Here is a 56,563-nt window from a genome sequence, read left to right as displayed (position 1 = left end):
AGCTTGCCGCCGTTGAACACGGCGTCGACATACGAGCCGCCCGTGTCGGTCCAGCGGTAGAGCTCGGGCTGCTCGTCCTTGGGCGAACGCAGTTCGCCAAGCGCGCGCGTCATCGCGATGACGTGCATCAGCGTCACGCCTTTCTTGAGCCTGGCGTTCAGCATCACCGCGCTTGCGACATAGCCCACCGGTCGGTCGGCGGCCCGCTTGAGCACCTGCATCGCGCGGTTGAAGTGCAGCAGCAAAAACATCACGATCGCGCCGCCGGTCAGCGCCACTCCGGCCCAGCCGTAGCTGCGCCATGCAAGCCCGAGAAGGACGATGCCGCCCACGGGCACCAGCAGTTTCTGAAAATTCATGGGGCGCATTGTCGCCGCCCGGTGCTCCTCACCTTCCTGGCGTCATTCAAAAGTTCGCATGTGGATCGGAGGCGCTTTTCTTGCCGCACTGGCAAGACAGGCGGCAGTAGCGGCCATGGCTACCGCCGGGCGCGCGGGGCGGTACTCATCGCGAAAAGCAGGTGGCGCGGTGGCGCGAGCCGGCACATTTCACCGCACGGGCATCTGCCCGGGCCACTGAAAAGTGTATGAATATTCCGCGCTCTGTCACATTCGTTCGTCTCACCCTCGCCGCCACGCTCACGGCCGCCGTCCTCAGCGGTTGCTACGTGGTGCCACTCGGGCAACCCGCACCCGCGGCGCCGCCTTCGCAGGCTTACGCCGTTGCACCGGGTCCGGTGGCGCAGAGCTTCAGTGCGCGGCTGTATCCGTCGAACGCCGAAGCGGCGCGCTACGGAACCGTCGCAGGCACGGTGACCAACGACATGAACGGCCGCGGCCATTTCAATGCGCACATCGGTGGGGAGCAGTTCCAGGGAGAGGCGACCCGGGTTGCCGGCTCGCGAGGTGCCGGCCTGGCGAACGCCAGCGGCAATCGCGGCGGCAACCTGAGTTGCCAGTACACGATGAACTCGGCCACGTTGGGCAGCGGCCAATGCGTGCTCAACGGCGGACCGGCGTTCACGATGCACATCGGGGGGTAGGGAGGGTGGCCCGGCGCGCCTGTGGTGCGCCGGGCATTTTTTCCTCCAGTGAATTCAATCGAGGCGGCGGACCACGTCCATCGCCTCTTCGATGCGGTCGACGGCGTGGATCGACAGGCCCTCGATCTCTTTCGATCCCTTTCGCGGCGCATTGGCCTTGGGCACCACGGCCACGCTGAAGCCCAGCTTGGCGGCTTCGCGCAGGCGCTCCTGGCCGCGCGGCGCCGGACGCACTTCACCCGCCAGGCCCACTTCGCCGAAAGCGATGAAGCCCTTGGGCAGCGGCTTGCCGCGCAGGCTGGAGGTGATGGCCAGCATCACGGCCAGGTCGGCCGCGGGCTCGCTGATGCGCACGCCGCCCACCGCGTTGACGAACACGTCCTGGTCCATGCAGGCCACGCCCGCATGGCGATGCAGCACGGCCAGCAGCATGGCGAGGCGGTCGCGGTCCAGGCCCACCGAAAGGCGGCGCGGGCTCGGGCCGCCGTTGTCGACCAGCGCCTGGATTTCCACCAGCATCGGCCGCGTGCCCTCGAGCGTGACCAGCACCACGCTGCCGGGCACCGGCTCGGCATGCTGGCTCAGGAAGATCGCGCTCGGGTTGGCCACGCCTTTCAGGCCGCGCTCGGTCATGGCGAACACGCCGATCTCGTTCACGGCGCCAAAGCGGTTCTTGATGGCACGCACGAGGCGAAAGCTCGAATGCGTGTCGCCTTCGAAGTACAGCACCGTGTCGACCATGTGCTCGAGCACGCGTGGCCCCGCGAGCGCGCCCTCCTTGGTGACGTGGCCCACCAGCACCACGGCCGTGCCGCTGGTCTTGGCAAAGCGCGTGAGGTGCGCCGCGCATTCGCGCACCTGCGCAACGGAGCCCGGTGCGGAGGTGAGCTGGTCGGAGTACACCGTCTGAATCGAATCGATCACCGCGATGGCCGGACGCGTGGCGTCGAGCGTGGCGATGATCTTCTCGAGCTGGATCTCGGCCAGCACCTGCACCTGCGAATGGTCGAGGCCGAGCCGCCGCGAGCGCAGCGCCACCTGCGCGCCGCTTTCCTCGCCGGTGACGTAGAGCGCGTTCTGCCCCGCGCGCTGCAGCGCGTCGACCGCCTGCAAGAGCAAGGTCGACTTGCCGATGCCCGGATCGCCACCAATGAGCGTGACGCCGCCGGACACGATACCGCCGCCCAGCACGCGGTCGAGTTCTTCCAGGCCGGTGGGCGTGCGCTCGATGTCGGTTGCTTCTATTTCCGACAGCGTGGCGAGTTCGGACGCTCCCGCGAGCGAGGCGTACTGCGTGCCGAAGCGGTTGTTGGCCGGGCCGCTGCCGTTGCCCGCGACCTGCTCGATGAGTGTGTTCCAGGCGCCGCAGCTCGGGCATTTGCCGAGCCACTTGGGGCTGGTGCCGCCGCATTCGCTGCAGACAAATAGTGTTTTTTCCTTGGCCATGCGGGGAGTTTAGGTGTCCGCACAAACCCTGATGGAAAACGGCTAGGAAAGAAATTCCAAATCATTTAACATGTTAACTAATTCAACGAGGTACAGCTTTTGAGCACCACCTTCACGCACCGCAATTTGCCGCGCCTGCTGCTGCAGGCCCGCGAAGCCGTGATGGCCCACACGCGGCCCAGCTTGCGCGAGCACGCGCTGTCCGACCAGCAATGGCGCGTGCTGCGCGTGCTCGGCGAGCACGGCGCCGTCGAAACCGGCCACGTGGCACGCGAGGCGTTCATCCTCGGCCCCAGCCTCACCGGCGTGCTCGCGCGCATGGAGCGCGACAAGCTCATCACGCGCAGCCGCGATCCCGAAGACCAGCGACGTACGGTGGTCGAGGCCACGCCACACGGCATGAAGCTGGTGAAGCGCCTGTCGACCAGCATCGAAGCACACTACGACTGGATGGAAAAGTCGCTCGGCAAGACCAAGCTCACCCAGCTCTACGGGCTGCTCGACGAACTCATTGCACTGGAGCAGCCCTCATGAGCAGCAGCGCCCCGCACTACCTTCCGACAGGCACCGTGTACGGCACGCTGCTGAACTTCCGCGCCGAGTTCGACGCGCTCGCGCCGCAAATGGCAGAGCCACCCTACAAGGCGCCGCCGAAAGCGCCGGTGCTCTATGTGAAGACCGCCAACACCTGGAGCCCGCACGGCAGCGCCATTGCGGTGCCTTCATCCGTGCCCGAGGTGGAAATCGGCGCCAGCATCGGCATGGTGATCGGCGCCGAGGGCGACGTGGAAGGCTTCGTGCTGATGAACGATCTCTCGATTCCGCACGCGAGCTTCTTCCGTCCTCCCGTGAAATTCAAGTGCGTGGACGGGTTCCTCGGCATCGGTCCGGTGCTGCGCGACGCGCAGGAGGTGGCCGACCCCGCAGGCTTTCGCGTCGAGGTGCGCATCAATGGCACGCTCAGGCAGTCGATCGATTTTTCGCAGCTCGTGCGTCCGGCGCAGCAGCTGCTCGCCGACGTCGGCGACTTCATGACGCTCGCGCATGGCGACGTGCTGATGCTGGGCTGCGACGCCGGCCGACCGCTGGCCCGCGCGGGCGATCGCATCGAGATTTCCGCGCCGGGGTTCGAGACCCTGGCCAACGCGCTGGTGCAGGAGGTGGCCGCATGAAGCACGCGCGCGTCATATTCGAAGGCCGCGAACACACCGGCACCGCGCATGAATTCAATGGCGAGCAAGATGCCGCCGTGCGCCTGGAAGACGGCCGCGTGGTGCCGCAGGATCAGCTCACCTGGCTACCGCCGCTTGCGCCTACGGCGCGGCCCCGCACCATCCTTGCGCTCGGCCTCAACTACGCCGACCACGCCAAGGAACTGGAGTTCAAGGCGCCCGAGGAACCGCTGGTGTTCGTCAAGGGCCAGAGCACGCTGACCGGCCACCGCCAGCGCACGCATCGCCCGGCCGGCGTGCAGTTCATGCACTACGAATGCGAGCTCGCCATCGTCGTCGGCAAGACGGCGCGCCACGTAAAGCGGGACGACGCCTACGACTTCATTGGCGGCTACACCGTGGCCAACGACTACGCCATTCGCGACTACCTGGAGAACTGGTATCGCCCCAATCTGCGCGTGAAGAACCGCGACACCTGCACGCCGCTCGGACCCTGGTTCGTCGACGCGGCCGATGTGCCCGACCCGATGGCGCTCGCGCTCAAGACCACGGTGAACGGCACCGTCACGCAGCAGGGCAGCACGCGCGACATGATCTTCGACGCGCCCTTTCTCATCGAGTATTTCAGCCGCTTCATGACGCTGTCGCCCGGCGATCTGATTCTTACGGGCACGCCCGACGGCGTGGTCGATTGCAGGCCGGGCGATGTGGTGGTGACCGAGATCGAGCGCATCGGCGCACTGGTCAACACCATCGAGGGCACCTAGCGCCGCACTGCTTTTCCATACCAACGACAGAAGAGACAAACACTGACTGCCCCTTGAAGGGATTCCATGCAACAGATTCATCACCTCATCGGCGGCAAGAGCGTTGCCGGCACCGACTACTTTCAGACCGTCAACCCCGCTACGCAGGAGGTGCTGGCCGAAGTCGCCTCGGGCGGCGAAGCCGAAGTGAACGCGGCCGTGGCCGCCGCCAAGGAAGCGTTTCCCAAGTGGGCCGGGCTGCCTACGACCGAGCGCGCGAAGCTGGTCCGCAAGCTCGGCGACCTGATCGCCAAGCACGTGCCCGAGATCGCGCAGACGGAGACCGACGACTGCGGCCAGGTCATCTCGCAGACCGGCAAGCAGCTGATCCCTCGCGCGGCCGACAACTTCTACTACTTTGCCGAGATGTGCACGCGCGTGGACGGCCACACCTACCCAACGCCCACGCACCTGAACTACACGCTGTTCCACCCAGTGGGCGTGTGCGCGCTCATCAGCCCGTGGAACGTGCCCTTCATGACCGCCACGTGGAAGGTCGCGCCGTGTCTCGCCTTCGGCAACACCGCGGTGCTGAAGATGAGCGAGCTCTCTCCACTCACAGCGGCGCGCCTGGGCGAGCTCGCGCTCGAAGCGGGCATTCCACCGGGCGTGTTGAACCTGGTGCACGGCTACGGCAAGGAAGCCGGCGAGCCGCTGGTGGCGCATCCCGACGTGCGCGCGATCTCGTTCACCGGCTCCACCGCCACGGGCAACCGCATCGTGAAAAGCGCGGGCTTGAAGAAGTTCAGCATGGAGCTGGGCGGCAAGAGCCCGTTCGTGATCTTTGACGACGCCGACCTGGGCCGCGCGCTGGACGCGGCGGTGTTCATGATCTTCAGCAATAACGGCGAGCGCTGCACGGCGGGCTCGCGCATCCTGGTGCAACAGTCGATCTATGCGGACTTTGCCGCGAAGTTTGCCGAGCGGGCCAGGCGCATCGTGGTGGGCGACCCGCTCGACGAGAAGACCATCGTCGGGCCGATGATTTCGCAGGGGCACCTGGCGAAGGTGCGCAGCTACATCGAGCTCGGTCCGAAGGAAGGCGCGACGCTGCTGTGCGGCGGGCTCGGCACGCCCGAACTGCCTGACCGCGTGAAGCACGGCAACTACGTGATGCCGACGGTGTTCGCAGACGTCGACAACCGCATGCGGATTGCGCAAGAAGAAATTTTCGGTCCGGTGGCCTGCCTGATTCCGTTCAAGGACGAGGCCGAAGCGATCCGCCTTGCCAACGACATCGAGTACGGTCTCTCGAGTTATGTGTGGACCGAGAACATCGGCCGCGCGCACCGCGTGGCGGCCGCGGTGGAGGCCGGCATGTGCTTCGTCAACAGCCAGAACGTACGGGACCTGCGCCAGCCTTTTGGCGGCACCAAGGCCTCGGGTACGGGACGCGAAGGCGGCACCTGGAGCTATGAAGTGTTCTGCGAGCCGAAGAACGTTGCGGTTTCGATGGGTTCGCACCATATTCCGCATTGGGGGGTGTGAGATGTATCGCCTTGGGCGCGCTCCCGCCGACGGGGTACCTTGCTCCGCGAATGTCCTCCGGCCTGCGGCCTCCCCCTTTATTTCGCTGCGCAAGGCACCCCATCGACGGGAGCGTTGTTCAGAGCGAACGTTGATCGACCGGAACAACCACAGCGCCCAGTGTGAACAGGGCACCGGGTGCTCCCCGCAGCGAAATAAAGGAGGAGGGCGAAGCCCGGGGGACATTCGCGGAGGGGAGTACCCGGTGGCCTTTGCACGCGCCCCAAACGCAGAGAACGCGAGGTCCCTGCTATGAGCCTCTACGCCATGCAGAAATTTTTGTTTGCACTCAACCGCGATGCCGGCGTGCAACGCCGCTATGCGGAAGGCGGCGAAACACGTGTCGAGTTGCTGGCTGCCTATGACCTCAACGACGAAGAGCGCGAAGCCATCGACAAGGGCGACATCGGCAAGCTCTACGTGCTGGGCTGCAACGGACAACTGTTGATGCACTTCGCACCGCTGCTCGGCATTGCATGGGCCGACTACCTCGAAGCGATGCGCGAAGGCGTGCGCAAGTACGGTCCGGTGCGTGCAGGAATTTATGCGATGACAACGGGTACAGACGAAAAGGTGGCAGGCGTATGAGTCTCGTATTCGCAGGCGTGTGCAGCCACGCCCCTGGCATTACTGGCCGCGCCCACCTGGCCGACGCAGTCGTGAAGGACGAATTTCACGCGCAGTTCCATCGCTTCGGCGAAGCAATGCGCGCCACGAAGCCCGACGCGGTGATCGTGGTCGCGGCCGAGCACTTCGCGAATTTCTTCATGAACAACATGCCGGCCTATGCAATCGGCATGGCCGACAGCTACGAGGGTCCGATCGAGGATCCGAAGTGGCTGGGTATCGAGAAGCACACCATCCCCGGCGATGCCGCGCTGTCGCAGCGCTTGATTCGCGAGGTGATGCAGACCGTGGACGTGGCCTACGCGGAAGAATGGAAATTCGACCACGGCATCATGGTGCCGCTCCACTTTCTCACGCCGATGTTCGACACCAAGGTCATTCCCGTGAACATCAACTGCCAGGGACCGCCGCTCACACCGCTGCACCGCGCCTGGGCCTTCGGAGAAGCCTTGCGCCGCGCCTGCGACAAGGCGCCCGAGCGCATTGCGCTGGTGGGCACGGGCGGCATTTCACATTGGCCGGCCACACCCGATTCGGGCAAGGTCAACGCCGAGTGGGACGCCGAGTTCATGCGCCGCTGGTGCGCCAACGACCGCGAAGCGCTGCTCTCGCAGGCCGACTACAACGATGAAGCCACCTACCGCGAAGCGGGCCAGGGCGGCTTCGAGATTCGCACCTTCTTGAGCGTGGCCGCGGCCGCGCGTGGCAAGGGCCAGATCCTGCACATGAATGCCATCCCCATCTTCGCGGTGACATGCACCGTCGCGACGATGTCGATCGAATGAACGGAGCACCCACATGCCGCATCTCGTGATCCTCTACACGCCCAACATCGAAGCCGAAACCGACATGACGACGCTTTGCCGCACGCTGGCCGACACCATGCTGAAGCAGTGCGACGAGGCCGGCAAGCCGGTGTTCCCCATCGGCGGCACGCGTGTTCTGGCCTTCCCAGCCGCGCACCATGCGGTGGCCGACGGCAAGGCCGACTACGCCTTCGTGTATCTCAACCTTCGAATGGCGGCGGGACGCGCCGAAGCTGTGAAGAAAAAGGCCGGCGACGACCTGCTGGCCGACGTGCGCGCGCATTTCGAACCGATCTTCAGCAAACGCCACATCGGCATCACGCTGCAGATCGACGAAAGCCCTGGCCAGGTGTACGACGGCAAGCACAGCAACCTGCATCCTCTCTTCAACAAGCACTAAAGAAACCATGCTCACCGCCGACACCATTGCCAGGCTCGCGGCCGAACTGCACGAGAGCGAGAAGTCGCGCGTGCAGGTCGAGCACTTTTCCAAGCGCTTTCCCGAGATGACGGTGGAAGACGGCTATGCCATCTCGCGCGAATGGGTCAAGGCCAAGATCGCCGAGGGCCGCACCGTGAAGGGCCACAAGATCGGCCTCACCTCGCGGGCCATGCAGTTGTCCAGCCAGATCACCGAGCCCGACTACGGCACCCTGCTCGACGACATGTTCTTCGAGCAAGGCAGCGACATACCGTTCAAGCGCTTCATCGCGCCGCGCATCGAGGTGGAGCTGGCCTTCATCCTCGGCAAGAAGCTGCAGGGCCCGAACGTGACCATCTTCGACGTGCTGGCCGCCACCGACTACGTGGTGCCCGCCATCGAGATCATCGATGCGCGCATCGAACAGTTCGACCGCCACACCAAGGCGCCGCGCAAGGTGTTCGACACCATCGCCGACAACGCGGCCAACGCTGGCATCGTGATGGGTGGCCGGCCGGTGAAGCCCGACGCGGTCGACCTGCGCTGGGTGAGCGCGCTGCTCTACAAGAACGGCGTGATCGAAGAGTCGGGCGTGGCCGCGGCCGTGCTCAACCACCCCGCCACCGGCGTGGCCTGGCTCGCGAACAAGCTCGCGCCGTGGGACGAACACCTCGAAGCCGGCGAGGTGGTGCTCGGCGGCTCGTTCACCCGGCCCACCACCGCCGTGCCCGGCGACACCTTCCATGCCGACTACGGCCCGCTGGGCAGCATTGCCTTCCGTTTTGTCTGAAAGACGCTCCATGCACACACCTCTGAACACTTTCAAGCAGGCCATGCAGGCCGGCGAGCAGAAGATCGGCCTCTGGGTCGGACTGGCCGACGGCTATGTGGCCGAGATTCTTGCGGGCACTGGCTACGACTGGCTGCTGCTCGACGGCGAGCACGCGCCCAACGACGTGCGCTCCGTGCTCTCGCAGTTGCAGGGCATCTCGAGCGCGTGGTCGGCACAGCCCGAATCGGAGCGCTCGCACCCCGTGGTGCGGGTTCCGGTGGGCGACACCACGCTGCTCAAGCAGTACCTGGACATCGGTGCGCAGACCATCCTGGTGCCGATGGTCGACACCGCCGAACAGGCGGCGCGAATGGTCCAGGGGATGCGCTATCCGCCCGAAGGCATCCGCGGCATGGGCAGCGCCCTCGCGCGCGCCTCGCGCTGGCAGGCCTATCCCGGCTACCTGCATGAAGCCAATGCGCAGACCTGCCTGCTGGTGCAGGCCGAGACCGTCGAAGCGATGAAGAACCTCGATGCCATCGCCGCCACGCCGGGTGTGGACGGCGTGTTCATCGGGCCGGCCGACCTCTCGGCGTCGATGGGATTCGTGGGCCAGCCGAACCACCCCGAGGTGCAGGCCGTGATCGCCGATGCCATTGCGCGCATCCGCAAGGCCGGCAAGGCACCGGGCATTCTCTCGACCACCGAGGAGCAGGCGCGCAAATGGCTCGCGGCGGGCGCGCAGTTCGTGGCGGTGGGCGTCGACACCATCCTGCTCACGGCCGCGGCGAAGCAACTGGCGTCTAAATACAAGACCGCCGCAAGCGCTGTGACGCCCAACGGCTATTGAAAACTGTTCGTTTCCCTGCGCCATGACTTCTCCGACCGATCCCAAGCGCTTTCGCTCCGCCACCATCCGCGAAGGCACGATCCGCGCAACCACGCGCAGCTTTCTTCATGCGCTGGGCCAGGACGACGAGGACATCGAGCGTCCGCACATCGGCGTGTTCCACACCGGCGGCGAGATGAGCCCCTGCAACCTCAACCTGCGCGAGCAGGCGCAGCACGCCAAGACCGGCATCTACGCCGGCGGCGGCACGCCGCATGAATGCCCCGTGGTGTCGGTGAGCGACGGGCTCACCATGGCGCACTCGGGCATGCGCTTCTCGCTGATCTCGCGCGAGCTGATTGCCGACAGCGTCGAGGCCTCGACACGCGGCCACCAGTGGGACGGCATCTTTGCCATCGGCGCCTGCGACAAGAACCTGCCGGGTTTGATGATGGGCATGGTGCGCTGCAACGTGCCGAGCGTGTTCGTGCATGGCGGCTCGGCGCTGCCGGGGCAGATGCCCGGGCCCGATGGCCGCGACCTCAACGTGGTCGATACCTACGAGACCATCGGCAAGGTGCTGGCCGGCACCGCCACGCACGACGAACTCGACGCCATGAGCCGTGCCTGCTTGCCCACTGCCGGCGCCTGCGCAGGCCAGTTCACGGCCAACACCATGGGCATGGTGTCCGAGGCGCTGGGCCTCGCGCCCATCGGCTCGAGCATGGTGCCGGCGGTGTTCAGCGAGCGAGCGCCGCTGATGCGCCGCGCCGCTAAAAATCTCATGAAGGCGGTGATGGGCGACAGCCCCCTGCCGCGCGACATCGTCACGCGCAAGGCGCTCGAAAACGCCTGCGCCGTGGTGTCGGCCACGGGCGGCTCCACCAATGCGGCGCTGCACCTGCCGGCCATCGCGCACGAGGCCGGCATCAAGTTCCACCTCGACGACGTGGCCGAGATCTTCGCGCGGACGCCGCTCATCGCCGACTTGCGGCCGGGCGGGCAGTACCTGGCGCGCGACGTGTTTTACATCGGCGGCGCAGGCGTCATTCTCCGCACGCTGATGGAGCAAGGCTTCCTGCACGGCGACGTGCTCACCTTCACCGGCCGCACCATGGCCGAAGAGCTGGCCGATGCCGCCGCGCCTGACGGCCGCGTGGTGCGCGCGGCCGGCAACCCGATCACGCGCGACGGAGGCCTGGCGGTGCTCAAGGGCAACCTCTGCCCGGACGGCGCATTGCTCAAGACCGCGGGCCTCCAGACGCTGGTGCATCGCGGCCCGGCGCGCGTCTTCGAGTCCGAGGAAGAAGCCCAGGCGGCCGTGCAGAACCGCCGCTACCAGCCCGGCGACGTGATCGTGATCCGCAATGAAGGCCCGAAGGGAAGCCCCGGCATGCGCGAGATGCTGGGCATCACCGCCCTGCTCTACGGCCAAGGCATGGGCGACAAGGTGGCGCTCCTCACCGACGGGCGCTTCTCGGGCGCCACGCGCGGCCTGTGCATCGGCTACGCGGGGCCCGAGGCAGCCGACGGCGGACCGATAGCAGCGCTGCGCGACGGCGACATCGTGGCCATCGATGCGCGGGCCGAGGCCCGCAGCATTTCGGTGGAACTGGCGGCGGAAGACATCGCGCGCCGTCTCTCCGAACGTCAGGTAAACGCGGGGGCGCCTCACCGCGGCTTGCTGGAAAAATATGCCCTCACCGTGCGCCCCGCCCACCAGGGCGCCGTGACCCATTCGGGCGCAGTCACCTGGCTGCGCGACGAGTCGTAGCCGCTGAAATCACTATCAACACCCGGAGACAAACCATGACCTTCACCCGCCGCCACATGCTGCAGACCACCGGCGCGTCGGCCCTGCTCGCGAGCCTGGGCCAGCACGCCTTCGCGCAAGCCTCGATCGAAACCGCCACCATCGTCACCGGCTTTGCGGCCGGCGGCACCTCGGACACCACTTGCCGGCGCATCGCGCAAAAACTCAGCCCCGAGTACGCGAAATCCGCCGTGGTCGAAAACCGCACCGGTGCGGGCGGGCAGATTGCCGTGAGCTACGTGAAAGGCCGGCCCGCCGATGGCACCACCATCCTGCAAACGCCGACCTCGATCCTCACGATCTACCCGCACATCTACAAGAAGCTGCCGTACGACCCGATGGTCGACCTCACGCCAGTCAGCATCGCGTGCATCTTCGACTTCGGCTTTGCGGTCGGGCCCGCGGTGCCGGCCAGCGTGAAGACGGTGCCCGAATTCCTGGCCTGGGCCAAGGCCAATCCGGCCGGCGCCAACTTCGGTTCACCCGCCGCGGGTTCCACGCCGCACTTCATCGGCGCGCTGCTGGGCAAGAAGGGCGGCGCGGAGCTCAAGCACGCGGCCTACCGCGGCACGCAGCCGGCCATGCTCGACCTCTTGGGCGGCAACATCTCGGCCGTGTCAGGCCCCATCGGCGACATCACGCAGCACCTGGCCTCGGGCAAGGTGCGCATCCTGGGCGTCTCCGGCGCCAAGCGCAGCCGCTTCGCACCCGACGTGCCGACCTTCGGCGAGCAAGGCATCCACGATATGGCGCACAGCGAATGGTTCGCCTTCTTCCTGCCCGCCAAGGCATCGCCGGAGCTGGTCGCGCGGCTGAACACCGCCATGAAGAACGCGCTCGCGCAGAAGGACGTGATCGACGGGCTCGGCACCTTCGGGCTGGAAGCCATGTCCTCCACGCCGGGCGAATTGACCGATCTGCTGAAGAAAGACACCGCCAAGTGGGCGCCGATTGTCAAGGAAGTCGGCTTCACCGCTGAAGGCTAACCGTATGAAGGAACTGCAATGAACACACTCGCCACTCCCGTGCCGCCATCGGCGCTGGTCCATCCCTCGATCCATCCGGACGAGCGCGCCGCGCGCGAACAGCTTGCGGCCTGCTATCGCGTCTTCGCGATGCTGGGCTGGACCGAGATGATCTACAACCACATCACACTGCGGCTGCCGGACAGCGTGACGGGTGGAGAAAAGCAGTTCCTCATCAACCCTTTCGGGCTGCACTACAGCGAGGTCACGGCCAGCAACCTGGTGAAGATCGACCTGCAGGGCAAGGTGCTCGACGGTTCGAGCCATCCGGTGAACCCGGCCGGCTTCACTGTGCATGCCGCCATTCATGACGGCCTGCCTGGCGCACACTGCGTGATGCACACACACACCACGGCCGGCGTGGCCGTGGCCTGCCTACAGGGCGGCCTGCAGCAGACCAATTTTTATACCGCGCAGCTGCACGGCATGGTGGCGTACCACGACTTCGAGGGCATCACCATCCATGCCGACGAAGGCCCGCGGCTGCTCAAGAGCATCGGCAACCGCAACGCGGTGATCCTGCGCAACCATGGCCTGCTGGCCTGGGGGCAAACGCTGCCGCAGACCTTCGCGATTCTGTGGACGCTGCAACGCGCTTGCGAGATCCAGATGGCGACCTTCTCGATGGGCGCGGCCATTCCGGTGAGCGAAGACATCGCGCAGCGCTGCACGCGCGATGCGCTGCAGTTCAGCCCCGAACATGGCGCGGGGCAGGATGTCTTCGATGCCCTGGTGCGCCAGGTGGACCGTATCGATCCGAGCTACAGAAACTGAGGCGGCCTCTTTCATGAAGATTTGCATCTACGGCGCCGGCGCCATCGGCGGATGGATCGGCGCCGGCCTCGCGCAAGCCGGTGAACGCCTCAACGTGGTGGCGCGTGGCGCGACGCTCGACGCACTGCAACAGGATGGCCTTTCATTGATGCGCGGCGACGTGCGCATGCGCGTGCCCGTCAACGCAGTGGCCGAGCCCGAATCGCTGGGCGTGCAAGACCTCGTGGTCATCGCGGTGAAAGCGCCGGCGCTCGCGGGCGTTGCCGAGCGCATCGGGCCGCTGATCGGACCCGACACGATCGTGCTGGTCGCGATGAACGGCGTGCCGTGGTGGTTTCTCGAAGGCGGCTTCGGCGGAGCCATCACCGGCCACCGCCTCGCGGCCGTGGATCCCGACGGCGCCATTACCCGGGCCATTCCCACGCGCAACGTGATCGGCTGCGTGGTGCATGCGAGCTGCTCGCTCGACGGGCCGGGCGTGGTACGGCATCACTTCGGCAACGGACTGATCGTGGGCGAGCCCTCGGGCGAGGCCACGCCGCGTGTGCAGGAGCTCGTCGCGCTGCTCAAGAGCGCCGGCTTCGACACCACGCTGTCGCCGCAGATCCAGAAGGACGTGTGGTTCAAGCTCTGGGGCAACATGACGGTGAACCCGATCAGCGCGATGACCGGCGTCACCACCGACCTGATCATGGGCGATGACTATGTGCGTGGCTTCATCTCGGCCGTGATGCTCGAGGCGAGGGAGATCGGACGGCGCATCGGCATCGAGATCACGCAGAGCCCGGAGGACCGGCATGCGGTGACGATGAAGCTCGGCGCGTTCAAGACCTCGATGCTGCAGGACGTGGAAGCCGGCCGGTCGGTGGAGCTCGATGCGCTGGTCACCGTGGTGCGCGAGCTGGGCGAACTGACCGGTGTGGCCACGCCGTTCACCGATGCGCTGCTGGGCCTCGCGCGCTTGAAGCTGCGGCAGCTTGGCCTGTATTGATTGGGCGCTCCACGTCCACCTTCAACCCGTCACAGGTTTTCGCGGCATCGTCACCCACCAGGCCGCCACCACGATCAGCAACCCGCCGGCCCAGCCCCAGGCCCCGACCGTCTCCCCGAACCCATACACCGCAATCAACGCCCCGAACACCGGTTCGCTCCCCATCAGCAGCGACACCCGGCTCGGGCTCGAACGCGAGGCCGCATGGTTCTGCGCGAAGAACGCGAAAACCGTGCACAGCAGCACGAGGTAGGCCATGCCCCACCAGAACGAGGCCGTGGCAGGCGGCATGTGCCACGCGCCCTTCGACGCGATGAGCGACAGCGCCGCCGCGCCGAGCGCCATCACGCCCGACTGCACCGCCGTCAGTGTCAGCGCCGACATCGAATGGCGCCCGGCGAGCCTTCGCGTCAAGCAGACCATCACGGCGCGCAGGAAGGCGGCGATCACCATGAGGCCATCGCCCCACCCCACCGAGATGTCCGCGGGCGAAGTGGCCGACAGCATCGCGGCGCCCAGCGCCGACAGGCCCGCCGCCCAGAACATGCGCCGTTCCGGCCGCTGCCCGAGCAGCCACCATTCGACAAAAGGCGTGAGCGCCACGCACAGGCTGATCAGAAACGCGGCGTTGCTCGCCGTGGTGAGCGACACGCCGAAGGTCTCGCAGACGAAGATCGCCAGCAGGTTGGCGCCGAGCAGGCCGCCCACCGCAACGCCTTGCCTCCATTGCGCGTTGAAGAGCGGCTTGAGCGCCGGCAGCAGCACGACGAAGGTCAGCCCGAAGCGCAGCGCGATGAACTCCAGCACGGGCAACTGCTGCGTGGCCTGCTTGGCCACCGCATAGCTGCCGCCCCACACGGCCGCCACGAGCAGCAGCATGATCTCGGCGGCGCCGATGCCGGCCCACTTTCTCCCGCCCCATGCGCCCGGGGCGATGCCGCGCACCTGCTTTGAATCCATACTGTCGGCCCACCGTCCTGAACAACAAAGAAAAGAATTGTTCCGGGCATCACACGGGCCGAACAGCCGTCGGCCGGAACAGGACCCTTGCGCCGTGGGAACGAATTCATTTCTCAAAGTACTGCCGGAGATGGTGACCTTCCTGCGGGTCGCCGAGCTGGGCAGCTTCTCCGCGGCCGCCGATCTGCTGGGCATGACGCCGTCGGCCGCGAGCCGGCAGGTAAAGCGCCTGGAAAAGGAAATCGGCGTGCAGCTGCTCCAGCGCACCACGCGCCAGCTGCGGCTGACCGAACCCGGCGTCGAGGCCTTCGCGCGGTGCCGCGAGTTGGTGCTGGCGGCACAAGGCACGATGGACGTCGCGCAGCAGTTCTCGAAGAAGCCGAGCGGGCTGGTGCGCATCAGCGCGCCAAAGGCCTTTGCGCGGCGCGTGCTGCATCCGCACATCCTCGACTTCCTGCAGCGCCATCCCGAGGTCGACGTGCAGCTCATCGTGGACGACCGCGACATCGATCCGATCCGCGAAGGCGTGGACCTGGTGGTGCGGCTGACGACGAAGCCGCCCGAAGGGCTGGTGGCGCGGCAGCTGATGCCGGTCGCGCACATCCTGTGCGCCTCGCCGAACTACCTGGCAGAGGGCAACGCCGTCGAACACCCGCGCGACCTGCTCGCGCGCAGCTGCCTCTCGCTCGGCGAGCACGAGCGCGACAACCATTGGCGCTTCAAAAAGGGCGATGAAGACGAAGCCGAGGTCGTGGTGCGGGGCCGCTATGTCTCCAACCACAGCGAGGTGCGGCTCGAAGCCGCGCTCGCGGGCCTGGGCGTGGCCTGCGTGCCGGCCTTCATGGCGCAGGAGGCCTTGGAGGACGGCCGCGTCGTGCGGGTGCTGGCCGGCTGGGAATTCCAGGGCAACTACCGCGGGCACGCCTACATCCTCTATCCGCCCAGCCGCTTCACAGTGCCCAAGTGCCGAGTGCTGATCGACCACCTGCTGGACGTGCTGGCTGCCCAGGGCGACGGCCGGAAGAAGCTTAGTGCTTCTTCAGCAGGGTCCGCACGGCCTCGGGCAAGGAGTTGACCTGGGGCATGAAGTGGTCGAGCGCGGCGCCCAGGGCCACAGCAATGCAGAGGCGCTCCACATCAAGAGCAGCGTGAAGCTGCCGATCAGGATGCCGTGCGTTCGCTGGCTGTAGTTGCGGTGCAGGTCGCGCTCGAGCTGTGTCTCCCACAGGCGCACCTAGCGCCAGTTGGAGAGCACCTTCATTCGACTTCGGCCGGAGCGAAGGGCACGCGCTGCGCCACGGCGCACATGAGTTCGTAGCCGACGGTGCCGGCCGCCTGCGCGACCTCGTCGATGGGCAGCACCGCCCCGGTCACGGCCGAGCGGCCCCACAGCGTGACCTCGGCGCCGAACTTCGCGTCGGGCACGGGCGTGAGGTCGACCGTGATCATGTCCATGCTCACGCGGCCCACCATGCGGGTGCGCACGCCGTTCACCAGCACCGGCGTGCCGGTATTGCAATGGCGCGGATAGCCGTCGGCATATCCGACCGCGGCCACGCCGATGGTGAGCGGCCCATCTGCAGTGAAGTTGGAGCCGTAGCCGATGGAGTCGCCAGCCTGGAGGGTCTGCACCCCGATCAATTTTGTCGAGAGCGTCATGGTCGGCTGCAGCTGCCAATGCGCCGCGTCGTGCTGCGGAAAGTCGGGCGCGCTGCCGTACAGCAGGATGCCGGGGCGCACCCAATCGCCACGGGTCTTTTCGGCATGGCGCAGGGTGGCAGCGCTGTTGGCCACGGAGCGTTCGCCCGGCAGGTCGTGCGTGACGCGCTCGAACACCGCCATCTGGTGCGCGATGCCGCGCGCGCCGTCGGCGTCGCTGAAATGCGTCATCAGCGAGATCTCGTCGACCTGCGGAAGCGCGTTGAGGCGCGTCCAGGCGGAGCCGAAGCGCTCGGGCGCGAAGCCCAGGCGGTTCATGCCGGAATTCATCTTGAGGAACACGCGCTGCGGCTTGAGCGTCTTGTGGGCCGCGAGCATGTCGATCTGCTCGTCGCAGTGCACGGTGTGCCAGAGGTCGAGCCGCGAGCACAGCTCCAGGTCGCGCGCGTCGAACACGCCCTCGAGCAGCAGCACCGGGCCGCGCCAGCCGAGTGCGCGCACCCGTTCGGCCTCGGCCAGGTCGAGCAGCGCAAAGCCGTCGGCACCGCGCAGGCCCTCATACACCCGCTCGATGCCATGGCCATAGGCGTTGGCCTTGACCACGGCCCAGACGCGGGCATCGACCGCGGCGCGCCGCGCCCGATCGAGGTTGTGACGGAGCGCGGCGGTGTGAACAGTGGCGAGAATGGGACGCGGCATGGGAAATGTCGGATGTTGAAGACGGGGTTTTAGCATCTTCGCAAGCAGGGCTGTCCAGGTTGGCAACGCTGATTTTTCCGTCGTACCCCCATGCTATAACCGCCCATTCGCCAAACGTCGCAACACTTTCTCACTACTGCCAGCAATCTTCCTGGCCAGCCAGCCCATCGATGAAGCGCGGTTTCTACACGATCATGTCGGCCCAGTTCTTTTCGTCGCTGGCCGACAACGCGATCTTCGTCGTTGCTGTCGAGCTCATGCGAAGCACGGGATCGGCCGAATGGCAGCGCGCTGCGCTGGTGCCGATCTTCGCTGTCTTCTACGTGGTGCTGGCGCCGCTGGTGGGCGCGTTCGCAGACGCCTTGCCCAAGGGGCGGGTGATGTTCATCAGCAACGCGATCAAGGTGGTCGGCTGCCTGATGATGCTGTTCGGCTCGCATCCGCTTCTGGCCTACTCGATCGTGGGGCTTGGCGCCGCGGCCTATTCGCCGGCCAAGTACGGCATCCTGACCGAGTTGCTGCCGGCTTCGCAGCTGGTCAAGGCCAACGGCTGGATCGAAGGCCTGACGATCGCTTCGATTCTTCTGGGCATCGTGCTCGGCGGCTCGCTGGTGGGCCATGCGGTCTCGACCCAGCTGCTGGCCATCGACCTGCCGCTGATCGATACCGGCATCGATTCGCCGGCCGAGGCGGCCATCTCGGTGCTGATCTTCGTCTATGCGCTGGCGGCCTGGTTCAACACGCGCATCCCGCACACCGGTGTCGAGATGCGGCCGTTGCGCAGCAACCCCGCGCACGGCCTGGCGCGCAACATGGTCTCGCTGCTGCCCGACTTCTGGCACTGCAACGCACGCCTGTGGCGCGACAAGCTCGGCCAGATCTCGCTCTCCACCACCACGCTTTTCTGGGGTGCCGGCGCCAACCTCAAGTACATCGTGCTGGCCTGGGCCGCGCTCGCGCTCAACTACAACACCACGCAGGCCACGGCGCTCACCGGCGTGGTCACCATCGGCATGGCTGTGGGGGCGATCGTCGCGTCGATGCGCATGCGCCTGGACATGGCCACGCGCGTGATCCCCATGGGCATTGGCATGGGCCTCCTGGTGATCAGCATGAACCTGATCAGCAACGTCTGGATTGCCGTTCCTTTCCTCATCTTGCTGGGCGGATTGGGCGGCTTCCTGGTGGTGCCGATGAACGCACTGCTGCAGCACCGCGGCCACAACCTGATGGGCGCGGGCCGCTCGATCGCCGTGCAAAACTTCAATGAGCAGGCCTGCATCCTGCTGCTGGGCGGCTTCTATAGCGCCTGCACCGGCCTGGGTCTCTCGGCCTTCGCGGCCATTGGCGCGTTTGGCGGCGTGGTGGCCGGCTGCATGTGGCTCATCCAGCGCTGGCATCATCACAACCTGCGCAAGTACCCCGAAGAAGTCGAGCACCTGCTCGCCATCGCACGCAGCGACAAGCATCATTGACCTCCCCCAGGCTGCGCGCACTTCGTGTCGCTTCGCCCCCCTCACCGGGGGCAACACCGGTGGTCCGGCAAAGCCGGCTCCACGGTGTTCCACGAAAATTTCCGCCACATGCCAGCTCTCGCACTGATTTTTAATGCCTTTGTCTGGGGCGTGTCGTGGTTTCCATTCCGGCACATCGAAGGGCACGGGCTGCATCCCGTGTGGACCACCTGCCTCATCTACGTGGCGATCGCGCTCGCCATGGGATTCTTCCGCCGGCAGGCCTGGCGCGGCTTCGCGGCGTTCCCGATGCTGGTGGCGCTGGGCCTGGCGGCGGGTTTCACCAACCTGGGCTTCAACTGGGCCGTGACGCAAGGCGACGTGGTGCGTGTGGTGCTGCTGTTCTACCTGATGCCGCTTTGGAGCGTGCTGCTGGGCTGGGCGGTGCTGGGCGAGCGGCCGACGGCGGGCGCGCTCGCACGGGTGGCGCTGGCGCTCACCGGCGTGGTGGTGGTGCTCAAGGCGCCGGGTGTCGATTGGCCCGTGCCTTCGAGCCTGCCGGACTGGCTGGGCGTGGCGGCTGGGTTCAGCTTTGCCGTCACCAACATTTTGCTGCGCCACCTGCACGGCGCACCCGGCGAATCGCGCGCCCTGGCGATGTTCAGCGGCTGCGCGCTGGTAGCGGGCATCGCCGCGGCGAGCGGCACTTTGCTGGGTGCCTTCGACTCGCCCCTCGCAGCCACGCCGGGCTGGATCGGATGGGCCGCGGTGCTGGGCATCGGCTTCGTGGTGGCCAACGTCTGCCTGCAGTACGGCGCGGCGCGGCTGGCGGCCAGCGCCACGGCGGTCATCATGCTGTCGGAGGTGCTGTTCGCCAGCGTTTCGTCTGTGGCCCTGGGCGCCGCGCAGATGGATCCGCGCATCCTGGCCGGCGGCGCACTGATCGTTCTGGCGGCCGTGTGGTCCGCGTTTGCGCGAACGCCGGCAGAGGGCGATGATCGTCTTTCGTCTCCCACTTGAGGTACTTTCATGGCCAGCATCTACGACTTCGAAGCCAACCGGATCGACGGCAAGAACGTGAAGCTTTCTGCCTTCAAGGGCAAGGTGCTGCTGATCGTCAACACGGCCAGCCAATGCGGCTTCACGCCGCAGTTCGCCGGGCTCGAGGAACTGCACGAGAAATACGCCGACAAGGGGCTGGTGGTGCTGGGTTTTCCGTCGAACCAGTTCGGCTCTCAAGACCCAGGCACCAACGAAGAAATCGGCGCGTTCTGCACCACCAACTACGGCGTGAGCTTTCCGATGATGGAAAAGATCGACGTCAACGGCAGCAATGCCACGCCGCTCTACCAGTGGCTCACCAAGGAGAAGCCCGGGCTCCTGGGCAGCACCGCCATCAAGTGGAACTTCACCAAGTTCCTGGTCGGCCGCGATGGGCAGGTGCGCAAACGCTATGCGCCGCTCGACACGCCCGCCTCGCTCACGCGGGACATCGAGGCCGCGCTGGCGGCCGGCTGAGACGCTCGCTCAGAAGCGGAAGCTGGCTGTCTTTGAGCCGCCGCCCACCGTCACCGATTGGCTCTTGGCATCGCCGCCGGTCGTGGTGGCGCTGATGGTGTAGCGGCCGGCCGGAATGTCGACCAGGCAAACCGGCCCGCTGGCGCGCCAGGTCAATGAAGGCGCACCGTCGGCACCCTTGATGTCGACCTGCACGTCCGCCAGATAGGCGCCGTCGGCGCGCGCGAAAAGCAGCGCCAGCGGATGGTCCTTCATGGCGGCGCGAATGGCGTTCGATTCGTCCGAGCCGATACCGCCGCAGACATAGCGCACCGCACCCTCGCCCTTCCACTGCGGCATGGCCGACTGTGCCTGTGCCCCGAAGGCGCCGGCCGCGCAGGCGCAGACCAGCAAGGCACGCCGCAAGTTCTTCGAAATGATGAAAGCTTGTACGGAAGACATGAGGCAGGCTCCTGGGAAAATCGGTGCGGCCATGATGCCGTGCCAAGCCGCCCCGCGCGAGTCGGACCAGGGCGCTCTTCGGTGTGCGATCAGGCCTTCGCCAGGGCAGCGTCCAGCAGCTCGACCCAGTGGCGCACCGGCGTTTCCTGGCTGCCGCTTTGCAGATGCGTGATGCAGCCGATATTGGCCGAGGCGATGACGCTCGGCTGCAGCTGCCGCAGGTGGCCGAGCTTGCGGTCGCGCAGCGGATAGGCCAGTTCGGGCTGCAACACCGAGTAGGTGCCAGCCGAGCCGCAGCACAGATGCGATTCGTTCATGGCCACGCGCACGTCGAAGCCGAGTGCGCGCAGATTCGTCTCGACGCCGCCGCGCAGCTTCTGGCCATGCTGCAGCGTGCACGGCGGATGGTAGGCCACCACACCGGCCGGCGCCCGCACGCGAGCCTTCAGCGCGGGCACGAGGTCGGGCAGCAGTTCGCTCAAATCGCGCGTCATGTCGCTGATGCGCGCCGCCTTGGCGGCGTAGGCCGGATCGTTTCGGAGGATGTGGCCGTACTCGCGCACCGTGACGCCGCAGCCCGAGGCGTTCATCACGATGGCTTCGACGCCGCCCGCTTCCGGACCGCGCTCGACCTGCGGCCACCAGGCGTCGATGTTGGCGCGCATCTGCGCCTTGCCACCTTCCTGGTCGTTGAGGTGGAACTTGACGGCGCCGCAGCAGCCGGCTTCCTTCGCGATCACTGTCTGGATGCCGGCCGCGTCGAGCACGCGCGCCGTCGCGCTGTTGATGTTGGGCATCATCGACGGCTGCACGCAGCCTGCGAGCATCAGCATCTTGCGTGCATGCGAGGCTGTAGGCCAGGCGCCGGCCTCCTGCTTCGCGGGCACCTTGGCCTTGAGCGCCTCCGGCAACAGCCCGCGCACCGATTGGCCCAGCGCCATCGCGGGGCCGAAGAGCGGCGACGGCAGCCCTTCCTTCAGCAGCCAGCGCGTGGCCGACTCCATGGCGGGGCGCGGCACTTTCTCGTCGACGATCTTGCGGCCGATGTCGACCAGGTGCCCGTACTGCACGCCGCTCGGGCAGGTGCTTTCGCAGTTGCGGCAGGTCAGGCAGCGGTCCAGGTGCAGCTGCGTGCTGCGCGTCGGCGCCTTGCCTTCGAGCACTTGCTTGATCAGGTAGATGCGGCCACGCGGCCCATCGAGCTCGTCGCCGAGCAGCTGGTAGGTGGGACAGGTGGCGGTGCAGAAGCCGCAGTGCACGCACTTGCGCAGGATGGCTTCGGCCTCGCGGCCGTCGTCGGTGTCGCGGAATTCGGGGGCGAGCTCGGTTTGCATGGGGGGAAATGAAGTGTCGAGTCGCTGGGGCTCAGGCGTCCGCGAGAAGGCGGGCGCGGTCGAAGAGGCTGTGGGGATCGAACTCACGCATCAGGGCATGGTGGATGCGCGCGATGGGAGCGCTCAATGCGTCGAAGCGTCGGGCGCCGGCGCTTGCTGCGGCAGGAGCAGAAGCCATCCTGAACAGCGTGGCATGCCCACCTGCGACATGCGCCGCTTCGCGGATGAGCGATGCCTGCTCGGGCGGCGCCTTGTACCAACGCTGCCCGCCGTGCCATTCGATCAGGGGCGCGCCGACATCGCCGAGGGCGAGGACTGACGCCGTCTGCGGCACCGACAGCCGCCAGAGCGCGGTGCCTGCGTCATCGGCAGTGAACCATCGATGCTGCTGGTCGCGCAGCGATTGCCATGCGGCAACTGCGTTGTCCACGCGCTCGCCGCCCAGGTGCGCGCATGCGGCTTCGACCGCCGCCGCTGCGCCGCGCAGGCGCAGCCGCAGCGTGCCGCTGCCCGCATCCTCGAACCAGCAGCTCGCATTCAAAGGCAACGGCCGCCCGCCCCACTCGTTGAGCAGGCGCAGTGCATCGGCCTGGCTGCACTCAAAGGCCAACGTGGCCTCGGCAGGCGCAACGGGGAGCACCTTGAGGCTCACTTCGGCAATCACGCCCAGCGTGCCGAGGGAGCCCGCCAGCACGCGCGAGACGTCGTAGCCGGCCACGTTCTTCATCACCTGGCCGCCGAAGGCCAGCACTTCGCCGCGGCCGTTGACGAGCGTGGCGCCCAGCACGTAGTCGCGCACCGCGCCCACGCTGGCACGCGCCGGTCCGCTGAGCCCGGCGGCCACCATGCCGCCCACCGTGCCCGAGTCGGCCGCGCCGAAATGCGGCGGCTCGAAAGGCAGGCACTGCCCTTTCTCGGCCAGCGCGGCCTCGAGTTCGGCGAGCGGCGTGCCGGCGCGCACGGTAACGACCAGTTCGCTCGGTTCGTAGCTCGTGATGCCGGTGAGCCCGGTGGTGCTCAAGACCTCGCCACGCGGCGGCTCTCCATAAAAATCCTTGGTGCCGCCGCCGCGGATGCGAAGCGCCGTGGCATCGGCAGCAGCTGCGCGAATGCGCTCGACGATCTGGCTGAGTGCGGGTTCCATGTTTTTTTCTTTGGCTCAGAAGCGCGGCAGGTCGGGGTGCGGCAGCCTGCCGCCGCGCACCACCTGCTTGCCGTATTCGGCGCATCGCTGCAGGGTAGGAATCACCTTGCCGGGATTCAGCAACCCGGCCGGATCGAAGGCGCGCTTGACGCCGAACATCTGTTCGTTCTCGGCCGCGGTGAACTGCACGCACATGCTGTTGAGCTTTTCCACGCCCACCCCATGCTCGCCCGACACGGTGCCGCCCATGACCACGCTGGTCTCGAGGATGTCGGCGCCGAAGAGTTCGCAGCGATGCAGCTCATCAGGATCGTTGGCATCGAACAGCACCAGCGGATGCAGGTTGCCATCGCCCGCGTGGAATACGTTGCAGCAGCGCAGCTTGTATTTTTTCTCCATCTCCTGGATGGCCAGCAGGATGTCGGCCAGCCGCTTGCGCGGAATGGTGGAGTCCAGGCACATGTAGTCGGGGCTGATGCGGCCCGAGGCCGGAAAGGCGTTCTTGCGGCCGCTCCAGAATTTCATGCGTTCGTCTTCGCTGGTGCTCACCGCAATCGCGGTGGCTCCGGAGGAGCGCAGCACGGCGGTCATGCGGCCGATTTCTTCCTCGACTTCTTCGGGCGTGCCGTCGGATTCGCACAGCAGGATCGCGGCCGCATCGAGGTCGTAGCCCGCGCGCACGAAGTCTTCGACCGCGGCGGTCATCGGCTTGTCCATCATCTCGAGCCCCGCGGGAATGATGCCGGCCGCGATCACCGCCGCGACCGCATCACCGGCTTTGCGCACGTCGTCGAAGCTGGCCATGATGCAGCGCGCGAGCTGCGGCTTGGGCACGAGCTTGACGGTGACCTCGGTGGTCACGGCCAGCATGCCTTCGCTGCCGATGACCAGCGCGAGCAGGTCGAGCCCCGGCGCGTCGAGCGCCTCGCCGCCGAATTCGACAGGCTCGCCCTCGGCCGTGAAGCCGCGCACGCGCAGCACGTTGTGCAGCGTGAGGCCGTATTTGAGGCAGTGCACGCCTCCCGAGTTTTCGGCCACGTTGCCGCCGATGGTGCAGGCGATCTGGCTCGACGGATCGGGCGCGTAGTAGAGGTTGAAGGGCGCGGCCGCTTCGCTGATGGCGAGATTGCGCACGCCGCACTGAACTACGGCCGTGCGGCTCACGGGGTCGATCTTCAGGATGCGGTTGAACTTGGCGAGCGAAAGCGTCACGCCCAGCGCATGCGGCATCGCGCCGCCCGAGAGCCCGGTGCCCGCGCCGCGCGCGACCACTGGCACGCCAAGCCCGTGGCAGGTCTTGAGCACCGCCGCCACCTGGGCTTCGGTTTCGGGCAGCGCGACCACCAGCGGGCGCTGCCGGTAGGCGGTGAGGCCGTCGCACTCGTAGGGCGTGGTGTCCTCGGCGTTCCAGATGAGCGCATGCGCAGGCAGGTGGGCTTGCAGGGCGCGCACGATCTGCGACTGGCGGTCGGATTTTTGCAGCGAGTCGTGCTGGACGGGGGTGAGCGGCGCGTTCATGCGGGAGCCTCTTTGGGGCGGATCTGTCTGTCTCGTGGTGTACCGCACTCTACGTAAATGCGCCGGCGCCGGGTTGAAGCTTTTTTGCACCGGGGTTGAGAGAACTTTGCCGCCGGCCTTTTTTCTTCAGCGGAGGCTTTGCGCCAGCCAGTCGACAAAGGCGGCGCATTCCCAGCGATCGAGCGTGCCGGGCTGCCAGCAGATGGTGTGGCGGTGCGGCGAGGGCACGGGCCGGTCGGAGAGCGGCACCAGCCGGCCCGATTCGAACCAGGCGGCGCCCATCTTCAGGCGCACCAGCGCCACGCCGAAGCCGCTCGCGGCCGCGTCGTAGACCAGGCCCAGGTCGTTGAACTGGGAGCCGACGTGCGGCTCGGGCTGGTCGATGCCGCAGCTCGAGAACCAGGTGCCCCAGGGCTCAAGCGGACTTCGAATGAGCCGCGCGCTCGCAATTTCTGCGGCGGTGCGAAAGCCGTTGAACGGGCCGAACTCGTTGAGATAGCTTGGGCTGCAGGCGGGCACCACTTCTTCTTCGAGCAGCAGCCGGTGTTCGCAATCGGCATATGCACCGCTGCCGTAGCGCACTTCGAGATCAGCCTGCTCGGCCGTGACGTCCAGCAGCGGAATGGACACCTGCAGCACCAGTTCGATGTCCGGATAGATGTTGCGGAAGAGTTCGAGCCGCGGCATCAGGAACACACGGCTGAAGGTGGGCGTGACGGCGATGCGCAGGCGTGTGGCACGCTGCTGCTTCGCCGCATTGCCGCCGGGCATGGCTTGCAGCGCCGCAAGGCCGGTGCGCACGTTGGCAAGGTAGGCCGCGCCGTCGGCCGTGAGGCTGAAGTCGCTGCGGCCGAAGAGCTTGAAGCCCACGTGCGATTCGAGCTGGCGGATGCGGTGGCTCACCGCGCTGGGCGTGACACACAGCTCGTCTGCCGCGCGGCCCGCATGCCGCAGCCGCGCCAGGGTCTCGAAGGTCAGCAGGCACTGGATTGGGGGGATGTGCTGCAGGGCCATGCCTTTATCAGGGCGCGTGCACAGGCCACCGGGTACTCCCCTCCGCGAATGTCCCCCGCCTTCGGCTCCTCCTTTATTTCGCTGCGGGGAGTACCCGGCGCCCTGCGCACGCCGGGCGCGGCTGTCGTGCTGGCCGATCAACCAGTGCGCTGAACAACGATCACGTCGATGGGGTGCCTTGCGCAGCGAAATAAAGGAGGAGGCCGCAGGCCGGGGGACATTCGCGGAGAAAGGTACCCCGTCGGCGGGAGCGCGCCATGAATGACCCTCAATGCGACGGACTGAAAAGCAAAGCGTCACCCTAGTCCTCAAAGAAGTTGACAGGTAACCCGGGCGTGTCGACGCGCGTCGATATCACGGCGCCCGAGGCCGGGAGCCGCTCGATCTCGCTGGCAGGCCGACCCTTGCGCCCGCTGGTGACGAAGAGCGTCTTCAGGTCGTCGCCGCCGAAGCACGGCATGGTCGGACACTGAACGGGGACCGGCACCGAACCAACGATCTCCCCCGAAGGCGCGAAGCGCAGCAGCTGTGCACCTTCGAACATCGCGACCCAATAGTGACCCTCGGCATCGACAGTGGCGCCATCGGGTCGGCCTTCGTAGCGCACGGGCGACCCACGGGTCCAGCCTTCGGGCTTGGCCTGAAACTGGTGGAACACGCGCGCATGCGAGAGCGAATTGGCCTCGGCATTCCAAGCCCACGCACGCACCACATGCGCGGCGGTGTCGGCCCAGTAGAGGGTGCCGGCATCGGACGAGAACGCGAGCCCGTTGCCGGTGGTGGACTCGTTGGCCATCTGCGTCAATGTGGGCGCCGCGCCGGTGTCGGTGCGGGCGTCGAAGCAATAGAGCGCGGCATTGGCGCGGTCCTTCGCCTCGTTGAGCGAACCGGCCCAGAAACGGCCCAGCGCATCGCATTTGCCGTCGTTGAAGCGCATGGTGCGCACGTCGTGTTCGACACGCGCCATCGCAACCAGCTCTCCGCCCCATTCGCGGGCCCGGTAGATGCCGTCGCGCAGCGCAATCACGAGGCCGCCGCTCCTGGCCGGCGCCATGCAGCCGGGCTCGGTGGCCAAGCCCCAGCGCTCCACCTTGGCGCCGGGTGTGCCGATTTCGCCGCGCGTGCGCAGCACCGCGCGCCCCGGAATGTCGAGCCAGTAAAGCGCGCGTTCGTGCGGGTGCCAGAACGGCGATTCGCCGAGCTCGCAAAGGCTGTCTTCGAGGGTGGTCCACATGATCTTCGGATTGTGCATCCGCCACCCCGCAGACCAAAAAAAAGCCCGCTGGCGCCGAAGCGCTCGCGGGCTGAACATCCAAAGGAGACCTTGCTGAAAAAATCGATCCGTGTAGTTCTTATAAGCAGCCTTCGCCTCGTATGCCCCCTTCGTGGAACACCGAGGAACCGGCTTTGCCGGGCCTCTGGTGTTGCCCCCAGCAGGGGGGTTGGCGTAGCGACACGAAGTGCGCGAAGACTGGGGGGTTGCCTATTGCTTTGGGGTTACCTGTTATATGCGGTCTCGCCGTGCGAGGAGATGTCGAGGCCTTCGCGCTCTTCTTCTTCCGACACACGCAGGCCGATGGTCAAGTCGGCGATCTTGAAGGCGATGAACGCCACCACGCCCGACCAGACGATGGTCAGCAGCACGCCCTTGAGCTGGATCCAGACCTGCGCGCCGATGCCGTTGGACACGACGGTGGCCGTGACCCAGTCGCCCACGAGGCCGGGGCCGCCGAGTGCCTGGGTGTTGAACACGCCGGTGAGCAGCGCGCCGACGATACCGCCGACACCGTGCACGCCGAACACGTCGAGCGAGTCGTCCGCACCCAGCAGCTTCTTGAGGCCGTTGACGCCCCAGAGGCAGGCGAAGCCGGCGATGAAGCCGATGATGATCGCGCCCATCAGGCCGACGTTGCCGGCGGCCGGGGTGATGGCCACGAGGCCTGCAACGGCGCCCGAAGCGGCACCCAGCATCGAGGCCTTGCCGCGCATCAGCGCTTCACCGATGCACCATGCGAGCACGGCGGCTGCGGTGGCGGTAAAGGTGTTCATGAAGGCGAGCACGGCGCTGGTGCCGGCTTCGAGGGCCGAACCTGCGTTGAAGCCGAACCAGCCGACCCACAGCAGCGAGGCGCCGACCATGGTGAGCGTGAGCGAATGCGGCGTGAAGGCTTCCTTGCCGTAGCCGACGCGCTTGCCGATCACGAAGGCACCGACCAGGCCGGCGACGGCGGCGTTGATGTGCACCACGGTACCGCCTGCGAAGTCGAGGGCGCCCCATTGCCAGATCAGGCCGGCCTTTGCGTTGTTGGCATCCACCACGTTGGCGGCGGTGTAGGCATCAGGGCCGAGCCAGAACCAGACCATGTGGGCCAGCGGCGCATAGCTGAAAGTGAACCAGATCACCATGAACAGCAGCACGGCCGAGAACTTGGCGCGCTCCGCGAAGGCACCCACGATCAGGCAGCACGTGATGCCGGCGAAGGTGGCCTGGAAGGCAGCGAACAGCAGCTCGGGGATGTAGACGCCCTTGCTGAAGGTGGCGCCGGGCGCGAACACGCCGGTGGCCGGATCGAAGATCCCCTTCATGAAGAGCCGGTCGAATCCGCCGAAGAAGGCGTTCCCCTCGGTGAACGCAAGGCTGTAGCCATAGATGAGCCACAGCACCACGATCATCGAGAAGGTGACCATCACCTGCATGAGCACCGACAGCATGTTCTTGCTGCGCACCAGGCCGCCGTAGAACAGGGCCAGGCCGGGGACGGTCATCATGATGACGAGCAGCGTGGACAGCATCATCCAGCTGGTATCACCCTTGTTGAAAGAGGGAGCGGGAGCCGCTGCGGGCGCTGCCTCGGCAGCCGCAGGGGCTGCTGCTGCCGGTGCGGCGGCAGCGGGCGCGGCCGCCGGGGCCGAGGCAGCCGGCGCGGAAGCGGCCGGTGCTTCCGCAGCAGGCGCGGGCGCCTGTGCGAAAGCGGCAGTGAGCACGCTCAAGCCGAGCGCAAGAGAGACAAGCAGTTTTTTCATAGTCGTTGTTCTTTAGAGCCTGGACGGGTCAGAGGGCTTCGCGGCCCGTTTCGCCGGTGCGGATGCGAACCACCTGCTCGAGGTTGTAGACAAAAATCTTTCCGTCGCCGATCTTGCCGGTGCGCGCCGCACCCTCCACGGCTTCGATCACGCGGTCGACGAGGTCGTCGGACACTGCCGCTTCGATCTTGACCTTGGGCAGGAAGTCGACCACGTATTCAGCGCCGCGGTACAGCTCGGTGTGGCCCTTCTGGCGGCCGAAACCCTTGACTTCCGTGACCGTGATGCCTTGCACGCCGATGGCCGACAGTGCTTCGCGCACCTCGTCGAGCTTGAACGGTTTGATGATGGCTGTGACCAGCTTCATGATGACTTTCTCCTTCTTGGATGGATGAATGGTGCGGCAGCTTGGGCCGCACCTTGTTCTTGTGTTTACTTACAGCGTCTTGCTGAGGGTAACGATGAAGCGCGCCTTGTTGGGCGAGTAGTACTGCTGGCCGATGGGGCCGAAGCCGAAGTCGACGCCGGGGTTGCTCAGCGCGAGGTAGGAGCTCTTCTTGTTGGCGCCCTGCACCGAGCCAGCCAGTGCCAGGCCGTTGCCGAAGTCATACGACACGCCCACGTTGTAGTCGACGTAGCTCTTGTAGCCCAGGCTGCGGATGTCGCTGGACATGTGGGTGTAGCCCACGGCCGCCTTCAGCGTGAGCTTGGGCGCGATTTCCTTGCTGTAGGCCAGGTTCAGATAGCCGGTGTTGCGGCCCTTCAGGCCCGAGCCCGACTTGGCGCCCGCGTAGCCGAAGTAGTCCTTGGAGACCGTGTGCGAGTACTTCAGGGTGAACGAGCCGATGGCTTCGTCGGCCCAGGTGCCCGCGCCGTACAGCTCGGTGGTGTTGCCGATCGAGTTGCCCGGGTAGATGTAGGTCAAAGCGCCCACGTCCATGTCGAACGGACCGGCCTTGAACTTGTAGCCGCCGTAGATGTCGCTCTCGATGCTGTTGCCCTGGAGCCAGTTGACGCTGGAGTTCCAGTTGCCGAGGTAGAAGCCGCTTTCGCCGAAGGCGTAGTCGAAGCCGCCCTGGATGGCGGGCTTGAAGCCCTTGGTCTTGGCGTAATCGTTGTTCCCGATCATGTCCTGGTCCTGGCCGCGGAACTTGTAGTTGCTGGTCAGGGCCACGTTCCCCGTAAGCTGGGCGCTCGCCAGCATCGGCAGGGCGGCAAAGGCGGCCACGGCCACTGCCTGGGCGAATTTACGGTGCATCATCGAGACTCCTCGGGGTTGGTTGGAAGTTGGGGGGACACCGTTTCGTAGCAGGGAGCGTGCCAAAGTGCTCGTTCCGCCCTGCCATGGCGCCGTGGCCCGCGCATCCACAAATCCGATGATGAAAAAATTACAACCGTTTCAAGTGCGGGACCGCCGAGCGGGCCCGAGGTGCACAAGCCCGACCCAAAATGGGCGCACCACAATGGGGAGAGGAAGAATAATGAGCCTGTCTTTGGTGCAAAGCCGTGCTTTGCTTGGCCTGGAAGCGGCCAGTGTCACGGTTGAGGTGCATTTGGCCAATGGCCTGCCGAGCTTCACGCTGGTCGGACTGGCTGAAACAGAGGTCAAGGAAGCCCGCGAGCGTGTGCGTTCGGCCATCCAGAACGCCGGCCTCGAATTTCCCAACAACAAGCGGATCACCGTCAACCTGGCGCCCGCCGACCTGCCCAAGGATTCCGGGCGCTTCGACCTGCCTATTGCGCTGGGCATCCTCGCCGCCAGCGATCAGATCCAGCCCGCCCGCCTTGCGGGCCACGAATTTGCCGGCGAACTCTCACTGTCGGGCGAGCTGCGGCCCGTGCGCGGTGCGCTGGCCATGGCACTGGCCCTGCACACCCGCGGCATCGCCACGCGCCTGGTGCTGCCCACCGAAAGCGCACAAGAAGCGGCGCTGGTACCCGGCGGCGAGGTGTACGGCGCCAAGCACCTGCTGGACGTGGTGCGGCGCTTCATGGCCGAAGACGCGGCGCCGCAGCAGGCCGAGCCGCCCGCCGCGGACGGCTGGGCGCGGGTCCACGCCGCGGCGGCCGCGGCCATGCCTCTGTATGCCGACCTGGCCGACGTGAAGGGGCACGCAGGCGCCAGGCGCGCCCTCGAGATCGCGGCCGCGGGCGGACACAGCCTGCTGATGGTCGGGGAGCCCGGCTCGGGCAAATCCATGCTCGCGCAGCGCTTTGCCGGGCTGCTGCCGCCCATGAACGTGGACGAGGCGCTCGAAAGCGCGGCGGTCGCCAGCCTGGGCGGCAGCTTCTCGACCGCGCGCTGGATGACCCGGCCGACTTCGGCGCCGCACCATACGTCCAGCGCCGTCGCGCTGGTGGGCGGCGGCTCGCCCCCGCGGCCGGGCGAGATCTCGCAGGCGCACCACGGCGTGCTGTTTTTGGATGAGTTTCCCGAGTTCGCGCGTTCCGCCCTCGAGGCGCTGCGCGAGCCGCTCGAAACCGGCACCATCACCATCGCGCGGGCTGCCCGGCGCGCAGAGTTTCCAGCCCGCTTCCAGCTCATTGCGGCCATGAACCCCTGCCCTTGCGGCTATCTGGGTTCGACGCTGAAGGGCTGCCGCTGCACGCCCGACCAGATCTTGCGCTACCAGGGCAAACTCAGCGGCCCGCTGCTCGACCGCATCGACCTGCACATCGAAGTGCCCGCCGTTTCGGCGCAACAGCTGCTCGGCGCGCCCGCCGGGGAATCAACCGCCAGCATCCGCACCCGCGTGATCGCCGCGCGCGAATTCGCGCTGCGGCGCCAGGGCAGCCCCAACCAGGCGCTGCAGGCCGGCGCCATCGACAAGCACGCCGCGCTGGACGATGCGGCGCGCAAGTTCATGGTGAATGCCGCCGCCAAGCTCGGCTGGTCGGCGCGCAGCACGCACCGCGCGCTCAAGGTGGCGCGCACGGTGGCCGACCTGGCGGATGCCGAGTCGGTGCGGGCGGAACACGTGGCGGAGGCGGTGCAGTACCGCCGGGCTTTGCGACACTGAAACCGATTGGCAGTGAACGCACCCGCACCCACGCTCTACAACCGCCGCATGGTCGGCTGGCTGTCCGTCGGCCAGCTCATCACCTGGGGCAGCGTGTTCTACGGCTTTGCGCTGCTGATGGAGCCGGTCGAACGCGAGCTGGGGTTGAGCCGTGCGCAGTCGTCCCTGGCCTTCAGTCTCGCGTTGCTGGCCGAAGGCGCGCTGGCGTGGCCGGTCGGCCGCTGGATCGACCGCGGGCACGAGCGCGCGGTGATGGCGGGCGGTTCGCTGGTCATCGCGGCTGGGCTGTTGCTGCACAGCATGGTGCACAGCGCCCTTGGCTTCTACCTGGCCTGGACGCTGCTCGGGGCGGGGCTGGCGGCCACGCTCTACAACCCCGCGTTCTCCATCGTCACGCGGCGCTTCCCCAACGACTTTCGCCGCGCGATCATCACGCTGACTTTTCTCGGCGGGCTGGCCAGCACGGTGTTCATTCCGCTGGTGGCCTGGCTGGTCGCGCAGCTCGGCTGGCGGCACGCGCTCTGGGTGCTGGCGGCCATCCACCTGTTGGTCTGCGCGCCGCTGCATGCCCGCGTGCTGCGGAATGCCCCGCCTCCGGCGGCGCGGGCAGCACCCATCGGCAAGGCGGCCGACACCGCACCGGCCAGCCATTCCGCGAGCCACTACATGCGCAGCGCGCCTTTCCTGTTCGTAGGCGTTTTCACCGTGTTGCTGATGGCGGTCACGGCCGCGTTGCCGCCGCACATGGTGAGCCTGCTGCGGGGCGCCGGGCTTGCCGAGTCGTGGGCCATTGCCCTGCCCGCGAGCATCGGGCTGGTGCAGGTGCTGGGGCGGGCGCTGCTGTACTTTTTCGAGCACCATTTCGACCTGCATCTGGCGAACCGGCTGATTCCCTGCCTGATTCCGATCGGCCTGCTCGCGCTGCTTGCGGGCGCGGCCCACCCGGGCGCCGCGCTGCTGTTCGTGTTGTTCTACGGCATGGGCAACGGCATGCTCACGATCGTGAAGGGCACGGCCATCGCGCAGTACGTGAACCGCGAGCACGTGGCCACGCTGAACGGCGCGCTGGGGCTGCCGAGCGCCATCGCGCGCGCGTTGGCCCCGCTCATGCTCGGCCTGATGTGGCAACCGGACACCGGCTACACGCCTGGCCTCTGGGTGCTGCTGGCGGCCAGCCTGGTCGCGGTGCTGGCGCTGGTCGCAGCGCAGCGCTGGCCCCGGCCGCCAGGCACCGCTACTTGAACTCGTGGCTCACCACGGGCGACGAGCGGCTGTCCTGCACGGTCACGCGCTGCCGGAACACGTCGAGGTCGCCGTTGCGCACTTCGACGTTGTAGATGCCCGGCCGCAGCGACAGTGACTTGAGCGGCGGGCTCACGCCGCGCTCCGCGCCGTCGACATAGACCTGGCCCCACGGCCGTATGTTGAGTATCACGCGCCCCATGCCGGGCGGCGCCGCGGCGGGCGGCGTGGCGCCGGGGGCCACCACGGTGGGCACGGCATTTGCCGCCGTGGTGCCGGGTGGTGCCGCCGGCACGGCAGTGGAGAGCCGGTTCAGCTCGGCAAGCGCATTTCGGGCCTCGCGCGCGTGCGGGCCGCGGCGGTAGCGGCGCAGATAGGCCTCGTAGCCCTCTCGCGTGTTCTCGGCCTGGGCCAGGTTCCAGTCTTCGACCTCGCTGGTAGCAAGCGCGGCCTCCGGCGGCGTGCCGGGTGGAGCCGGTGTGCCCGGTGTGGGCGTCGTCGTCGCCGTGGACGAGGGGATTGCCCCGTTGGCCGGCGCGGCTGGTGCCGCCGGCGCAATGACCGGCACGTTGTCCAGCGGCGTCAACGAAGCGGCCGGCGCACTGGCTCCCGCAGCGGGAGGCGTGGCGCCGCCGGGGGCGGCGGCCACGTTGCCGCTTGCGGGTGCCGCACCGCCGTCGCCTGGCGGCACGGCGGCGGCAGGTGGCGCGTTCGCGGTCATCGGCCCCGAAGGTGGAGGCACCGGTGCCATTGCGGTCGAGGTCTCCTGCTTCCACGAACTCAGGTGAAGTCCGATCCAGCTTCCCACGGCCACCAGTGCGATCAGCAACACGCCGACCAGGCGCCACGGCGGGCGCGACGATGTTTTCTGGGCGGACAGCGACGCTGGCTGATGCTTCTTGGCCGCTGCCGATGGCGTGCGTGCCGGTGCGGCGACCTTGGGGGCAGGCGCTGGAGCCCGCTCGGCGGTCGATGCGGCGCGGGGTTCAGGCTTCGACCGGGGCTGGGCCTCGACCGACAAAGGCGGTGAGCCCTTGGCCTGTGCAACCCCGGCCAATGCGGCGGCTTGCGGCGCCGCAGCGGGCTTGGCAGGCGCTTGCTGCGGCTCAATCGCCAGGGCCGGCGCGGCCTTCGACGGCGGCGGAACAATGACGGTCGGCGCCGCGAGCCCGCTCACATAGGTGTCGCCAAGCTTGGCCAGGCCCAGCTCGGCCGCGAACGCCGCCACGGTTTGCGTGCGGTCCTTGCTATGCACCGCCAGCGTGTGGTCAACCGCGGCGCAGAAGCCCGGACTCAGGTCGCCGCGGCCGAGCGACGACAGCGGCACATAGGCGTCCTGCACGCTGCGCACCACGGCCGAGGGCGGCGGATGCCCGGTGACCGCGCGGTACAGCACGGCGCCCAGCGCATAGAGGTCGGTCCACGCGCCCTGCAGCAGCGTGTTGTCGTCGGCGTACTGCTCGATCGGCGAATAGCCCGACTTCACCATCACCGCCACTTCGTCGACGAGATCGGCAATCGACTTGCGCGCCGCGCCAAAGTCCAGCAGCACCGGCATGTCGTCCTGCTGGATGAAGATGTTGTCGGGCGCAATGTCGCGGTGAAAGCACTGGCTGCGGTGCAGCGTTTCCAGCGCGCCAAGCAGCGGGCCCAGCATGCCGAGCAGCCAGGCCTCGGAGATCTTCGACGGCTCTTCCTCGGCAAGGCGTCGCAGTGTGCGGCCGCGATAGAGCTGGATCGCCATGTAGGCGGTGGAGTTCGCCTCCCAGAAGCGATGCACCCGCACCAGCGCCGGATGGCTGAACTGCGCGAGCGTGCGCGCCTCGTTGATGAAGCTGCGCAGGCCCGCTTGGAAGGTGGCCGTGACACGGTCGGAACGCACGTGCACGCTGTCGTCGCCCACGCGGCGCGCGAGCATCGACGGCATGTATTCCTTGATGGCCACCTCGCGTTGCAGCGAATGGTCGTAGGCGCGGTAGACGATGCCGAAGCCACCCTCGCCGATCACCTCGAGCAGTTCGAACTCGTCCAGCCGATGGCCTGCCGCCAGCGGATTGGGCCGCTCCTGCGGCTCGTCGGGCAGCACACTGCTGCTGGTATTGCTGGTGCTATTCATGCCCATGGCACATGCCCCTGTGAAAACAACTTGGAGAACAACGGCGTGTTGAGGCCACCGCCATGGGCGGCGGTGCGCAGGGGCGAACCGTCCGCCTGGTTGGTCCACCAGTAGCTGGTGCTCCCGAAGGCATCGAAGCACAGCGGAAGCTCCGGCCAGCCAAGGCGCTGCTGCGCAGCCGCGCCAGCACCGCCGGCCGCCGGCCCGAGGATCGAAAGGATGTCGTCCGAGCCGCCGCTCGCGGTCTGGAAGCCGCCGTGGGCCGCGGCCAGCACCTGATGGTCGAACTGGTCGGGCGCAACGCTGTGGCGAATCGCTTGCAGCAATGCTGTGCCGCACTGCCAGTACCACGCGGCGGAGCCTTCCAGCATGGAAGGCCGGTAGCCCGATGCCGACACCTGCAACGTCACGCACACTGGGTAGTAGCGCCCCACGCGGTCGCAGCTGGGCGCAATGCAGCCGAACTGCACCGCGTCCACGCCCTGCGTTGCGGGAATCGCAAAGTTCCAGACCGGCGCGACGACGTAGTGCCGCGTCATGGCGTCGGGCCAGCGCTTGAAGGCGCCCAGGCCGTTCTGCATCCAGCGGTCCCACCAGGCCTGGAGCTCGCGCGGCATGCGGCGGTAGAGAAAGTCGCCGGCTGCAGGCAGCTTGCCGTACCAGCCGATCTGCTCGTCGGCCGGCACCCACACGCGGGGCAAAGGAATGCCGCTGTTCATGTCAGGACTTCCCGGGGCATGAAAAGCCGTTCATCTGGGACAGGCGCAGCGGGTTGTAGACGCTGTTCGCCGTCACCGCCAGCACCACCTTCTTGCCCTGAAAGTCGAAAGTGGCGTTGAACGATTCGGGCGAGTTGCCCGCCGATACCGAGGCCTTGTCGAACAGCCGGTGCAGCGCCCACGGCCCTTCCGTCACGATACCGCCGGCCGGCGTGCCGTTGGCGGTGGTCACCTGCAGCCGCACCTGGTTGCTGTTGCGCGGGCCGGGCCACTTGACGGTGCTGGGCGCCTGCGGGCCGTGCGCATAGCGCACCGTCTGGCCGTCGATGTCGAGCGTGAACTGGCTGATGGCCGCATCCATGTCCTCGGGCCGGATGTCGATGCTGAACGAGGGCGTGCGCCCGCCCGCCATGCCCATGAAGAACACGTCGCGTATCGCCTGCGCTTTCTGGAACGAATCGAGGTACGCAGAGCGCCCCGGCGAGCTGCCGTCCACGCCCTTCTTGAAAGCCCACGGATTGACGGCGGTGTCGACCTGGGAGGCGAGGTTCTTCTGGAAGAAGTCGTCCATCATGCCGCCCGGCGCAAAGAGCTGCGCAAAGTCGCCGGCGGCCACGTCGCGGTTCGACCCGCGGGAGAACGGATAGCGCCCCGCAATCGCCTGGCTGCAGAACTGCCCGATGGTGGCGGCCGCGCTCTGCCCGATGTTCTGCCGCGTCACCGCCGCGGCCTTGGACGACGCGGTGGCCGAAAGGTCGTTCAGCATGCCCTGGAACGGCACCGGCAGGCGCCCCGCTTCGGCCTGCACCTTGGTCACCGCATCGCTCGAAGGCGGGATGTTGCCGCTGCGCAAAGCCGTGTCGGTGGCCGTGAGAAAGGTGTAGAGCTCGTTGATGAGCGCGGCCGTCGCATCGATGGGCGCTTGGCCGCCGGCCTTGGGCGCCGTCACCATGCGGCGCAAGGGTGCAAAGTGGTTGTCCACCAGCGACTCGGGCCTGTCGAGCGCGGTGTTGCGGCGTTGGCTGCCGTCGGGCTGGCCGATGAGCTGCTCGATGCGTTCGCGCGTGCTGGCCACGCGGTTCTGCGCCTGGTCGAGCAGGCTGCGCGCGGCCTCGTCGTGGTTGCGCAGCAGGTCGGTCTCGCGCGCGGCGCCGCGAATGAGGCGCGACATCGGCGACTCCGAGGTCGAGAGCACGCGCGTCATCTGGATGCTCTGCAGCAGCGAGCGGCTGTCGGCCAGGCGCACGTCGGCCAGGTACTCGTCCCAGACGCGGATGTAGTCGGTGAGATAGAGCCGCCGCACTTCGCGCAGGAGCAGCTCGCGCGACGTGATGTCGGTGATGCCCGGCGCGCGGATCTGCAGCACCCAGCGGTCTTCCTGTTCGAGCGCGAGCGTGGTCTCCGCCATGCGCTTGTCGAAGATGTCCCAGTAGCCGCGGTAGGTGAACAGCGTCGGGATGCCGTCGGTCAATGGCTTGCCGCTCGCGCGCTTGATGACCAGCGCCGACTCGGCCCCCGCCGACTCCGCAATGCTGAAGGCGTTGGGCGGGCTGGTCTGCAGCAGGATGCGCCGCAGCCGCGCATAGGAGCGCTGCGCCAGCGGCACGCCGGCCAGCCGGCCGCGCGTCTCGGTCACGAGCCGGTCGTCCTTGGCGAACGGCGAGGTCACCACGCGCCCCGCGAACAGCGCCTGCAGGTGCGTCTCGAGATTGGCACGCTGCTCGCGCGTGAGTGAGGCGCCGATCTTGCGGTCCACGTCGGTGAGCAGCCAGGCCTGCAGAAAGTCGGCGTCGTAGCGCTCCGCGTCGTACAACATGAGGTAGGCCTTGAGAGCCTCGTAGCTGTATTCGGCATCGGTCTTCGATGCTTCGCGCAGCGCCTGCTCCACGCGCTGTGCCGCCTGCGGCAGCAGCACGCTCTCGAGCGCGCGCTGGTAGACGCCATCGGTCGCGGCCTGGAGCTTCTCGCCCTGGTAGAGCCCGAAGCGGTAGCCGACGGGCGGGTCGCCGATGTCGAACTGGCTCGACTTGGGCAGGTCGCGCAGGCGGTCGAGCACCGGTAGGGAGGTCGCGATGTCGCTGTTCGAATCGACCACGGTCGGCAGCTCGCCGCGCGCCGCGGCCTTGTTGAAGGCCTTTGCGTTGTTGTCGACCTCGGCCACGTAGTCGCGGTTGTTGCGCCAGCTGTTGATGCCGGCCCCCAGCAGCACCACCAGCAACAAACCGATGAGGCTGTAGCCCGCCAGGTCGATGGCCCGCTTGCGCCGGTACCAGCGCAGGTTGGTGCCGGCCACGCCCGCGTCGCGGAAGATCACCTGCTGCAGCAGCTCCTTCAGGAAGTAGCTCTTGCCCGGACCCGGCGGCGGCGCGGGCGGCGCGTTGACCTGCAGGTAGCGCTTGATGGCGCCCATCACGCGGTCGAAGGCCGTGCCCTCCTGTGTTCCGCTGGTGAAGTACACGCCGCGGAGCATGGGTGCGACTTCGAACTTCGACGGGTTGAACACGTCGGCCAGGAAGGTGCCGAGGATGTCCTCGAAGCTCGCGAACTGCTGCGGCAGCAGGTAGGCCTGCGCGCGCCGCATCTGGTCGGGCTCGGCCGCCAGCAGCTCGGGCAGGCGCTCGTCCAGACGCTGGTGCAGCAGCTTGTATTCCTGGTGGAAGCGCTCGCGCAGGTCGGCCTTGGCCGGGTCCGCCGGATTGGCGTCGATCGGAAAGGTGAAGCCCCAAACCTGCGAGCGCTCGGCGCGGCCCAGCGAGCCGAAGTACTCGTTGAAACCGGCCAGCAAGTCGGTCTTGGTGACCAGCACGTACACCGGAAAGTTGATGCCCAGGCCGTTGCGCAGTTCGAGCAGCCGCTTGCGCAGCGCCATGGCGTGGCGCGCGCGCTGCGCGTCGTCGGCCAACGGCAGGTCGGCAATGCTGATCGTGAGGATCGCGCCGTTGATCGGCTGGCGCGGGCGGAATTTCTTCAGCAGGTCGAGAAAACCCTTCCACTCGCTTTCGTCGGTTTCGCGGTTGCTCTCGTGCGTGGTGTAGCGCCCGGCGGTGTCGATCAGCACCGCCTCGTTGGTAAACCACCAGTCGCAGTTGCGCGTGCCGCCGATGCCGCGCACCGCGGCCTTGCCGAGCTGGTCGGCCAGCGGAAAGTCGAGGTCGGAGTTGACCAGCGCCGTGGTCTTGCCCGAGCCCGGCGCGCCGATGAAGATGTACCAGGGCAGCTGGTACAGGTACTGCCGGTCGAACACCGCGAAGCGGCCTGCGGCCTTGCCTTCGGCACCCGAGCCGAAGCGCATGTTCTTCAGGATGGCGGTGGCGTCGGTGAAGCCGCTTTGCAGCTCCTTGATCTCGGGTGCGTCTTCGGGCTTGGCGGCCTTCTCTTTGGCGGACGGCGTGCGCAGCTGGTTGAGCAACTGCGCATTGAGGCGCCGCTCGCGCCACTTGCGGTAGAGCACCCGCGCGATCCAGATCGTGAACATCAGCGCGATGACCACGATGCGGACGAACTCGCTTTCGAACGGCCGGTAGCGGCCCACCGCGATGACGGGACCGATGACCCAGATCAGGAACGCGACGGCCAAGAGGCCGAGAAAGACCCACAGGTCGCGGCTCACGAGAAAACGGAAAATCGCGCGCAGCATCAGCGGGCTCCTCCTTGCGGCACTGCGGCTGCGGCGCCCGCCACCGGTGCCACCAGCAGCGTCACTTCGACACGCCGGTTGCGCGCACGGTTGGCCGGCGAATCGTTGGGCGCCAGAGGGTCAGCATCGCCGCGGCCTTCGGCGCGCAGGCGCTCGGGCCGGGTGACGCGCGTGGCGATCATTTTCTTGACCGCATCGGCGCGCGCCTGTGAGAGCTGCCAGTTGGATGGAAAACGCACGCTGCGAATCGGCTGGTCGTCGCTGAAGCCGCTGACCAGCACGTTGCCTTCCACGGAGTTGAGCGCATCGGCCACGCGCGCGAGCACGGGCGCATAGCGGTCGAGCACGCGGTCCGATCCCGATGCGAACAGGCCATCGCCGCGCAGCACCACCACGCTGCGGTCGGCTTCGTCGCGCACCGTCAACAGGCCGTCGCGGATCTCGGGTTCGAGAAAGCGCTGCAGCCGAGGTTGGGGCGCAGGCTGCACCACGGCGCGCGCGGTCTGCGGCAGGCGCACTGCATTCACGGCCGCGAACGCACCATCCGAGCGGCCGGCCAGGCTGAACGTGAGCACGCCGAAGACCAGCACCAGCAGCACCGCCGCCACCGCGCCCACGGCCCACAGCGGCAGCCAGTTGCGCGTGCGGCGCACCGGCGCGCTCGCGTCCTGCCAATGCGGAGAGAGCGGCACGGCAATTTCTCCACGCGCCTGGCGGATGATCTGCAGCAGCCGCTGCTTGAGCGTCTCGAGCTGCGTGCGGCCGTTGTCGATGACGCGAAAGCGCCCTTCGAAACCCATCGCCAGGCAGAAATAGATGAGCTCGATGAGCTGCAGGTGTTGCTGCGGGTTCTGCACCAGGCGCGACAGCAGCTGGAAGAATTTCTCGCCGCCCCAGGTCTCGTTGTGGAACATCACGAGCAGGCTCTGCGACGACCAGATGCTGCCGCCCCAGGGCGTGAGCGCGGCGGCCTCATCGACGGCGGTGCACAGGCAGTAGCGCGCGCCGATGATCACTTCGGGTGCAATGCCGCTTTGCTGCGCGCGCGTTTCGAAGCGCCTCACCTCGTCGACCAGGTGCTCGCGCAATTGCGCGGGCGCGTCGTGGTGGCCCGTGGCGCGGATCTGCGGAATCAGGTCGAGCAGCGGATTGGCTGCGGCCACGAGCGGGTTGTTGCCCGCCAGCGCCGTGTCGCCCGCATGCGGACGGCGTGCGTCGTGCCATGCGGTGAATGACTGGGGTTGCTGGCCGGGGCCCCGCGCCGCCTGGGGCGTGCCCGCGTGGTCACTGTTGGCGCTGTTGCCGCCGCCGCCCGGATTCGGCGGCACGAAGCCTCCCGGACCGACAGCCATGTCGTTGACACCGTTCATAGGGTCCCTCACGGGCGAATTGCCCAGAACTCCATGGCCAGCCCCGGGAAGTCGCCGGCCAGGTGCATTGCAACGCCGCCCGATTTTTCGAGCTGGCGCCACATGTCGCCGCTCTTGTCGAGCTCGAAGTAGTGGTAGCCCGCGTTGTAGGGAATCTGCCGCGGCGCCACGGGCAGCGGCCGCACCGTCACGCCGGGCAATTGCAGTTGCACCAAGTCGCGGATGCGCTCGACGGAGCCGATCTTGACCTGCGTCGGAAAGCGCTGCTGGATCGCGTCGGCGGGAAGGTCGGCATGCACCGCGAGCACGAAGCCCGCATTGCGCACCAGCACAGGGTCGGGCATGCGTCCCACGCGCACGCCGTGGCTGCGCTCCTCGAGCTCGATGGCGATGGCGCTCTGCTCGAGCACCGCCGACAGCGAGCGCCGCAGCTCTTCCATCAGCGGCCGGATGCTCTCGTTGAGGTTGTCGTGGTCGTACACCGGCCATACCACGGGCCGCCGCGTGGGCGAGGTGTGGGTGGCCAGATGGCAGGCGAGCTTGAGCCAATCAACGAACAGTTCTTCGGGGTGCACCTGCACCGCCTGCTGCGCATGCCAGGTGGTCGCGAGATAGCGGTTCACCAGTTCGAGCAGAAGAAAGTCGGAGACCTCGCTCACGCCGCCGCGCCCGGGCTGAGAGAGGCGCGAGGCCAGTGCTTCCGAGCGCTGCGTGAGCAGGCCGTGCAGCTCGGCGATCATGCTGCGCAGCATGGCGTGCGCCGACGCATCGAGCACCGGCGGAATGTAGTTGGCGTCGATCACCAGCTTGTGGTCGGTGCGGCGCTCGATCACGCGCACCGCGCCAATCGCCTGCCACTCCGCCGTGAGCGACGACGCGCGCGCAAGGCGCAGGCGCGGCCTGGCCAGCTGCAGCACCGCGGGGCCGAGCGCCACCGCGTTGCCATCGGCCACCTCGCGCTCGATCACGCCGAAACGCGCGGCCGAGCCTTCGTCGTCCGAGAAGATGACCTCTTCGCTGCCGGTGCGGCGCAGCGGCAGCGCGAGCACGATGAGCTCGTCGGTCAGGTCGCCTGGCACTTCATAGGGCGGCGGTGCATCTTCGGCGCCGAACGAGAACGGCGTGCCGTCGGGCAGCACGCCCGCGCCGCCCAGCAGCGACACGCGGCCAAGCGCATAGGCATCGCGGTCGATGTCCAGGTGAAGCCATCCCCAGTAGGCGCCTTGCAGGCCGGCGGTGCGGCGCGTGACGTACTGCTCGACATAGCGCTCCAGCTGCTGGAAGTGCTGGGGCCGCAGGTACATGCCCTCGGACCACACCACGCGATTCGCCAACGCCTGCGGATGGACGCCCTGCCTGACGGCGCCCGGATTGCGAACTGTCACCAAAGAACCTCCTGGGGCGTGCCCACACTGAAGCGGCGAGATGCGTCTTTCGACGTCTCCCGAATGATCGATTTTTTTCTCTTGATGCTACACGGCGCTTCTTACGTTTTGCACCGAATTTCTTGCGCGACTACTCGCACTTAAGCACTACTGAAAGTATGGAAGTTAACGAGTTGGTAGTAACTCGATGCCTGTCTTCCGAATGGCGATGCGCACGCCTTGTTCGCTCGGCGAAAACTGCCACACCTTGTACAGGTTGGTTTGCTTCGGTTCCTTGAGCGGCAGCACGATGCGCCAGCGCGAGGCCTCGAGCTTGCGGTATCCGGCAATGATGCCGATGGCACGCGAATCGAGCCCCGCCTCGCGCTTGAAGACGCGCTCTTCGCCGCTGCGCATGATGGCCTGGTCAGCGTTGACGAGCTCCGTCGACAGCGTTTCTCGGTCGCGGTCCTGTAGTGCAAAGTAGTCAGCCGTCTCGAAGTTGCCGGAAGATTTCAATTCGAAGACCTTGACGAGAATCGGCGCCGGCTGGCCACGCCCGTCGGGGTTGACACCATCGTCGATGCGAATGGTCACGGCATAAGGTGTGGGCAATGACTTCGCTGTCGATGCGCATCCACCGAGGACACCCAACAACGGTGCGGTTGCAAGTGCGCCTTGAAGCAAGGTTCGTCGATGCATGAGATCTTCTCCAAAGGTTCGCGGCCTATATTATCGAAGTCGTGCGCACGAACCGCGACGCATCGTGTGCCTGTCGCAATGACAGCGGCACACTGTCTCAAGCATTGCCTTTTGCGAGGTAGGAGAGAAGATTGAAGTCATGTCTGCCTGCTTTGGCGTTCACGTTATTCTGGGTGGCTGGTTGCACGACCACGCCCCCGCCCGAGCCGCCGCAACCCGAACGATTGAGCCAGCAAGTGGCGCGCACCACGCTCGAACGCGCGCAGCAGGCATATGACGAAGGCGATTACGCCAAGGCCATCACCACGCTCAAGAGCGGCGGCGTCTCGGTGTTCGACGCGGCCGAGCCCGCCACGCGGCTCGACGCCATGAAGCTCGAGGCCTTCAGCTACTGCGTGGCCAACCAGGTGCCCGAATGCCGCGCGCAATTTCGCAAGCTTCTTGATGCGTTTCCCAACTTCGACCTGAGCGTTGCCGAGCGCAAGCACCCGGTCTGGGGCCCCGCCTTCGAAGCAGCCAAGCGAATGAAGCGTTGAGTGCCGCAGGCGATGGCCGCGGCTCGACATGAACAGACAGAGAGAGTGAGGGAATTGCCATGCGTTGGACGGTGATCGAACATGCCGGCAGGCCGTTGGCCTCGGGGCCCTCGGCTTTTCTCGCGGCGCCCGGCGGAACGATCGGCCGAAGCCCCGACAACCACCTAGTGCTGCCCGACGAGCAGCGCCAGATCTCGCGGCTGCAAGCCACCGTTCGCTTTGACGACAAGGGTGTGGCGGTACTGCGCAACATGAGCGCAGTGCTGCCGATCGGCGTCAACGGGCGCACGCTGCAGCATGAGCAGGAATCGCCGGTGGCCGATGGCGACCGCGTGACCATCGGGAGCTATGTGCTGGAAGCAGCTAGCGGGCATCGCGCCGCAGCCGCTGCGCCGATGCCGGCCGCGGCACCACCGCCCATCGCACCCGTGCGCGATGTTCCCGTACCCGCGAATGCGATGGCACCAACGTCCATGGACACGTTGCTGCCGGCCGCGCCTGTGTCCGATGTGTTCTCCGATCTCTTCGGCGCTGGCGCGCTGCCCATCGGCGAGGCACAGCCCGCCACCGTGGCCATGCCGCCGCCAGCATCGGAACCGCCGCAAGTGGCGATGCCTGTGTTGGCTCCGCCGCCAGCACCGGCGGTGGCACCGGTGCCATCGCCATCGCCATCGCCATCGCCATCGCCCGCCAGTGTCCGTCCGGTGGCTTCGCAGATTCCCTCCGCCGCCGATTGGGACGCCATCCTCGCCAACGCACCGCGCCGCGAACAGAGTGCGACCGAGCCCATGCCCGACCCGATGGCGCACGAGCCCTTCGAGCTGCCATCGCAGGCGCGCAGGAATCCGGTCGATCCGCTGGCCGAGATGAACGCGCAGGCGGCCAATGACATGTCCGACGTGGCGCTCGCGCGTGGCGTGGACCCGCTGTCGTTCTTTGCCGCCGACAGCAACGCGCCTTCGCCACTTTCCGATCCGCGCCCCACCGCGCTGACCCACGAAGACCCGCTCGGCAACGTGCACCCCGCCCTCGACCTGCTCGCCAAGCCGGCCGTGCCACAAGGGCCCAGCCATGCGAACCATGCGCGCGAAATGTCGACGCAGTTCAGGCCGCCGACCCCTGTGGCCATCGATCCGCCGCCGGCTGTGGCGAAGCCGGTGAAGGCAAAGGTGTCCGCGCCGCCCGAACCGCCGCCACCACCACCACCACCACCAGCATCGGCGCCTGTCGAATCCGTGAGCCCTCCCGCCTTGGCGCCGGCCACGGCCGTTCGCATGGAGACCGCGCCGCCTGCGAAGGCCACGGCGCCGGAACCGACCGCACCGCAACCCAAGCCTGCCGCGCCCCCGCCGCTTGCCGCCGTGGCGCCATCTGCATCGCCATCATCGAACGCCTCGCCGGACGAACTCTTCAAGGCTTTTCTCGAAGGCGCAGGCGTGCCCGACGTGGCCGGTCAGCAGCCGCTGGACGCCGAGGCCATGCGCCGCCTCGGCCGGCTCATGCGCGCCTTCACCGACGGCACCATCGAACTGCTCTCGTCGCGCGCCATGCTCAAGCGCGAAGTGCGCGCCGAGATCACGATGATCGTCGACGAGGAAAACAACCCGTTCAAGATTCTTCCCAACGGCCGCGCCGTGCTGATGCAGATGTTCGGCGCGCGCATGCCGGGCTTCCTGTCGCCCGAAGCCGCCGTGCACGACGCGCTCGGCGACCTGCAGTCGCATCAACTCGGCATGGTGGCCGGCATGCGCGCGGCGCTGCTCACGGTGCTGAAGCGCTTCGATCCCACGGCGCTGAACACCGCCACGCCGCACGACGGCGGACTGGGCGAGAAGCTGCTGCCCGGCGGCCGCGAGGCGCGTTTGTGGCGCCAGCTGCAGAAGCTGCATGCCGAGACCACCGCGGCCGTCGAGGACGACTTCCAAGCCGTCTTCGGCCGGGCCTTCCAGCAGGCCTACGACAAGGAGATGGAACGCTTGAAGGAGGCACGCCGTGCTTGAAACCACCCGTGCATTCGCGGTTCCCATTTCGACTTCGCAGTTCTCCTGCGTGGGTGAGCGCAGCGGCAACCAGGATGCCATCGGCTATCACCTGGACGAATACAACGCCTGCTTCGTCGTGAGCGACGGCGTCGGCGGCAACGCTGGCGGCGAGCTGGCCGCGCGCATCGCGGTCGATACCGCGCTCAACACCTTCGTCGACAACCCCTCGGTGGCGCAACACGACATCCAGCAGGCCGTGAAGGCCGCCAACGACGCCATCCTTGCCAAGCAGCGGGAGCTCGCCGACCAGAGCCGGATGAGCGCGACCATCGTCTCGCTGTTCGTGGACCGCACGAGCGGCCAAGCCTCGTGGGCCCATGTGGGCGACAGCCGCCTTTACTGGTTCCGCCGCGGCGCGCTGATGCAGCGCACCGAAGACCACAGCCTGTCGGAGCGCTCGGGCGAAGCCGCGCTGGGCAACGGCGCCAACGGAGGCGAGCGGCTGGTGAAGACCAACCTGCTGTACCGCGCACTGGGTGCAAGGGCCACTGCGGAGACCACCGTGTCGACGCCGCAGCGGCTCGCCGACGGCGATGCGTTCCTGCTGTGCACCGACGGGTTGTGGCAGCTCATCTCGCAGCAGGTGATGGAGCGATCGCTGCAGCTGGCCGACAGTGCGGAAGAGTGGCTCGCGCTGCTGCGCCGCGCGGCCGAAGCCAAGGCCGACGAGTCGCGCGACAACTACTCGGCGCTGGCCGTGTGGGTGGGGTTTCCGCAGCAGGTGACGCTGGCGGGGACGGCGCAGCCCGCCGCCAGGCCCTGAGCGACGGGCATTCGCCGCGCCCGTCCGCATCGAGCCGGACGGACTCAGCCTTTCACGCGCAGAGATCGACGCACTTGGTTTGCGGCGGCGTCAGCAGAGCCCCGGGGGAATTGCCGCCGTTCTGCTGCGTAAGGCTGGTGAGGCGCGTCGCCGGCGAACCCTTGATCAGGAAGGTGTTGGACGCCGTGATTTTCTTGGAGTAGCCCATCACCCTGGGCCTGCGCACGCCCAAGCCGATGCCGGCGCTGTCGCCGAAGGTCAGCGGGATCTTGGTCTTCTTGTTGTGCGCAGGCATGCACATCCACAGGATGTTGGTGACGTTGGGAATGGCCATGAAACCCAGCCCCAAGTCCACGTGAGGGAACGGGATCGCGGGCGTCTTGCAGACGTCCGGGAACCCGACATCGAGGCTGGGCCCCTGGCAGGCAAAAAACATTTCGGCATCTCCTTCGTTGAAGTTTCGGGGTTCTGGTTCACCCCATGTGGATCTGCTTGGCGTCCGCCTTGATCAGGTCCTTGGCGGTCACCACCGTATTGCGTCCATGCACGCGCGCGGTCTCGCTCGCCTTGTAGTCGATCTGTCCCGCCTGCAGTTGCTCCAGGCCCTCCGTCATGCGGAAGGCCGATTTGCTCAGGTGGATCAGTCGGTCCACGATGGCCTCATAAACGCGCCCGACGATCCGGATGTTCAGTACCGTGGCGCGCGCCTCCTCGCCCTGGTAGCTCATCCGTCCGACCTGGCAGTCGGCGGATTGCGCACCAATGCGCAACTGTGCGGTGCGCATGTCCACGACTTTGTCGCCGCGCAACTGGAGTTCGGTGGTGCTGTGCAGCCGGACCGCGCCGTGTTCGGAGGCCAGCGTCAGATCGCCCGCGACGTCGATGCGTGCCATGCGCGCGTCGGCTTGCTCGGCCACGGCCGTCAAATAGAGGCGTTGCTCGTCGGGGCCGCTGACCAGCACGGTGTCGCCGATCTCGGGCCGCAGCAGGCAACTGGCGGCGCGCAGGCAACGCAGCGTGCGTCCATCGCCCTGCACGCTGTGGATGCCGCCCGGAAGGATGGCGGTGACCGTGCCCAGCGCGTTCACCGCGCCTGATCCGGGCGCATGTCTCGCTGCAACGGCTACGCTCGGGCGCTGCGCGTTCGCCGCGGCGGTGCCTTGCGGTGCATGAGAGTCAGTCATCATGTGGAGTCTTTCGGGGCGATCGGGTTTGGAAAATGCTCGGCCGAAGCCTTCTTCCTGGGGGGATCGCGATGCGCCGGACGCCGGGCCGAGACCTCCTCGGCATCGAAGAGTGCCTGGTCCTTGAGCAGCAGGCCGCCGCGGTCGGAGAAATGCGTGCCCTCGAGCAGCGCGCGATGGATTCTGGTGCGCAGCAAGGTAGCGTCGCGGAACTGCGCATCGCTCAGATCGGCGTAGGAGAAGTCCGCATAGGCCAGCTGCGATGACGAGAAGTCGGTGCCTTTACAGTGCGCGCGGTGGAAGACGCACTGCTCGAGGATGGCGCCCGACAGGTCCGCGCCCGCTAGCCGTGCATCGGCCCAGACGCTCTGCATGCAATTGCCGCCGTTGAAGGCCACGCCCTCGAGCCTCGCCTCGACGAACACGCACTGGGGCGCGGTCACGCGCCGCAGCGAGGCGCCTTCGAACCGGGCGCCCTTGAAGTTGCACTGGGCCAGCGTCGCGGCCTCGAAATCGCAACCTGACAAATTCGCGTCGGTGAACTGGCAGCCTTCGAATTCCTGCCCCCGGAACACCAGCCCCGACAGATCCGATTCGATGAAGATCGTGTGGACGAACCGGGCGCGGTCGAACACCGCGGTGCGCAGGTCCGCCTGGTAGAAGGTCGTCTTGTGCATCAGGGTGTCGGCGAAGCAGGTCCCCTCGAGCCGGGTGTCGTGGAACACCATCATCTCCGACACCAGTCCGCTGAACGAGGCCCGGCTCAGGTCGCAGCTCGTGAAGCTTAACAAACCCGCCTCCCCCTCGTCAAAGCGCGCGTCGGACAGCGACACTGCGTGAAAGGCCGCGTTGTCCAGCGTCGCGCCCGTCATGCGCACGCCCGAGGCATTGCCGCGGTGAAAGGTCGAGTGGCTGGCATCGGCCTGGTCAAGCGTGGCGCCCGCAAGACGGCAGCCGTCGAACTGGCTGCCGTTGATCTGCGCGCCGGTCAGGTCGGCGCCCGACAGATTGGTGTTGATGAAGAGGCCGCCCGAAAGATCGAGTCCGCGCAAATCCATGCCCTGCAGGTCCGCATCGATGATCTCCTGGCCTTGCTTGATCGTGGCCTCCAACTGCTTGGGCGTCATTGCACGACCTTCTGCACTTGCTCTTTCTCCCTGCGCCGGGGCGTGGTGATCACCTGCAGGGTGTAGGCCTCGTCGAAGCGCGTCGTGTCGTCGATCAGGCACTGAGACAAGTCGGCCATGAACAGGTTGGCGCGATGAAAGTCCGCCGCCACCAGGATCGCCTTCTGCAGGTCGGCATCGATGAGGTTGGCATCGATCAGCGAGGCGCCCGTGAGATCGGTGCGCACGAACATGGCGCCGCTCGCATCCGCGCCCGCGAGCATGGCGCCGCGCATCGAGGCATCCGAAAAGTCGGTGTTGTCCAGGCGGGCATCGCGGAAATCGGCGCCATCGATGTTGATCTCGCGCAGGTTGCAGTCGATCAGCACAGCGCCCTGGAAGTTGGCGCCGCTCAGATGGCTTTCGTCCACGAAGCAAGTGCTGAGCACACTAGCATCCGAAAAGTCGACTTGGTTGCTGCAGTCGGTCTCGGTCCAGTCACAGGTGTCGAGATGGGCACCCGAAAACGCCAAGTCGGCAACCTTGCATTCGATCCACGCCACCTTATGCAGATGGGCATCGGTGAAGCGCAGCCCGCTCAGCATGCTGCCCTCGTCGAAGGTCACCACCGATAATCGGGCTCGCTCGAAACTGCACCCGGTCAGCGTGGCCTCCGGGAGATCGAGCTCCGCCATCTCGGCCTGCGTGAAGTCGCAGCTCTCGGCGGCGAAACCCGCGAGCACGGTCTCGTTGAAGGACGCACCGGTGAAGTCGGCGCGGCTGCACCGGGCCAGCGCGAAATTGCAAAGCGCCAGGTTGACGCCGCGCAGGGATGTTCCCTCTAGGCGCGCGCGCGTGAGCACGGCATCCTGCATGTCGCCGTTGTCGAGCACGCTGCCGCTCAAATCGGCGCTCTCCAGCAACGCGCGATGCCAGCGCGCGTTGCGCAAATCCATGTTCGACAGGTCTGCGCCGGTCAGGTCGAGATCGGAAAAGTCCCGTGTGCCGGCGAGAATGCGCTCGACGTCGGCGCGCGCGCGCTGCGCCTGCTCGGGCGTCATCGCATCGGCCGCGTCCTGCATGTGGGCGGTGCGACGGTAGCTCTCCAGCAGAGTGGCCCGAGAGGTCTCAATCAGTTTGCGCATCTGCTCCACCTGCTGCGCGGACGGTGCATAGCCGCCACCTTCCGTACGGCGGAGCATGGATTCGATCCTGGCCCAATCCTCGGCCTTCGGGGGCCCCTTCTTTTGCAGTTCCTCGGCGCGCTCCACCAGCTTGGAGGTGTCGAAGCCGGCCTGGCGCGAATGCACGGCATTAGCCTGCGCCGCCTCGCCGATCGCCCTGCGCCCTTCCTCGAGCTTCTGGCGCTGCTCCTCGATCATGTCCTTGCCCTTCTGGATATAGGCAGGCAGCTCACGCAGCGAGGTCGGCAACTTCTCCATGGGCGAGTCGGGCAGCGGATCGTCAGCAGGGCCGAAGCCGGCCGCCCGGAGTTCGCCTCTTGCCTTCTCACGCTCCAGCGCCGCGCGCACCTTCATGTTCCGGCGCAATGGAGAGTCCTCGAACTGCGCGTCGACCTCCGGCCACGGGCCGATGATGGACTCGGGCATCAGCAGTTCGTCGAACATGCCGTAGAGCGCGCGGTCCTCGGACTCACAGCGCAGCGATAGCAGGTCGCGCCAGGCAGCCAGGTCCCGCGGCGGTTGCGCCGCATCCTCCATCGCGATCATCGCGTGGGTGATATCGGCGGCATCGTCCTGTCCGACCGGAATGACGCCGTGATAGATCAGGCTCATGCGTTCAAGATGGGGAAAGAACCAAGCCGTGCTCAGGCGCATCGGCACGTCGTCGAGCGTTCCCTCGGCAAGCGTCAGGCTGTTGATAGGGCCGCGCACGACGATGCAGCGCGCGCGCCAGTCCGGCACCTTGCCGCGCAGGACGGGGTGGTCGGGATGCATGTTCCAGATCTCGAAGTCGGCGCCCGCGATATCGCCGTCCTCGGGCGCCAGCCACTGGTCTTCGGGTGCCGCGTTGAAGTAGTGCCAGTCCATGTCCTTGGCGAATCCAGGAAACAGGTGCTGCTGCCAGTGTTCGTCGTACTGCCGGCCCAGCCGGTTCGCGCGCGAGGGCCGCTGGAGGTCCACGGGGCCGAAGCCCGCGGGCACCGTGGCTTGATCAGGCCGATGCACCCGCCCGGCGGGATGCTCGACGTTGGGCAGAAGGCGAACGTCCAGGCCGTTGACTTGCTCCTTGCCGTGCCCGATGCCGATGGAATTCTCCGCAAAGGCGGGGCCGCCGTAGGCGTGGCGCCAGTCGATACGCAGCGAATCAAAGGCCTGGGGGGGGCTCGCGCGGCCGTCGTTCCAGAAGCGGTTGCCGAAAACCAGCAGGTCCTTGCGCTTCGGCCCGAGGCGCACGCTCACGGCGCACTGCGTCTTATCGTCCTGATGGGCGGTGTACGCCTGGCCGCTGACGAGGAACTCCGGCCTCGCCTTGGGCATCGCGAGGTCGAACGGCGCTTCGCCGCCGAGCTCTTCACCGAAGGTCTGCCAGCAATGCGGCTCGGGAATGAGCCGGGCGTCGCGGCCCAGCGTGTCGGTCATGGCGATGACGGTCACCGCCAGCCAGTGGCGCTGGTCGTTGGTGAACGGGCGAGTGAGCATCGCCAGCCGCAAGGGTTTGATGATCTTCATAGGGTCACAAAGGCTACCTGGGCCCGTTCGCGATCGATGGCGATCCGCTCGGGATCGTCGTCCGTGTACACGATCGCCACCTTCTTGCCGATGCTGAAATTGGCGAGCAGTTCCTCGTCGATGAAGGTCTTCACGCTGGCCTCGTGCGTCACGCCAGCCTCGTCGCGGTATCGCACACGCAACTCCGCCGCCGCCATGCTCGGCGAGCCGTTTCTCCAGACCACGAGTCGATTGCTCGGCCGAGCCAGCACCAGGATGTCGGCCTCGGCGCGCAGGCCCTGGACCTTGAGTTGCTCCCAGACCTTCTCTTCCTTCGCATGAAGAGACTCCGTCGACAAAGCGCTGCGCGCGAGCATTGAAGTCACGAGGATGACGGAGCCCATCACGACAACACCCACGATCGGGCCGACGATGTCGAGCCAACCCATTAGGGGCTCCTTTCGGCGGAGGCCCGCTTCAAGCCTCAATCTCCGCGCCGGTGGTTGTCTTGCGCTTCATACCGGTCCGTAACGCGACGGCCGCCGCTTTCACCTTGGTCCATGGCACGTCGCTCTTCTTCTGCGACTGGATCCAGTTGAGCCCCGAGATGTTTACGAACGCGCCGACTTGAAGCAGTGTGTTCCAGTGTGCGAGCTGGATCTTGTTGCCGAACCTTTCAAGGCTGTTTCCCACAAGCATCATCTGGTGGAGATAGCCTTCTCTCACGACATGGCGGAGCCAGCATTGGTCATCGGAATTCACAGTTTGGTCTGGCGTGTTGACGACAGTGACGGTGGCATTGAGCTTGAAGTTGGTCGTATTGACGGAGTAGTTCGTGCTGACGTTGAGCATGCTGGGCGCGTAGACGAACTTTGGTCCCAGCACGGTCTTCAGCTTCGGTCCCTGCACCAGGGTGATGTCGACTGCATTGATGATTTCCACCCGGCCGCTGCCGGTGATGCGGATATCCGCGCCGCTGACGAGGCGCAGCACGGTGCCGTTGATGGTCACGATTACACCGCCGTTGTCGGTCTCGACGATGCCGCCGTCAACCAAGCGCGTCTCCCCCCCCGAGATCGTCTCGGTCGCGCCGCCGGAGATCATGCGCGTCTCCCCATCCGTCACTGTCTCGGTCGCGCCACCGGTCACCGTGCGCTCCTCGCCGCCGTCGATCGTCTCTACCGCCCCGCTGGTGATGTGCCGCTCCTCGCCCGCTTCGAAGGTCGACGACTCGTGCCCCTTGATCAGCGTCGTGCGTGTCTTGTTCGTGGTATGCGTTTCGTCGCCCTCCACCTCCACGTCCAAGTTGCGCTCCGCATGCAGCAGCACTCGCTCGGCGCCCATCGCGTCCTCGAAGAGGATCGCATTGGCATTGGCAACCGCGCCGCCCTTGCTCGATCGCGAGACGATGCCGCTCTTGGTTGCCTCGCCCGGCAGGTCGAACGGTGGCATCTGGTCCGCGTTGTAGACGCGGCCGACGACGATGGGGCGATCGATGTGCCCACCGATGAAGTCGACCACCACTTCCTGGCCGATGCGCGGCAGGTGGACGGTGCCGAAGCCCTCGCCGGCCCAGGCTTGCGAAACCCGCACCCAGCTCGAACTGTTTTCGTTTCCGAGGCCTGCGCGGTCCCAGTGGAACTGAAGCTTGACGCGCCCGTACTGGTCAGTCCAGATTTCTTCGCCCTCGGGGCCCACCACGGTCGCAGTCTGCGGGCCACTGGTACGGGGCATGGGCGTCTGGCGCGGCGCGCGGAACGGGTTGGTGGCCGGCTGCGCGACAAAGCCGAATCCGTAGCTGCCCGGCGCGCTGCCGGTGGCGTAACCGCCCTCCCGCAGCGCATACGACACCGAGATGATCAGGTATTCGCCGTTGTCATCACCGCGCGGTGCATTGCGCAGCGTGAATGTGCGCCCGGGCGCCATGCCACGCACCGTCGCATGGCCGTTGCTGCGCTGCGCGAGCGATTGCGCCTCCTCCAGCCGCACGCGCGCATAGTGCTCTGCCTGCCCGCTGTCGGTGTGCTCGCCCAGCCACTCGTACATGTCGTAGCCGGCGTTGTCGTGCGAATGAGGCTGGCTGCGTATGCTGCTCAGGTCGCCCTTGGGTGTGGTGAAGTTGAAGTCGTCCACCGTGTAGCTGCCGGTGCGCACTTCTTCGGTCATCTGCCAGTCGTCGATGACCTCCATGTCTTCGGTGATCGGCCGATCGGCCGCGAAGTAGTCGATGGTCTCGTAGCCGGGCATCGCCTCGTGCGCGCCGATGTCGTCGGCCAGCACCAGGGTGTGCTGGTTCTTCTCGTGCTTGAAATAGTAGTAGATGCCCTCGAGCTCCATCAGCCGGCTGACGAAGGCGAAGTCGCTCTCGTTGTACTGCACGCAGTATTCCCAGCACCGGTACGTGCCGCTGAGCTTCTTCTCGAAGGCAAAGCCGTAGTCGCCGAACACCTCTTCGAGGATCTCGACCACCGACTTGCTCTGGAAGATCCTGTTGTCGCTCGAGCGGGTGAGGTACCACAGCCACGGGCGCACGGTGGCCCGGTACACGGTGTGGCGCGAGGTGCCGCCTTCGCGCCCCACCATCGAGAAGCGCACCACCTGCCCGTCGAGGAAGCGCGGTTCGCCTGTCGTCCGCAATTCCAGCGTCAGCGCTTTGCCAAGCACCGACTGGGCATCGATCGAAGGCCGCGGACTCAGCAGATCGACCTCGAACTCGAACAGCCGCGAAAGACCTTCGCTGCCATGCATCGAGCGGAACATGAGCTGATCTCCGCCCAGCGGCGAATGGACTTTCACGACGCGTTCCATCGACGGTCTCCTTCCGGTTCGTTGCTCTGCATGCCTTGCCTGGTGTGACGCCTCATGACTTCCGGGTCTTGAAGTAATTGGTGCAGTACATCAGCGTGCCCATGACGCTCACCGCACCGGTCTCGACCTTCTTCGGCGCATAGACGAGTTTGAAGGGCGCATCAAGGAAGAAGTAGGTCGCCCAGTTCAGGAACCAGCGAGTGTTGAACTGCATGTTGTTGCCGGAGAACTGCAGCTTGAATCCGTAGAAGTCGGTGGCCACGCCTACAACCTTCAGCCGGTGATAGGTCAGCATCTTGAGAAAACCGATCAGCCAATTCTGGTTGGCCGCATTGAGCGTCTTCTTGGGCGTGTTGAAGATGCCGATCTCGGCATTGAGCGTGTAGTTGGTCGTCTTGATCGTGTAGTCGGTGGTGCTGTTGACGATGGTAGGCGCGTAGACCAGCTTCGGGCCCGCGACGATGGTGAGGTCGGGACCCACCACCACCTTGAGGTCGATCGCGTTGATGATCTCGATGCGCCCGGCGCCGGTGATCCGGATGTCCGCGCCGGTCACGAGCCGGATGGTATTGCCGTTGACCGTGAGCACGATCCCGCCGTTGACCGTTTCGACGATGCCACCGTTCACCGTGCGCGTCTCGCCGCCCGTGATTGTCTCGGTCGCTCCGCCCGTGATCGTGCGCGTCTCGCCGTCCGTCACCGTCTCGGTCACNGATGCCACCGTTCACCGTGCGCGTCTCGCCGCCCGTGATTGTCTCGGTCGCTCCGCCCGTGATCGTGCGCGTCTCGCCGTCCGTCACCGTCTCGGTCACACCGCCCGTCACCGTGCGCTCCTCGCCGCCGTCGATGGTCTCTTCCGCACCGCCCGTGATGTGCCGCTCCTCGCCCGACTCGTAGGTSGCCGACTCRTGMCCCTTGATCAGCGTCGTGCGCGTCTTSTSRGTSGTGTGCGTCTCGTCGCCYTCCACCTCCACGTCCAGGTTGCGCTCCGCATGCAGCAGGATCTGCTCCGCGCCCATCTTGTCCTCGAACACGAAGGCGTTCGCGTTCGCGCCCGAGCCGCCCTTGCTCGAGCGCGTCACGATGCCGCTCTTGGTGGCCTCCCCAGGCAGCGCGAACGGCGGCATCTGRTCCGCGTTGTACACGCGCCCCACGATCACCGGCCGGTCGGCACGCCCGCCGATGAAGTCCACCACCACCTCCTGCCCGATGCGCGGCGTGAACACGCCCCCGAAGCGCTCTCCGGCCCAGATGTGCGACACGCGCACGAAGCGCGAGCTGTTCTCGTTGCGCTGGCCGTAGCGGTCCCAGTGGAACTGCACCTTCACCCGACCGTACTCGTCGGTCCAGATCTCCTCGCCCTCGGGACCCACCACGGTCGCCGTCTGCGGACCGCTGGTGCGCGGCACAGGCGTCTGCCTCGGGGCCCTGAACGCCAGCGAGGTGGGCTGCACCACGAAGTCGAAGTTGTACTCGCCGCTGGTCGCCCCGCTCGCGTAGCCGCCTTCGCGCAGTGCGTACGACACCGCCACCGCGAGGTACTCCTGGTTGTCGTCCGAACGCGGCGAGTTGCGCATGGTGAACTTGTAGCCCGGCGCCATGCCGCGCACGGTCGCCTGGCCGTTGCTGCGCTGCGCGAGCGCCTGCGACTCTTCGAGCCGAACGCGCGCGTAGTGCTCGCCATCGCCGGCAGCGGGGTAGTCGCCCAGCCACTCGTAGATCTCGTAGTCGGCGTTGTCGTGCGACCTGGGCTGGCTGCGCACGTTCACGAGATCGCCCTTGGGCGTGGTGAAGTTGAAGTCGTCCACCGTGTAGCGGCCCGAGCGCACTTCCTCGCTGGGCTGCCAGTCGCGGATGACTTCCAGGTCTTCGCTGATGTCGCGGTCTGCCGCGAAGTAGTCGATGGTCTCATAGCCGGGCATCGGCTCGTGCGCGCCGATGTCGTCGGCCAACACCAGGGTGTGCTGGTTCTTCTCGTGCTTGAAGTAGTAATAGATGCCTTCGAGCTCCATCAGCCGGCTGACGAAGGCGAAGTCGCTCTCGTTGTACTGCACGCAGTACTCCCACTGCCGGTAGCTGCCGCTCAACTTCTTCTCGAACGCAAAGCCGTAGTCGCCGAACACCTCTTCCAGGATCTCCACCACCGACTTGTCCTGGAAGATCTTGTTGTCGCTCGAGCGCGTCAAGTACCACAGCCATGGCCGAACGCTCGCCCGGTACACGGTGTGGCGCGAGGTGCCGCCTTCGCGGCCCACCATCGAGAAGCGCACCACCTGCCCGTTCAAGAAGCGCGGCTCGCCCGCTACCGCCGTTTGGATCTCCAGCGTCAAGGGCTTGCCCAGCACCGACTTCAGGTCAATCGCCGCGCTCGGGCTCAGCAGGTCGACCTCGAACTCGAACAGCTGCGACAGTCCCTCAGTGCCCGCCATCGAGCGGAACCGAAGCTGATCTTCACCCAGTGGCGTA

General features: G+C 66.7%; 49 protein-coding genes (1 of these 49 cut by a window edge). 23 read left to right on the top strand and 26 right to left on the bottom strand.

Annotated features, from left to right (window positions below; all coding sequences use genetic code 11):
• Positions 1-368 carry the 5' portion of a hypothetical protein gene (locus tag ASC78_RS10520; protein WP_055800424.1) on the bottom strand. The gene continues 61 nt to the left of window position 1, outside the view, so the window shows 368 of its 429 coding nt (coding positions 1-368); the start codon lies at positions 366-368; its stop codon lies off the left edge, out of view.
• 218 nt (positions 369-586) lie between these two features.
• On the opposite strand from ASC78_RS10520, the gene ASC78_RS10515 reads away from it, so the two are divergent.
• Entirely contained in the window at positions 587-1,042 is a 456-nt protein-coding gene (locus ASC78_RS10515; protein WP_055800420.1) for a hypothetical protein, read from the top strand.
• A 54-nt stretch (positions 1,043-1,096) separates the two neighbouring features.
• Here ASC78_RS10515 and radA read toward each other — a convergent pair whose 3' ends face one another.
• Positions 1,097-2,488, bottom strand: a complete 1,392-nt coding sequence (gene radA, locus ASC78_RS10510; RefSeq protein ID WP_055800418.1) for a DNA repair protein RadA — start codon at positions 2,486-2,488, stop codon at positions 1,097-1,099.
• A 99-nt stretch (positions 2,489-2,587) separates the two neighbouring features.
• Between radA and hpaR the strand changes: the two genes are divergently transcribed.
• The 13 genes from hpaR to ASC78_RS10445 all read left to right on the top strand — a co-directional run bounded on the left by hpaR (position 2,588) and on the right by ASC78_RS10445 (position 14,051).
• Positions 2,588-3,022, top strand: coding sequence for a homoprotocatechuate degradation operon regulator HpaR (gene hpaR, locus ASC78_RS10505; RefSeq protein WP_055800415.1), 435 nt, complete (start codon positions 2,588-2,590; stop codon positions 3,020-3,022).
• Positions 3,019-3,660, top strand: coding sequence for a fumarylacetoacetate hydrolase family protein (locus tag ASC78_RS10500; protein WP_055800412.1), 642 nt, complete (start codon positions 3,019-3,021; stop codon positions 3,658-3,660). The genes hpaR and ASC78_RS10500 overlap by 4 nt, the downstream gene beginning before the upstream one ends.
• A complete protein-coding gene (locus ASC78_RS10495) occupies positions 3,657-4,427 on the top strand; it encodes a fumarylacetoacetate hydrolase family protein (protein WP_055800409.1) in 771 nt (256 codons plus the stop codon). The genes ASC78_RS10500 and ASC78_RS10495 overlap by 4 nt, the downstream gene beginning before the upstream one ends.
• A 66-nt stretch (positions 4,428-4,493) precedes the next feature.
• On the top strand, positions 4,494-5,954 hold the full coding sequence (hpaE, locus tag ASC78_RS10490; protein WP_055800405.1) for a 5-carboxymethyl-2-hydroxymuconate semialdehyde dehydrogenase: 1,461 nt from the start codon (positions 4,494-4,496) through the stop codon (positions 5,952-5,954).
• Positions 5,955-6,245: 291 nt separating this feature from the next.
• Positions 6,246-6,581 carry an aromatic ring-opening dioxygenase LigA gene (locus tag ASC78_RS10485; protein ID WP_055800401.1) on the top strand — a complete coding sequence of 112 codons (336 nt, stop codon included), beginning with the start codon at positions 6,246-6,248 and terminating at the stop codon, positions 6,579-6,581.
• A complete protein-coding gene (locus tag ASC78_RS10480; protein ID WP_055800398.1) occupies positions 6,578-7,405 on the top strand; it encodes an extradiol ring-cleavage dioxygenase in 828 nt (275 codons plus the stop codon). Before ASC78_RS10485 ends, ASC78_RS10480 begins: the two co-directional genes overlap by 4 nt.
• A 13-nt stretch (positions 7,406-7,418) precedes the next feature.
• Complete coding sequence (locus tag ASC78_RS10475; protein WP_055800395.1) at positions 7,419-7,826, top strand: 5-carboxymethyl-2-hydroxymuconate Delta-isomerase; 408 nt, start codon at positions 7,419-7,421, stop codon at positions 7,824-7,826.
• A 7-nt stretch (positions 7,827-7,833) separates the two neighbouring features.
• On the top strand, positions 7,834-8,637 hold the full coding sequence (gene hpaH / locus ASC78_RS10470) for a 2-oxo-hept-4-ene-1,7-dioate hydratase (RefSeq protein WP_055800392.1): 804 nt from the start codon (positions 7,834-7,836) through the stop codon (positions 8,635-8,637).
• A gap of 10 nt (positions 8,638-8,647) precedes the next feature.
• The gene (hpaI, locus tag ASC78_RS10465) at positions 8,648-9,469 is read left to right on the top strand and encodes a 4-hydroxy-2-oxoheptanedioate aldolase (RefSeq protein WP_055800389.1); all 822 of its coding nucleotides are present in this window, start codon (positions 8,648-8,650) and stop codon (positions 9,467-9,469) included.
• Positions 9,470-9,491: 22 nt separating this feature from the next.
• A complete protein-coding gene (gene ilvD, locus ASC78_RS10460) occupies positions 9,492-11,222 on the top strand; it encodes a dihydroxy-acid dehydratase (RefSeq protein WP_055800386.1) in 1,731 nt (576 codons plus the stop codon).
• A 35-nt stretch (positions 11,223-11,257) separates the two neighbouring features.
• Positions 11,258-12,247, top strand: a complete 990-nt coding sequence (locus ASC78_RS10455) for a Bug family tripartite tricarboxylate transporter substrate binding protein (RefSeq protein ID WP_055800383.1) — start codon at positions 11,258-11,260, stop codon at positions 12,245-12,247.
• 18 nt (positions 12,248-12,265) lie between these two features.
• Positions 12,266-13,060: a class II aldolase/adducin family protein gene (locus tag ASC78_RS10450; RefSeq protein ID WP_055800381.1), complete on the top strand. Its 795-nt coding sequence runs from the start codon at positions 12,266-12,268 to the stop codon at positions 13,058-13,060.
• A 13-nt stretch (positions 13,061-13,073) separates the two neighbouring features.
• Positions 13,074-14,051: a 2-dehydropantoate 2-reductase gene (locus tag ASC78_RS10445; protein ID WP_055800378.1), complete on the top strand. Its 978-nt coding sequence runs from the start codon at positions 13,074-13,076 to the stop codon at positions 14,049-14,051.
• A 21-nt stretch (positions 14,052-14,072) separates the two neighbouring features.
• On the opposite strand, the gene ASC78_RS10440 is transcribed toward ASC78_RS10445, so the two are convergent.
• Positions 14,073-15,011: a DMT family transporter gene (locus ASC78_RS10440; RefSeq protein WP_055800375.1), complete on the bottom strand. Its 939-nt coding sequence runs from the start codon at positions 15,009-15,011 to the stop codon at positions 14,073-14,075.
• A gap of 94 nt (positions 15,012-15,105) precedes the next feature.
• Between ASC78_RS10440 and ASC78_RS10435 the strand changes: the two genes are divergently transcribed.
• On the top strand, positions 15,106-16,086 hold the full coding sequence (locus tag ASC78_RS10435) for a LysR family transcriptional regulator (RefSeq protein ID WP_055800372.1): 981 nt from the start codon (positions 15,106-15,108) through the stop codon (positions 16,084-16,086).
• Between the two features lie 182 nt (positions 16,087-16,268).
• Here ASC78_RS10435 and alr read toward each other — a convergent pair whose 3' ends face one another.
• On the bottom strand, positions 16,269-17,369 hold the full coding sequence (gene alr / locus ASC78_RS10430) for an alanine racemase (protein WP_055800369.1): 1,101 nt from the start codon (positions 17,367-17,369) through the stop codon (positions 16,269-16,271).
• Between the two features lie 170 nt (positions 17,370-17,539).
• On the opposite strand from alr, the gene lplT reads away from it, so the two are divergent.
• The 3 genes from lplT to ASC78_RS10415 all read left to right on the top strand — a co-directional run bounded on the left by lplT (position 17,540) and on the right by ASC78_RS10415 (position 20,341).
• Entirely contained in the window at positions 17,540-18,844 is a 1,305-nt protein-coding gene (gene lplT / locus ASC78_RS10425) for a lysophospholipid transporter LplT (RefSeq protein ID WP_055800366.1), read from the top strand.
• Between the two features lie 108 nt (positions 18,845-18,952).
• Positions 18,953-19,843 (top strand): DMT family transporter, encoded by an 891-nt coding sequence (locus ASC78_RS10420; RefSeq protein WP_055800363.1) that lies wholly within the window; start codon positions 18,953-18,955, stop codon positions 19,841-19,843.
• A gap of 9 nt (positions 19,844-19,852) precedes the next feature.
• Positions 19,853-20,341 carry a glutathione peroxidase gene (locus ASC78_RS10415; RefSeq protein ID WP_055800360.1) on the top strand — a complete coding sequence of 163 codons (489 nt, stop codon included), beginning with the start codon at positions 19,853-19,855 and terminating at the stop codon, positions 20,339-20,341.
• 9 nt (positions 20,342-20,350) lie between these two features.
• Here ASC78_RS10415 and ASC78_RS10410 read toward each other — a convergent pair whose 3' ends face one another.
• From ASC78_RS10410 to ASC78_RS10370, 9 genes are all read right to left on the bottom strand, one after another.
• Positions 20,351-20,782, bottom strand: a complete 432-nt coding sequence (locus ASC78_RS10410; protein WP_055800357.1) for a hypothetical protein — start codon at positions 20,780-20,782, stop codon at positions 20,351-20,353.
• An 89-nt stretch (positions 20,783-20,871) separates the two neighbouring features.
• On the bottom strand, positions 20,872-22,116 hold the full coding sequence (glcF, locus tag ASC78_RS10405; protein ID WP_055800354.1) for a glycolate oxidase subunit GlcF: 1,245 nt from the start codon (positions 22,114-22,116) through the stop codon (positions 20,872-20,874).
• Between the two features lie 31 nt (positions 22,117-22,147).
• Complete coding sequence (gene glcE, locus ASC78_RS10400) at positions 22,148-23,260, bottom strand: glycolate oxidase subunit GlcE (protein WP_055800351.1); 1,113 nt, start codon at positions 23,258-23,260, stop codon at positions 22,148-22,150.
• A gap of 15 nt (positions 23,261-23,275) precedes the next feature.
• Positions 23,276-24,778 (bottom strand): FAD-linked oxidase C-terminal domain-containing protein, encoded by a 1,503-nt coding sequence (locus ASC78_RS10395; protein WP_055800349.1) that lies wholly within the window; start codon positions 24,776-24,778, stop codon positions 23,276-23,278.
• Between the two features lie 126 nt (positions 24,779-24,904).
• Positions 24,905-25,792 carry a LysR substrate-binding domain-containing protein gene (locus ASC78_RS10390; RefSeq protein ID WP_055800346.1) on the bottom strand — a complete coding sequence of 296 codons (888 nt, stop codon included), beginning with the start codon at positions 25,790-25,792 and terminating at the stop codon, positions 24,905-24,907.
• Positions 25,793-26,093: 301 nt separating this feature from the next.
• Complete coding sequence (locus ASC78_RS10385) at positions 26,094-27,026, bottom strand: SMP-30/gluconolactonase/LRE family protein (protein WP_055802022.1); 933 nt, start codon at positions 27,024-27,026, stop codon at positions 26,094-26,096.
• 263 nt (positions 27,027-27,289) lie between these two features.
• On the bottom strand, positions 27,290-28,816 hold the full coding sequence (locus tag ASC78_RS10380; RefSeq protein ID WP_200934294.1) for an ammonium transporter: 1,527 nt from the start codon (positions 28,814-28,816) through the stop codon (positions 27,290-27,292).
• Between the two features lie 28 nt (positions 28,817-28,844).
• Positions 28,845-29,183: a P-II family nitrogen regulator gene (gene glnK / locus ASC78_RS10375; RefSeq protein WP_007833403.1), complete on the bottom strand. Its 339-nt coding sequence runs from the start codon at positions 29,181-29,183 to the stop codon at positions 28,845-28,847.
• Between the two features lie 69 nt (positions 29,184-29,252).
• Positions 29,253-30,077 carry a TorF family putative porin gene (locus tag ASC78_RS10370; protein WP_055800339.1) on the bottom strand — a complete coding sequence of 275 codons (825 nt, stop codon included), beginning with the start codon at positions 30,075-30,077 and terminating at the stop codon, positions 29,253-29,255.
• Positions 30,078-30,297: 220 nt separating this feature from the next.
• On the opposite strand from ASC78_RS10370, the gene ASC78_RS10365 reads away from it, so the two are divergent.
• Together ASC78_RS10365 and ASC78_RS10360 are read left to right on the top strand one after the other, a co-directional pair.
• A complete protein-coding gene (locus ASC78_RS10365; RefSeq protein ID WP_055800336.1) occupies positions 30,298-31,836 on the top strand; it encodes a YifB family Mg chelatase-like AAA ATPase in 1,539 nt (512 codons plus the stop codon).
• A gap of 12 nt (positions 31,837-31,848) precedes the next feature.
• Entirely contained in the window at positions 31,849-33,078 is a 1,230-nt protein-coding gene (locus ASC78_RS10360; RefSeq protein ID WP_235505053.1) for an MFS transporter, read from the top strand.
• Here the strand turns inward: ASC78_RS10360 and ASC78_RS10355 are convergent.
• From ASC78_RS10355 to tssJ, 6 genes are all read right to left on the bottom strand, one after another.
• Entirely contained in the window at positions 33,071-35,200 is a 2,130-nt protein-coding gene (locus ASC78_RS10355; RefSeq protein WP_055800334.1) for a serine/threonine protein kinase, read from the bottom strand. The two genes, ASC78_RS10360 and ASC78_RS10355, sit on opposite strands and share 8 nt — an antisense overlap.
• The gene (gene tagF, locus ASC78_RS10350) at positions 35,191-35,913 is read right to left on the bottom strand and encodes a type VI secretion system-associated protein TagF (protein ID WP_055800331.1); all 723 of its coding nucleotides are present in this window, start codon (positions 35,911-35,913) and stop codon (positions 35,191-35,193) included. Before tagF ends, ASC78_RS10355 begins: the two co-directional genes overlap by 10 nt.
• Before the next feature lies 1 nt (position 35,914).
• Positions 35,915-39,550: a type VI secretion system membrane subunit TssM gene (gene tssM, locus ASC78_RS10345; RefSeq protein ID WP_055800327.1), complete on the bottom strand. Its 3,636-nt coding sequence runs from the start codon at positions 39,548-39,550 to the stop codon at positions 35,915-35,917.
• Positions 39,550-40,920, bottom strand: coding sequence for a DotU family type VI secretion system protein (locus tag ASC78_RS10340; RefSeq protein WP_055800324.1), 1,371 nt, complete (start codon positions 40,918-40,920; stop codon positions 39,550-39,552). The genes tssM and ASC78_RS10340 overlap by 1 nt, the downstream gene beginning before the upstream one ends.
• Before the next feature lie 8 nt (positions 40,921-40,928).
• Entirely contained in the window at positions 40,929-42,224 is a 1,296-nt protein-coding gene (gene tssK, locus ASC78_RS10335) for a type VI secretion system baseplate subunit TssK (protein WP_235505084.1), read from the bottom strand.
• A gap of 246 nt (positions 42,225-42,470) precedes the next feature.
• Entirely contained in the window at positions 42,471-42,986 is a 516-nt protein-coding gene (gene tssJ / locus ASC78_RS10330) for a type VI secretion system lipoprotein TssJ (protein WP_055800318.1), read from the bottom strand.
• A gap of 224 nt (positions 42,987-43,210) precedes the next feature.
• Between tssJ and ASC78_RS10325 the strand changes: the two genes are divergently transcribed.
• Genes ASC78_RS10325 through ASC78_RS10315 form a run of 3 tightly spaced genes read left to right on the top strand, consistent with a single transcriptional unit; the run spans position 43,211 to position 46,327 of the window.
• Positions 43,211-43,522, top strand: a complete 312-nt coding sequence (locus tag ASC78_RS10325; protein ID WP_235505052.1) for a TssQ family T6SS-associated lipoprotein — start codon at positions 43,211-43,213, stop codon at positions 43,520-43,522.
• Between the two features lie 59 nt (positions 43,523-43,581).
• Positions 43,582-45,522, top strand: a complete 1,941-nt coding sequence (tagH, locus tag ASC78_RS10320; protein ID WP_055800312.1) for a type VI secretion system-associated FHA domain protein TagH — start codon at positions 43,582-43,584, stop codon at positions 45,520-45,522.
• Positions 45,515-46,327, top strand: a complete 813-nt coding sequence (locus tag ASC78_RS10315; protein ID WP_055800310.1) for a PP2C family protein-serine/threonine phosphatase — start codon at positions 45,515-45,517, stop codon at positions 46,325-46,327. Before tagH ends, ASC78_RS10315 begins: the two co-directional genes overlap by 8 nt.
• A gap of 52 nt (positions 46,328-46,379) precedes the next feature.
• Here ASC78_RS10315 and ASC78_RS10310 read toward each other — a convergent pair whose 3' ends face one another.
• The 7 genes from ASC78_RS10310 to ASC78_RS10280 form a co-directional block, all read right to left on the bottom strand.
• The gene (locus tag ASC78_RS10310) at positions 46,380-46,763 is read right to left on the bottom strand and encodes a DUF4150 domain-containing protein (RefSeq protein WP_055800307.1); all 384 of its coding nucleotides are present in this window, start codon (positions 46,761-46,763) and stop codon (positions 46,380-46,382) included.
• Positions 46,764-46,800: 37 nt separating this feature from the next.
• Complete coding sequence (locus ASC78_RS10305; protein WP_082517496.1) at positions 46,801-47,514, bottom strand: DUF3540 domain-containing protein; 714 nt, start codon at positions 47,512-47,514, stop codon at positions 46,801-46,803.
• On the bottom strand, positions 47,511-48,638 hold the full coding sequence (locus tag ASC78_RS10300) for a pentapeptide repeat-containing protein (protein WP_055800304.1): 1,128 nt from the start codon (positions 48,636-48,638) through the stop codon (positions 47,511-47,513). Before ASC78_RS10300 ends, ASC78_RS10305 begins: the two co-directional genes overlap by 4 nt.
• A complete protein-coding gene (locus ASC78_RS10295) occupies positions 48,635-51,310 on the bottom strand; it encodes a DUF2169 family type VI secretion system accessory protein (protein ID WP_055800301.1) in 2,676 nt (891 codons plus the stop codon). The genes ASC78_RS10300 and ASC78_RS10295 overlap by 4 nt, the downstream gene beginning before the upstream one ends.
• A complete protein-coding gene (locus tag ASC78_RS10290) occupies positions 51,307-51,738 on the bottom strand; it encodes a hypothetical protein (RefSeq protein ID WP_055800298.1) in 432 nt (143 codons plus the stop codon). Before ASC78_RS10290 ends, ASC78_RS10295 begins: the two co-directional genes overlap by 4 nt.
• A gap of 28 nt (positions 51,739-51,766) precedes the next feature.
• On the bottom strand, positions 51,767-54,097 hold the full coding sequence (locus ASC78_RS10285; protein ID WP_055800293.1) for a type VI secretion system Vgr family protein: 2,331 nt from the start codon (positions 54,095-54,097) through the stop codon (positions 51,767-51,769).
• A gap of 713 nt (positions 54,098-54,810) precedes the next feature.
• A partial coding sequence (locus ASC78_RS10280; protein ID WP_235505051.1) for a type VI secretion system Vgr family protein occupies positions 54,811-56,563 on the bottom strand: 1,753 nt, incomplete at both ends.

This window comes from Variovorax sp. Root318D1 (assembly GCF_001424835.1).
Taxonomy (GTDB): domain Bacteria; phylum Pseudomonadota; class Gammaproteobacteria; order Burkholderiales; family Burkholderiaceae_C; genus Variovorax.
This window is presented reverse-complemented; position numbering and strand designations above follow the sequence as displayed.

What these genes read in the sequence shown, in the direction of transcription:
- glcF (WP_055800354.1), bottom strand. Translation starts at nt 22,116, where the DNA reads ATGCAAACCGAGCTCGCCCCCGAATTCCGCGACACCGACGACGGCCGC.
- alr (WP_055800369.1), bottom strand. Translation starts at nt 17,369, where the DNA reads ATGCCGCGTCCCATTCTCGCCACTGTTCACACCGCCGCGCTCCGTCAC.
- ASC78_RS10310 (WP_055800307.1), bottom strand. Translation starts at nt 46,763, where the DNA reads ATGTTTTTTGCCTGCCAGGGGCCCAGCCTCGATGTCGGGTTCCCGGAC.
- ilvD (WP_055800386.1), top strand. Translation starts at nt 9,492, where the DNA reads ATGACTTCTCCGACCGATCCCAAGCGCTTTCGCTCCGCCACCATCCGC.
- lplT (WP_055800366.1), top strand. Translation starts at nt 17,540, where the DNA reads ATGAAGCGCGGTTTCTACACGATCATGTCGGCCCAGTTCTTTTCGTCG.
- ASC78_RS10475 (WP_055800395.1), top strand. Translation starts at nt 7,419, where the DNA reads ATGCCGCATCTCGTGATCCTCTACACGCCCAACATCGAAGCCGAAACC.
- ASC78_RS10395 (WP_055800349.1), bottom strand. Translation starts at nt 24,778, where the DNA reads ATGAACGCGCCGCTCACCCCCGTCCAGCACGACTCGCTGCAAAAATCC.
- ASC78_RS10385 (WP_055802022.1), bottom strand. Translation starts at nt 27,026, where the DNA reads ATGTGGACCACCCTCGAAGACAGCCTTTGCGAGCTCGGCGAATCGCCG.
- ASC78_RS10285 (WP_055800293.1), bottom strand. Translation starts at nt 54,097, where the DNA reads ATGGAACGCGTCGTGAAAGTCCATTCGCCGCTGGGCGGAGATCAGCTC.
- ASC78_RS10365 (WP_055800336.1), top strand. Translation starts at nt 30,298, where the DNA reads ATGAGCCTGTCTTTGGTGCAAAGCCGTGCTTTGCTTGGCCTGGAAGCG.
- tssK (WP_235505084.1), bottom strand. Translation starts at nt 42,224, where the DNA reads ATGTACCTGCGGCCCCAGCACTTCCAGCAGCTGGAGCGCTATGTCGAG.
- ASC78_RS10440 (WP_055800375.1), bottom strand. Translation starts at nt 15,011, where the DNA reads ATGGATTCAAAGCAGGTGCGCGGCATCGCCCCGGGCGCATGGGGCGGG.
- ASC78_RS10290 (WP_055800298.1), bottom strand. Translation starts at nt 51,738, where the DNA reads ATGGGTTGGCTCGACATCGTCGGCCCGATCGTGGGTGTTGTCGTGATG.
- ASC78_RS10415 (WP_055800360.1), top strand. Translation starts at nt 19,853, where the DNA reads ATGGCCAGCATCTACGACTTCGAAGCCAACCGGATCGACGGCAAGAAC.
- ASC78_RS10495 (WP_055800409.1), top strand. Translation starts at nt 3,657, where the DNA reads ATGAAGCACGCGCGCGTCATATTCGAAGGCCGCGAACACACCGGCACC.
- ASC78_RS10485 (WP_055800401.1), top strand. Translation starts at nt 6,246, where the DNA reads ATGAGCCTCTACGCCATGCAGAAATTTTTGTTTGCACTCAACCGCGAT.
- ASC78_RS10455 (WP_055800383.1), top strand. Translation starts at nt 11,258, where the DNA reads ATGACCTTCACCCGCCGCCACATGCTGCAGACCACCGGCGCGTCGGCC.
- hpaI (WP_055800389.1), top strand. Translation starts at nt 8,648, where the DNA reads ATGCACACACCTCTGAACACTTTCAAGCAGGCCATGCAGGCCGGCGAG.
- ASC78_RS10390 (WP_055800346.1), bottom strand. Translation starts at nt 25,792, where the DNA reads ATGGCCCTGCAGCACATCCCCCCAATCCAGTGCCTGCTGACCTTCGAG.
- ASC78_RS10300 (WP_055800304.1), bottom strand. Translation starts at nt 48,638, where the DNA reads ATGACGCCCAAGCAGTTGGAGGCCACGATCAAGCAAGGCCAGGAGATC.
- hpaH (WP_055800392.1), top strand. Translation starts at nt 7,834, where the DNA reads ATGCTCACCGCCGACACCATTGCCAGGCTCGCGGCCGAACTGCACGAG.
- glcE (WP_055800351.1), bottom strand. Translation starts at nt 23,260, where the DNA reads ATGGAACCCGCACTCAGCCAGATCGTCGAGCGCATTCGCGCAGCTGCT.
- ASC78_RS10295 (WP_055800301.1), bottom strand. Translation starts at nt 51,310, where the DNA reads ATGAAGATCATCAAACCCTTGCGGCTGGCGATGCTCACTCGCCCGTTC.
- ASC78_RS10450 (WP_055800381.1), top strand. Translation starts at nt 12,266, where the DNA reads ATGAACACACTCGCCACTCCCGTGCCGCCATCGGCGCTGGTCCATCCC.
- ASC78_RS10480 (WP_055800398.1), top strand. Translation starts at nt 6,578, where the DNA reads ATGAGTCTCGTATTCGCAGGCGTGTGCAGCCACGCCCCTGGCATTACT.
- ASC78_RS10355 (WP_055800334.1), bottom strand. Translation starts at nt 35,200, where the DNA reads ATGGGCATGAATAGCACCAGCAATACCAGCAGCAGTGTGCTGCCCGAC.
- tssM (WP_055800327.1), bottom strand. Translation starts at nt 39,550, where the DNA reads ATGCTGCGCGCGATTTTCCGTTTTCTCGTGAGCCGCGACCTGTGGGTC.
- ASC78_RS10500 (WP_055800412.1), top strand. Translation starts at nt 3,019, where the DNA reads ATGAGCAGCAGCGCCCCGCACTACCTTCCGACAGGCACCGTGTACGGC.
- ASC78_RS10305 (WP_082517496.1), bottom strand. Translation starts at nt 47,514, where the DNA reads ATGATGACTGACTCTCATGCACCGCAAGGCACCGCCGCGGCGAACGCG.
- ASC78_RS10380 (WP_200934294.1), bottom strand. Translation starts at nt 28,816, where the DNA reads ATGAAAAAACTGCTTGTCTCTCTTGCGCTCGGCTTGAGCGTGCTCACT.
- tagF (WP_055800331.1), bottom strand. Translation starts at nt 35,913, where the DNA reads ATGAACAGCGGCATTCCTTTGCCCCGCGTGTGGGTGCCGGCCGACGAG.
- ASC78_RS10445 (WP_055800378.1), top strand. Translation starts at nt 13,074, where the DNA reads ATGAAGATTTGCATCTACGGCGCCGGCGCCATCGGCGGATGGATCGGC.
- ASC78_RS10410 (WP_055800357.1), bottom strand. Translation starts at nt 20,782, where the DNA reads ATGTCTTCCGTACAAGCTTTCATCATTTCGAAGAACTTGCGGCGTGCC.
- ASC78_RS10515 (WP_055800420.1), top strand. Translation starts at nt 587, where the DNA reads ATGAATATTCCGCGCTCTGTCACATTCGTTCGTCTCACCCTCGCCGCC.
- glnK (WP_007833403.1), bottom strand. Translation starts at nt 29,183, where the DNA reads ATGAAGCTGGTCACAGCCATCATCAAACCGTTCAAGCTCGACGAGGTG.
- radA (WP_055800418.1), bottom strand. Translation starts at nt 2,488, where the DNA reads ATGGCCAAGGAAAAAACACTATTTGTCTGCAGCGAATGCGGCGGCACC.
- tagH (WP_055800312.1), top strand. Translation starts at nt 43,582, where the DNA reads ATGCGTTGGACGGTGATCGAACATGCCGGCAGGCCGTTGGCCTCGGGG.
- tssJ (WP_055800318.1), bottom strand. Translation starts at nt 42,986, where the DNA reads ATGCATCGACGAACCTTGCTTCAAGGCGCACTTGCAACCGCACCGTTG.
- ASC78_RS10340 (WP_055800324.1), bottom strand. Translation starts at nt 40,920, where the DNA reads ATGAACGGTGTCAACGACATGGCTGTCGGTCCGGGAGGCTTCGTGCCG.
- ASC78_RS10370 (WP_055800339.1), bottom strand. Translation starts at nt 30,077, where the DNA reads ATGATGCACCGTAAATTCGCCCAGGCAGTGGCCGTGGCCGCCTTTGCC.
- ASC78_RS10420 (WP_055800363.1), top strand. Translation starts at nt 18,953, where the DNA reads ATGCCAGCTCTCGCACTGATTTTTAATGCCTTTGTCTGGGGCGTGTCG.
- hpaE (WP_055800405.1), top strand. Translation starts at nt 4,494, where the DNA reads ATGCAACAGATTCATCACCTCATCGGCGGCAAGAGCGTTGCCGGCACC.